Annotated in this window: 54 protein-coding genes and 1 riboswitch (2 of these 55 cut by a window edge); of the genes, 20 read left to right on the top strand and 34 right to left on the bottom strand. The window is 60.1% G+C overall.

Annotated features, from left to right (window positions below; translation table 11 throughout):
* The 5 genes from WGT02_RS29000 to WGT02_RS28980 all read left to right on the top strand — a co-directional run.
* Positions 1-1,064 carry the 3' portion of an alpha-N-arabinofuranosidase gene (locus tag WGT02_RS29000; RefSeq protein WP_208246552.1) on the top strand. The gene continues 448 nt to the left of window position 1, outside the view, so 1,064 of the gene's 1,512 nt are visible here — the last part of the coding sequence; its start codon lies off the left edge, out of view; its stop codon occupies positions 1,062-1,064.
* Positions 1,065-1,306: 242 nt separating this feature from the next.
* Positions 1,307-2,407, top strand: a complete 1,101-nt coding sequence (locus WGT02_RS28995; RefSeq protein ID WP_208246550.1) for an ABC transporter ATP-binding protein — start codon at positions 1,307-1,309, stop codon at positions 2,405-2,407.
* The gene (locus WGT02_RS28990) at positions 2,400-3,335 is read left to right on the top strand and encodes a carbohydrate ABC transporter permease (protein WP_208246548.1); all 936 of its coding nucleotides are present in this window, start codon (positions 2,400-2,402) and stop codon (positions 3,333-3,335) included. Before WGT02_RS28995 ends, WGT02_RS28990 begins: the two co-directional genes overlap by 8 nt.
* The gene (locus WGT02_RS28985; protein ID WP_208246546.1) at positions 3,332-4,183 is read left to right on the top strand and encodes a carbohydrate ABC transporter permease; all 852 of its coding nucleotides are present in this window, start codon (positions 3,332-3,334) and stop codon (positions 4,181-4,183) included. Before WGT02_RS28990 ends, WGT02_RS28985 begins: the two co-directional genes overlap by 4 nt.
* Before the next feature lie 84 nt (positions 4,184-4,267).
* Positions 4,268-5,593, top strand: a complete 1,326-nt coding sequence (locus tag WGT02_RS28980) for an ABC transporter substrate-binding protein (RefSeq protein ID WP_208246545.1) — start codon at positions 4,268-4,270, stop codon at positions 5,591-5,593.
* Positions 5,594-5,691: 98 nt separating this feature from the next.
* Here the strand turns inward: WGT02_RS28980 and WGT02_RS28975 are convergent, their stop codons facing one another.
* The 6 genes from WGT02_RS28975 to WGT02_RS28950 all read right to left on the bottom strand — a co-directional run bounded on the left by WGT02_RS28975 (position 5,692) and on the right by WGT02_RS28950 (position 12,454).
* Positions 5,692-6,894 (bottom strand): MFS transporter, encoded by a 1,203-nt coding sequence (locus WGT02_RS28975; protein WP_208246543.1) that lies wholly within the window; start codon positions 6,892-6,894, stop codon positions 5,692-5,694.
* A gap of 91 nt (positions 6,895-6,985) precedes the next feature.
* Entirely contained in the window at positions 6,986-8,422 is a 1,437-nt protein-coding gene (locus tag WGT02_RS28970; protein WP_208246541.1) for a M81 family metallopeptidase, read from the bottom strand.
* A gap of 8 nt (positions 8,423-8,430) precedes the next feature.
* Entirely contained in the window at positions 8,431-10,350 is a 1,920-nt protein-coding gene (locus WGT02_RS28965) for a beta-N-acetylhexosaminidase (RefSeq protein ID WP_208246539.1), read from the bottom strand.
* A 25-nt stretch (positions 10,351-10,375) separates the two neighbouring features.
* Complete coding sequence (locus tag WGT02_RS28960; protein WP_208246537.1) at positions 10,376-11,152, bottom strand: SDR family oxidoreductase; 777 nt, start codon at positions 11,150-11,152, stop codon at positions 10,376-10,378.
* A 28-nt stretch (positions 11,153-11,180) separates the two neighbouring features.
* Positions 11,181-12,044 (bottom strand): MurR/RpiR family transcriptional regulator, encoded by an 864-nt coding sequence (locus WGT02_RS28955; RefSeq protein ID WP_208246535.1) that lies wholly within the window; start codon positions 12,042-12,044, stop codon positions 11,181-11,183.
* A gap of 20 nt (positions 12,045-12,064) precedes the next feature.
* Positions 12,065-12,454 (bottom strand): RidA family protein, encoded by a 390-nt coding sequence (locus WGT02_RS28950; protein ID WP_024314622.1) that lies wholly within the window; start codon positions 12,452-12,454, stop codon positions 12,065-12,067.
* A gap of 114 nt (positions 12,455-12,568) precedes the next feature.
* Here WGT02_RS28950 and WGT02_RS28945 point away from each other — a divergent pair, with 114 nt between their 5' ends.
* From WGT02_RS28945 to WGT02_RS28930, 4 genes are all read left to right on the top strand, one after another.
* The gene (locus WGT02_RS28945; protein WP_208246533.1) at positions 12,569-13,054 is read left to right on the top strand and encodes a hypothetical protein; all 486 of its coding nucleotides are present in this window, start codon (positions 12,569-12,571) and stop codon (positions 13,052-13,054) included.
* A 21-nt stretch (positions 13,055-13,075) separates the two neighbouring features.
* Positions 13,076-14,536 (top strand): M81 family metallopeptidase, encoded by a 1,461-nt coding sequence (locus tag WGT02_RS28940; protein WP_208246532.1) that lies wholly within the window; start codon positions 13,076-13,078, stop codon positions 14,534-14,536.
* An 18-nt stretch (positions 14,537-14,554) separates the two neighbouring features.
* On the top strand, positions 14,555-15,655 hold the full coding sequence (locus WGT02_RS28935) for a D-TA family PLP-dependent enzyme (RefSeq protein WP_208246530.1): 1,101 nt from the start codon (positions 14,555-14,557) through the stop codon (positions 15,653-15,655).
* A gap of 106 nt (positions 15,656-15,761) precedes the next feature.
* Positions 15,762-16,058: a hypothetical protein gene (locus WGT02_RS28930; RefSeq protein ID WP_024314626.1), complete on the top strand. Its 297-nt coding sequence runs from the start codon at positions 15,762-15,764 to the stop codon at positions 16,056-16,058.
* Between the two features lie 16 nt (positions 16,059-16,074).
* Here WGT02_RS28930 and WGT02_RS28925 read toward each other — a convergent pair whose 3' ends face one another.
* From WGT02_RS28925 to WGT02_RS28890, 8 genes are all read right to left on the bottom strand, one after another.
* Complete coding sequence (locus tag WGT02_RS28925; protein ID WP_208246528.1) at positions 16,075-17,211, bottom strand: ABC transporter ATP-binding protein; 1,137 nt, start codon at positions 17,209-17,211, stop codon at positions 16,075-16,077.
* An 84-nt stretch (positions 17,212-17,295) separates the two neighbouring features.
* Positions 17,296-18,498 carry an ABC transporter substrate-binding protein gene (locus WGT02_RS28920; RefSeq protein WP_093041276.1) on the bottom strand — a complete coding sequence of 401 codons (1,203 nt, stop codon included), beginning with the start codon at positions 18,496-18,498 and terminating at the stop codon, positions 17,296-17,298.
* Positions 18,499-18,559: 61 nt separating this feature from the next.
* Positions 18,560-19,420, bottom strand: a complete 861-nt coding sequence (locus WGT02_RS28915) for a carbohydrate ABC transporter permease (RefSeq protein ID WP_024314628.1) — start codon at positions 19,418-19,420, stop codon at positions 18,560-18,562.
* Positions 19,417-20,301, bottom strand: a complete 885-nt coding sequence (locus WGT02_RS28910) for a carbohydrate ABC transporter permease (RefSeq protein ID WP_024314629.1) — start codon at positions 20,299-20,301, stop codon at positions 19,417-19,419. The genes WGT02_RS28915 and WGT02_RS28910 overlap by 4 nt, the downstream gene beginning before the upstream one ends.
* 13 nt (positions 20,302-20,314) lie before the next feature.
* Positions 20,315-21,472: a Gfo/Idh/MocA family protein gene (locus tag WGT02_RS28905; RefSeq protein ID WP_208246526.1), complete on the bottom strand. Its 1,158-nt coding sequence runs from the start codon at positions 21,470-21,472 to the stop codon at positions 20,315-20,317.
* Positions 21,473-21,732: 260 nt separating this feature from the next.
* The gene (gene scpA / locus WGT02_RS28900) at positions 21,733-23,871 is read right to left on the bottom strand and encodes a methylmalonyl-CoA mutase (protein ID WP_208246524.1); all 2,139 of its coding nucleotides are present in this window, start codon (positions 23,869-23,871) and stop codon (positions 21,733-21,735) included.
* 196 nt (positions 23,872-24,067) lie between these two features.
* Positions 24,068-25,093, bottom strand: a complete 1,026-nt coding sequence (locus WGT02_RS28895) for a hydroxyacid dehydrogenase (RefSeq protein WP_208246522.1) — start codon at positions 25,091-25,093, stop codon at positions 24,068-24,070.
* Between the two features lie 62 nt (positions 25,094-25,155).
* Positions 25,156-26,055, bottom strand: coding sequence for a LysR family transcriptional regulator (locus WGT02_RS28890; protein ID WP_208246520.1), 900 nt, complete (start codon positions 26,053-26,055; stop codon positions 25,156-25,158).
* Positions 26,056-26,179: 124 nt separating this feature from the next.
* Between WGT02_RS28890 and WGT02_RS28885 the strand changes: the two genes are divergently transcribed.
* The 4 genes from WGT02_RS28885 (at position 26,180) to WGT02_RS28870 (ending at position 29,036) form a co-directional block, all read left to right on the top strand.
* A complete protein-coding gene (locus WGT02_RS28885) occupies positions 26,180-26,659 on the top strand; it encodes a carboxymuconolactone decarboxylase family protein (RefSeq protein ID WP_208246518.1) in 480 nt (159 codons plus the stop codon).
* Between the two features lie 58 nt (positions 26,660-26,717).
* Positions 26,718-27,470 (top strand): SDR family oxidoreductase, encoded by a 753-nt coding sequence (locus WGT02_RS28880; RefSeq protein WP_024314635.1) that lies wholly within the window; start codon positions 26,718-26,720, stop codon positions 27,468-27,470.
* Between the two features lie 62 nt (positions 27,471-27,532).
* Positions 27,533-27,952 (top strand): cupin domain-containing protein, encoded by a 420-nt coding sequence (locus tag WGT02_RS28875; protein WP_208246516.1) that lies wholly within the window; start codon positions 27,533-27,535, stop codon positions 27,950-27,952.
* A 73-nt stretch (positions 27,953-28,025) separates the two neighbouring features.
* Positions 28,026-29,036, top strand: a complete 1,011-nt coding sequence (locus WGT02_RS28870) for a mechanosensitive ion channel family protein (protein ID WP_024314637.1) — start codon at positions 28,026-28,028, stop codon at positions 29,034-29,036.
* Here the strand turns inward: WGT02_RS28870 and WGT02_RS28865 are convergent.
* The 10 genes from WGT02_RS28865 to istA form a co-directional block, all read right to left on the bottom strand.
* Complete coding sequence (locus WGT02_RS28865) at positions 29,019-29,507, bottom strand: Rrf2 family transcriptional regulator (RefSeq protein ID WP_024314638.1); 489 nt, start codon at positions 29,505-29,507, stop codon at positions 29,019-29,021. The two genes, WGT02_RS28870 and WGT02_RS28865, sit on opposite strands and share 18 nt — an antisense overlap.
* Before the next feature lie 131 nt (positions 29,508-29,638).
* Positions 29,639-29,773 carry a hypothetical protein gene (locus WGT02_RS28860; RefSeq protein WP_339151223.1) on the bottom strand — a complete coding sequence of 45 codons (135 nt, stop codon included), beginning with the start codon at positions 29,771-29,773 and terminating at the stop codon, positions 29,639-29,641.
* A gap of 222 nt (positions 29,774-29,995) precedes the next feature.
* Positions 29,996-31,615, bottom strand: coding sequence for an FGGY-family carbohydrate kinase (locus WGT02_RS28855; protein WP_208246514.1), 1,620 nt, complete (start codon positions 31,613-31,615; stop codon positions 29,996-29,998).
* A 2-nt stretch (positions 31,616-31,617) separates the two neighbouring features.
* Positions 31,618-32,346, bottom strand: coding sequence for an SDR family oxidoreductase (locus WGT02_RS28850; protein WP_024314640.1), 729 nt, complete (start codon positions 32,344-32,346; stop codon positions 31,618-31,620).
* A 26-nt stretch (positions 32,347-32,372) separates the two neighbouring features.
* A complete protein-coding gene (locus WGT02_RS28845; RefSeq protein ID WP_208246512.1) occupies positions 32,373-33,632 on the bottom strand; it encodes a sugar ABC transporter permease in 1,260 nt (419 codons plus the stop codon).
* Positions 33,629-34,450 (bottom strand): ATP-binding cassette domain-containing protein, encoded by an 822-nt coding sequence (locus WGT02_RS28840; RefSeq protein ID WP_208246510.1) that lies wholly within the window; start codon positions 34,448-34,450, stop codon positions 33,629-33,631. Before WGT02_RS28840 ends, WGT02_RS28845 begins: the two co-directional genes overlap by 4 nt.
* An 85-nt stretch (positions 34,451-34,535) precedes the next feature.
* Positions 34,536-35,621, bottom strand: a complete 1,086-nt coding sequence (locus tag WGT02_RS28835; RefSeq protein ID WP_208246508.1) for a sugar ABC transporter substrate-binding protein — start codon at positions 35,619-35,621, stop codon at positions 34,536-34,538.
* A 238-nt stretch (positions 35,622-35,859) separates the two neighbouring features.
* Positions 35,860-36,756, bottom strand: coding sequence for an AraC family transcriptional regulator (locus WGT02_RS28830; protein ID WP_208246506.1), 897 nt, complete (start codon positions 36,754-36,756; stop codon positions 35,860-35,862).
* A 110-nt stretch (positions 36,757-36,866) separates the two neighbouring features.
* On the bottom strand, positions 36,867-37,661 hold the full coding sequence (istB, locus tag WGT02_RS28825; RefSeq protein ID WP_208245060.1) for an IS21-like element helper ATPase IstB: 795 nt from the start codon (positions 37,659-37,661) through the stop codon (positions 36,867-36,869).
* Positions 37,651-39,171 (bottom strand): IS21 family transposase, encoded by a 1,521-nt coding sequence (gene istA / locus WGT02_RS28820; RefSeq protein WP_208180357.1) that lies wholly within the window; start codon positions 39,169-39,171, stop codon positions 37,651-37,653. The genes istB and istA overlap by 11 nt, the downstream gene beginning before the upstream one ends.
* 325 nt (positions 39,172-39,496) lie before the next feature.
* Here istA and WGT02_RS28815 point away from each other — a divergent pair, with 325 nt between their 5' ends.
* Positions 39,497-39,649 carry a hypothetical protein gene (locus WGT02_RS28815; RefSeq protein ID WP_225040057.1) on the top strand — a complete coding sequence of 51 codons (153 nt, stop codon included), beginning with the start codon at positions 39,497-39,499 and terminating at the stop codon, positions 39,647-39,649.
* A 75-nt stretch (positions 39,650-39,724) separates the two neighbouring features.
* Here the strand turns inward: WGT02_RS28815 and lhgO are convergent, their stop codons facing one another.
* The 3 genes from lhgO to WGT02_RS28800 form a co-directional block, all read right to left on the bottom strand.
* Positions 39,725-40,957, bottom strand: coding sequence for an L-2-hydroxyglutarate oxidase (gene lhgO, locus WGT02_RS28810; protein ID WP_208246504.1), 1,233 nt, complete (start codon positions 40,955-40,957; stop codon positions 39,725-39,727).
* 130 nt (positions 40,958-41,087) lie between these two features.
* A complete protein-coding gene (locus WGT02_RS28805) occupies positions 41,088-41,540 on the bottom strand; it encodes an Lrp/AsnC family transcriptional regulator (RefSeq protein WP_208246502.1) in 453 nt (150 codons plus the stop codon).
* Between the two features lie 34 nt (positions 41,541-41,574).
* Complete coding sequence (locus tag WGT02_RS28800) at positions 41,575-44,433, bottom strand: FAD-binding and (Fe-S)-binding domain-containing protein (protein ID WP_208246500.1); 2,859 nt, start codon at positions 44,431-44,433, stop codon at positions 41,575-41,577.
* Positions 44,434-44,504: 71 nt separating this feature from the next.
* Between WGT02_RS28800 and WGT02_RS28795 the strand changes: the two genes are divergently transcribed.
* From WGT02_RS28795 to WGT02_RS28785, 3 genes are all read left to right on the top strand, one after another.
* A complete protein-coding gene (locus WGT02_RS28795) occupies positions 44,505-45,404 on the top strand; it encodes a LysR family transcriptional regulator (protein WP_208246498.1) in 900 nt (299 codons plus the stop codon).
* A 153-nt stretch (positions 45,405-45,557) separates the two neighbouring features.
* Positions 45,558-46,676: an alanine racemase gene (gene alr, locus WGT02_RS28790; protein WP_208246495.1), complete on the top strand. Its 1,119-nt coding sequence runs from the start codon at positions 45,558-45,560 to the stop codon at positions 46,674-46,676.
* A 29-nt stretch (positions 46,677-46,705) separates the two neighbouring features.
* On the top strand, positions 46,706-47,959 hold the full coding sequence (locus WGT02_RS28785; RefSeq protein WP_208246493.1) for a D-amino acid dehydrogenase: 1,254 nt from the start codon (positions 46,706-46,708) through the stop codon (positions 47,957-47,959).
* A gap of 70 nt (positions 47,960-48,029) precedes the next feature.
* Here the strand turns inward: WGT02_RS28785 and WGT02_RS28780 are convergent, their stop codons facing one another.
* Genes WGT02_RS28780 through WGT02_RS28770 form a run of 3 tightly spaced genes read right to left on the bottom strand, consistent with a single transcriptional unit; the run spans position 48,030 to position 51,023 of the window.
* On the bottom strand, positions 48,030-48,671 hold the full coding sequence (locus WGT02_RS28780) for a ThuA domain-containing protein (protein ID WP_072379938.1): 642 nt from the start codon (positions 48,669-48,671) through the stop codon (positions 48,030-48,032).
* Between the two features lie 17 nt (positions 48,672-48,688).
* Positions 48,689-49,789 carry a Gfo/Idh/MocA family protein gene (locus WGT02_RS28775; protein WP_208246491.1) on the bottom strand — a complete coding sequence of 367 codons (1,101 nt, stop codon included), beginning with the start codon at positions 49,787-49,789 and terminating at the stop codon, positions 48,689-48,691.
* Between the two features lie 34 nt (positions 49,790-49,823).
* Positions 49,824-51,023: an ROK family transcriptional regulator gene (locus WGT02_RS28770; protein WP_024314653.1), complete on the bottom strand. Its 1,200-nt coding sequence runs from the start codon at positions 51,021-51,023 to the stop codon at positions 49,824-49,826.
* Positions 51,024-51,231: 208 nt separating this feature from the next.
* On the opposite strand from WGT02_RS28770, the gene WGT02_RS28765 reads away from it, so the two are divergent.
* From WGT02_RS28765 to WGT02_RS28755, 3 genes are all read left to right on the top strand, one after another.
* A complete protein-coding gene (locus WGT02_RS28765; RefSeq protein WP_208246489.1) occupies positions 51,232-52,542 on the top strand; it encodes an ABC transporter substrate-binding protein in 1,311 nt (436 codons plus the stop codon).
* Positions 52,543-52,611: 69 nt separating this feature from the next.
* Entirely contained in the window at positions 52,612-53,550 is a 939-nt protein-coding gene (locus WGT02_RS28760; protein ID WP_208246487.1) for a carbohydrate ABC transporter permease, read from the top strand.
* Complete coding sequence (locus WGT02_RS28755) at positions 53,543-54,394, top strand: carbohydrate ABC transporter permease (protein ID WP_208246485.1); 852 nt, start codon at positions 53,543-53,545, stop codon at positions 54,392-54,394. Before WGT02_RS28760 ends, WGT02_RS28755 begins: the two co-directional genes overlap by 8 nt.
* A gap of 71 nt (positions 54,395-54,465) precedes the next feature.
* On the opposite strand, the gene thiD is transcribed toward WGT02_RS28755, so the two are convergent.
* The 4 genes from thiD to WGT02_RS28735 all read right to left on the bottom strand — a co-directional run.
* Positions 54,466-55,278: a bifunctional hydroxymethylpyrimidine kinase/phosphomethylpyrimidine kinase gene (thiD, locus tag WGT02_RS28750; protein ID WP_024314657.1), complete on the bottom strand. Its 813-nt coding sequence runs from the start codon at positions 55,276-55,278 to the stop codon at positions 54,466-54,468.
* Complete coding sequence (thiE, locus tag WGT02_RS28745) at positions 55,275-55,910, bottom strand: thiamine phosphate synthase (RefSeq protein ID WP_208246483.1); 636 nt, start codon at positions 55,908-55,910, stop codon at positions 55,275-55,277. Before thiE ends, thiD begins: the two co-directional genes overlap by 4 nt.
* Positions 55,907-56,710 carry a hydroxyethylthiazole kinase gene (gene thiM / locus WGT02_RS28740; protein ID WP_208246481.1) on the bottom strand — a complete coding sequence of 268 codons (804 nt, stop codon included), beginning with the start codon at positions 56,708-56,710 and terminating at the stop codon, positions 55,907-55,909. Before thiM ends, thiE begins: the two co-directional genes overlap by 4 nt.
* 49 nt (positions 56,711-56,759) lie before the next feature.
* Positions 56,760-56,855, bottom strand: a riboswitch (TPP riboswitch).
* A 92-nt stretch (positions 56,856-56,947) separates the two neighbouring features.
* Positions 56,948-56,963: the final stretch of an MFS transporter gene (locus WGT02_RS28735; protein WP_225040059.1), read on the bottom strand. It continues 1,385 nt past the right edge of the window; only the last 16 of its 1,401 coding nucleotides appear in the window; its start codon lies off the right edge, out of view — the gene reads right to left on this strand; its stop codon occupies positions 56,948-56,950.

Genomic DNA, 56,963 nt, shown 5'->3' with positions numbered 1-56,963 from the left:
GCGACAAGCGCATCGCCAACGGCCGCGCCGAGCCTTGGGATGTCAAGCTATGGTGCCTCGGCAACGAGATGGACGGACCCTGGCAAATCGGCCACAAGACAGCCGACGAATATGGCCGGCTGGCGCATGAAACCGCCAAGGCCATGCGTGCCTTCGACAGCTCGCTCGAACTCGTCGTCTGCGGCTCGTCCAATGCTCATATGCCGACCTATCCGGAATGGGAAGCGACCGTCCTCGATCATACCTACAACGAGGTCGATTACATCTCGCTCCACATGTATTTCGAAAACCGCGCCAAGAACACGGCCAACTATCTCGCCCGCAGCATCGAACTCGACAATTACATCGGGACGGTCGCAGGTGTGATCGACTACATCAAGGCGAAGAAGCGCTCCTCCAAGAACGTCTACATCTCCTTCGATGAGTGGAATGTCTGGTATCACTCCAAGGAGCGCGACAAGGCGACACTCGCCGGTGCAAACGGCTGGCCGCATGCGCCGGCATTGCTGGAAGACGATTACAATTTCGAGGACGTTCTGCAGGTCGGCTGCATCCTCAATACCTTCATCAATCGTGCCGATGTCGTGAAGATCGCCTGCCTGGCGCAGCTCATCAACGTGATTGCGCCGATCATGACGGTTCCGGGTGGTCCGGCATGGCGCCAGACCATTTTCTATCCCTATTATTTCGCCTCCGTCTACGGACGCGGCACAGCGCTGAAGCTGATGGTCGACAGCCCGACCTACAGGGTCGACGACCTCGGTGACGTTCCCTACCTTGACGTCTCAGCCGTGCATGATGCCGACAAGAAGACGGTGACCTTCTTCATCGTCAACCGCCATGGCATCGAAACACTCGATCTCGACGTGAGCCTGCTCGAATTCGGCGCCTTGCGGGTCATCGACGATCAGGTCGTCTCTCATAGTGATCTTAACATCACCAACACCGCCGACGCGCCTGATAATGTGGTGGCGAAGGCGGTTACGGGGACGAGTGTCGTGGATGGCAAGCTCAGCGCGAGGATCGCGCCGCTCTCCTACCGGATGATCCGGCTTCGCGCCTAATTCAAACCCGTATTTCCGATACATATCAAAAGATATGTTGACAATCCAATTGTATGATTTAACGTCAGCGCACCGGTTTTGACGTGCCACTGGGAGGAAGAGATGGAAGCGAACGCTTCTGTTTTGGCACTATCACTGACTGAGGGCAGTCCGTTTCTCAAGGCGGGCGCATTCTCGGCAGAAACATGCCAGCCACGTTTTCATATCGGCTTTTCGGGTCCTGACTGCACAGGAGCAGTCGGATGACGGCCAATATCGAAATTCAGAATGTGAGCAAGCGATACGGCTCGATGAGCGTCCTTGATGGCTTGTCGCTGTCGATCAAGGCGAATGAGTTCATGGTCTTCCTCGGTCCATCCGGCTGCGGAAAGTCGACGCTACTGCGCATGATCGCAGGGCTGGAAAGCGTCGACGAGGGCACGATCTCGATCAATGGCGAGCGCATCGATACGCTGCCGCCTGGGCAGCGCGACATTGCCATGGTTTTCCAGTCCTACGCGCTCTATCCGCACATGACGGTGGCCGACAACATGGCCTTCGGACTACGCAACATCAACGTGTCTAGCGATGTGATCTCGGCACGCATTGCTGAAGCCGCCCGGATGCTGGAGATCAGCCACTTGCTCGAGCGCAAGCCGGGCCAGCTTTCCGGCGGTCAGCGCCAGCGCGTTGCCATCGGCCGCGCCATCGTCAAGGAACCGAAGGCGTTTCTCTTTGACGAGCCGCTGTCGAACCTTGATGCGGCGTTGCGCGTTCGTACCCGTGTCGAGCTCGCGCAGCTTCGCAATCGCGTCAGATCGACGATGATTTTCGTCACGCATGATCAGATCGAGGCGATGACGCTCGCCGACCGCATTGTCGTCATGAACAATCGTAAGATCGAGCAGATCGGCACGCCGATGGAGATCTATTCGCGTCCGGCAAGCCGCTTCGTCGCCACCTTCGTCGGATCCCCGACGATGAACTTCCTGTCGGCTGGCCTGTCGGAAGAGAACGGCTTCGTTCGCGCCAAGCTGGCTGATGGTAGCGAACTGCAGACAGCGATCCGTGCCAATGGGGTGAAGGCGGGCGAATATAGCCTCGGCATCCGCGCCGAAGCCGTCAAGCTTGCAAACGGCATCGCTGCGACGACGACTGGCAAGGTGGATGTACTCGAACGCCTTGGCGACCGCACGCTTCTCTATACCCGTCTCAAGGATGGCAGCGTCATCGTTGCCGAGGATATCGGCAACAGCCGCGTCGCGATCGGCGACGAGGTGGCACTGACGCTCGACGGGACGCGTACGCATCTCTTCGACGACGCCGGTCACGCCTGGCACAACGAGGAGGCTGGTCATGGCTGAGGCGGCACTTTCCTCCGCCCGGCCTGCTGCCGGCATCGCCGCCCGGCAGACGGTGCAGAATATCAATGCGCCGCTTTGGCGCAACACTCTCTTCGTCGCGCCCTACCTCTGCTTTTTCGTGACCCTGCTTGTCGTGCCACTGTTCTGGGGCATCTGGCTCAGCCTCCACAAGGCGGATGCCTTCGGCATCGGCCGGTTTGTCGGGATTGATAACTATGCCAGGCTCTTCAGGGACAAGATCTTCATCCAGGCGGTCGGAAATACCTTCTACTTCGTGCTTTTGACGGTCCCGACGCTCGCCATCATCGGCCTGCTTCTGGCGCTTGCCCTGAACCGCAAGACGAAGGTGGCAGCGGCGCTGCGCGCCGTCTATTTCTCGTCTTCCGTCTTGTCAGTGACGATCGTCACGCTGATATGGCGCATCGTCTTCATCGGCAATTTCGGCCTGCTTGCCACCATCTATGGCTGGTTCGGCCTGCCGGCCCCGGCCTTCCTCTCCAATCCGAACCTTGCGATGATCGGCATCGCGGTTGCGACCGTCTGGTGGTGCATCGGCCTGCCGATGATGCTGTTCCTGTCGGCACTGCAGCAGGTGCCGGCCGAAATCTATGAAGCCGCTGCCCTCGACAATGCCAGCCGCTGGGGCACGCTGTGGTACATCACGCTGCCATCGATCCGGCGCACCTTCGTGCTCGTGCTCATCATTCAGGTCGTGCTGCAGTTCCAACTGTTTGGCCAGGCGAAGCTGATGACACTCGGCGGCCCGAACAACGTGTCGAAGCCGATCGTGCTGTACATCTATGAAGCCGCCTTTACCAAGTGGGACCTCGGCCTCGGGGCCGCCGCCTCCGAAATTCTCTTCATACTGATCCTGATTGCTGCGATGGCGCAGTACTTCATTTCGCGCCGCAAAGGAGAGGAAGGATGAGTGCTGTTTCCGGTGGCAGCATGGTCGGTCGCTCGACCGGCGATCGCGTGATCCTCATCCTGGCAGTCGTCTGCGCGCTGATCATGATGGCGCCGGTGCTGTGGGTGATTGCGCTCTCGCTCAAGGACAACAAGGAACTGATGGCGGACATGAATTCCGTCTTCCGTGCGCCTTACACGATCAAAAACTATATCAATATCCTGGCGACTTCGTCGGTATTCCGCTGGATCTTGAACAGCGTCATCGTCGCCGGCGGCTTGACGATTTTCACACTGATCTTGTCGTCGCTTGCCGGCTACGGCTTCGCACGTCTGAACTTTCCGTTCCGCAACACGCTCTTCATCATCGTGTTGCTCGGCCTTGCGATCCCCGAGCAGGCGGTCCTCATCGCTCGCCACCAGATCTTCAGCTGGCTGAAGTTCCACAACACCTATCACGGGCTGATCCTCCCAGGATTGTCGGCGCCCTTCGGCGTGTTCTTAATGACGCAGTACTTCCGCGCCATCCCCAAGGAACTCGACGAGGCGGCGCTCTTGGACAATGCCAGCCGCTTCAAGATCTTCTGGAAAGTGCTCCTGCCGCTGACGGTTCCCGCCCAGGCAACGCTTGGTATCTTCACCTTCCTCGGCGCCTGGAACGATTACTTCTGGCCGCTGATCTCCGGCACGAAGAAGGAAATGTATACGCTGACGATCGGGATCGCTTCATCGCAGACCAACTTTGCACAGTCGGAAGGTCTCGGCTTCCTGATGTCGCAGGCGGTCTTTGCCGGCGCCCCGGTCCTCATTCTCTACCTGTTCTTCCAGAAATACATCGTGACGGCAGTGTCTGGCGCCGCCGTGCGCTGACGCTGACCTTGCGATGACGTCGCAACCGGCTCCCGGGGAGGGGGCTTAGCCAAGGGTCGAAGACCCAATGAGGAGGAGATGGAAATGACGCATACCTTGAGAAAATACATGCTGGCGGCGGCCTCGGTGATTGCCCTTGCCGGCACAAGCCCGGCTTATGCTGCCACCGAACTCACCGTGCAGCGCTTCTTCGGCGCCTGCGATGCAGATTTCGGCACCAATACCGACGTCAGCAAGGCGGTCGGCGAATGCGGCATCATCACCTCGCTCATCAACAAGTTCAACGCGGACAATCCGGATGTGCATGTGACGGTGACGACCGTCGAATGGCCGGGCTACGATCAGCTGACGGCGCAGTTCGCCGCCGGCGATCCGCCTGACATTGTCACCGTCCACCAGTCGGTGCTTGCCGATTATCAGTCCAAGGGCCTGCTGATGCCACTCGACGACGTGCTGAAGTCTGTTGGTGTCGCCTCCACCGACTTTACCGACGCCAGCTTGAACGGCGTCACCAAGGACGGCAAGATCTACGGCCTGCCGATCGACAGCTGGACCATGCTGTACCACATTAACATGGACCTCTTCAAAAAGGCCGATCTGGTCAATCCCGACGGCACGCCGAAGTTGCCGACCAGCGTCGATGAGCTCTTGGCGCAGGCCAAGCAGTTCAAGGAAAAGACCGGCAAGCCTTACTTCGTCCAGAACCTGGCGAATGAAGTCGCGCTCTATACCCGCAATCTCTATACGTATCTGTTCCAGCAGGATTCCAACTTCTTTGCCGATCCGAAGCAGGTCAAGATCAATACGCCCGAGGCCAAGAATGTCCTCGAGATGTACAAGGCGATCTACGACAACGGCTACACCACCAAGGATCTGGACTATGCAGCCGGCATCAATGCCTTTCTCGCAGGCGAGGGCGGTGTTCACCTGAACGGCACCTGGGTCATCGGTGACTACACGGCATCGTCCGAAAAGTCCGGTACCGCGCTCAACGCCGGCGGCTATGCAGTCTATCCCTATCCGCAGCTCTTCCCGGGCAAGAAGGCGCAATACGCCGACGGCCACAGCTGGGCCGTCTCGCAAAAGGACCGATCCGAGGATGAGACCGCGGCCATCGGGAAGTTCTTGAAGTTTTTCCATGACAACGATTTCGACTGGTCGCGCACCGGCCATTTGCCAGCTGTCAAGGCGGTGTTGGATTCCGATCAGTTCAAGGCCCTGCCGCATCGCGACACGATTTCGGCGATCGCCACGCTCGGCACGCCGCTTCCGTCTACCGTCCAGCGCCAGTTCGCGATCCAGGACATTATTGGCCAGGAAATGAGCGCGGCGATCACCGGCCAGAAGGAGATCGATGCGGCCCTTACCGACATGGAACAGCGCATCAACGAGCTGCTCGCCAACATCTGAGGCTCACACTCTCTCCCGAGCCTGAGAGCAGATGCCCGCCGCCGGTCTCGCGGCGGGCATTTTCGGTTACGTGGCTCGCCGTGAAAACATTGACCGTCTCAGCGCCGTCGTTTGGCGCCATCGAAGAAGAGCAGCAGCAAAAGACCCGAGAGGCCCGCCACAGCACCGATGATTGCCGTTCCGGAATAGCCGCTGACGCCGGTGCCGATCGCAAACAGAAGCGCGCTCAGTCCCGCACTCAGGAAAATGTTGACGGATATCAGCGCACTGCCGAGACCCGGCCGCTCGGCTATCAGATCCTGCAGATAGGTGATTGGGATGCTGATGAGGGCCGCGGCGCCGATTCCACTGATGAGGGTCAAGGCATAGACATGCCACGGCGCGGAGGCAAAGCCGAGCAACACGAGGTACACAACGTAGATGATCGTGCCGATCGCCAGGGCCGCGACGTGGTTCATGATCCGTTGGACACGCCCCCAGACGACGATAAAGACCACTTCGAGGAAAGCGACGATGCCGACCAGGATCCCGACATCGCCGACCGTGCCGTGCGCGGATCCAGTCACGATCAGCGGCAGGATGGCGCCGTTCACGTGAAGAGTACTGCTGATCAGCGACACTGCAATCACGCGGATGAAGACGCGCGGCGAGATGACTTCTGCAAGCGCGGCGAGATAGGAAAGATGGCGCGTTGCCGCCTTGTCGGTGCCGCTTTGGCGCGGCAGGAATGCCGCGATCAGGCCAAGACACACCATGCAGGCGAGGGTGGCCAAGAGATAGGCCGGCAGCATGCTGGTCGAGCGCGCCAGGAGGACACCGACAAACCCGGGCACGAGCACCCAGGAAAGCGAGATCATCGCCCTCACGCCTGAGTTGACCGTGGCAACATCACCCCGCGGCATGCCGATGGTGGTCGCGCGCACATTGGCGAAGAGCAAGGAATTCAGTGCGTTATAGATCGGCAGCAGCACTAGCGCACTGAAGATGAACGTTGCCTGCGCGGGAAAGAGATAGACCGCGCCGTAACCGAAGATGCCAAAAACGGCAACCGAAAGCATCAGCGGACGATAGTCGCCAAGTCGGTCGGCAAGATTGCCAAGCAGGATGCTGATGGTGACGTTGACGGCTGCAGCTGCGAATATCAGCGCCGAGTACAGGCTGTTGCTCAAACCGAGTTCGCGAATGCCAATGACGGATTGATATGGCGAGGTCGCCGCCCCCGCAAAGCCAAAGGCGAAGATCGCAAGCATGCTGACCCGGATTGTCGGGTTGCGGAATACATCAGGCAGGAATCGGGTCATGATTGGGATCAGGGTGGCAAACACCCGGTGGTGCGGATGAAGGGCGCCTTAGCAGGTTCGGCGCAACGCCGAAACCTGCCGGGACAAAAAATCAGTCTTGCCAGCGCGCAGAAAGGCGCGCCCGCGGTGCGTAGTCAAAGTCGCGATCGAACGGGAAGGCCGGTCGGGTGCGTCGCCTGCTGACCAGACCTTCGATATCCTGGTTGACGACGCCCTGCGTCAAAGCCATCAGGTTCGGATTGGCAATTGGCGCCAGCTCCGGAGAAAGATAGCCGGACTTCACCACCAGCATGCGCACCGATTTCGGATCGAGGCCAAGGCGTGTGAAATCGGTGATATTGTGATAGGGGCGCCGTCGCGCTGCGAGCACGACCGTAATGCCTGAAGTCCTCACCACTGCCTGGCGCTCGGCCGCAGCGCCAGGGTCGTCGAGGAAGACGACATCGGCTTCAATGTGGACAGGCACGCTCGACGGGTCGAGGGTTGCGCCGATGTCCAGCTCGATCCTTGCGCCCTTGCCGACGGCAAAGCATGCCGCGACGGCCGGCCGGTCGACAATGCCGGCAAGCAGCGCTCCGTCAAATCTACGGGCCAGCAATGCCTTGAGGACGTCAGCCCGATCGCCAACGCCGCCGCCGGTCGGATTGTCAGCAGAATCGGCAAGGACCACGGGCGCCGTCGACGCGTTCTCGGCAATGTCGAGCATGGCGTCAAGCACACCGGTCACTGGACCAAAGGCGAAGTCATCGCGCGCATTCCAGTAAGAAAGCGCGATCTCTTCTGCAGCTTGCGCTGCCGCCCGCTTGTCGGTCGCTGTGACGATCGCGCAGGCAGTCGCCCGAGGCTCGTCCGCCCACACATAGCCGATCATCAGATTGGCATCGAGGATGCCGTCACGCTGATCGACGTCGGGCAACATCCCGTAGAGGCGCTTTGCAGGCTCGACCTCGGTTGATGTTCGCTCCCCCGGCCAGAGAACGGGCACTGGCGCCCAAGCTACACCCGGCCGCTTGCCTGTCCTCAAGGCGTCGACCAGCATCGACCAGGCACGCACCATCGTATCCCGAACATCGATATGCGGGGCGGTGCGATAGGCCGCGAATATGTCGAGTTGGTCGACGATCTTCTGGCTGACATTGCCGTGCAGATCGTAGCTTGCTGCGATCATGCAGTCCGGACCAACGACCAAACGGGCGGCCGCAATCCAGTCTCCCTCGGCGTCGTCCATTCCCTCGACATTGATGGCGCCATGCATGGCAAGGTAGAGACCGTCGACTGGCAAGGCACCTTGCAGACGATCGAGAAACTCCGCCTTGAATGTCTCGTAGGCGGCCCGTGACACCGGGCCACCGGGCACTGCGCGTGCATGCAGAAGCGGAAGATGCTCAATCTCGTGCGCATTGAGAAAGCTGAAATAGTCCGAGCCAAGAAGGTCCTCTGCGCGAAGGACGCGGAAATCCTCGATTGTCATTAGCACCGGCGAATAAGTGCTGCATTCCGTGTGAATTCCGCCGACCGCGATCCGCATCGCCGACCTCACAGTTTCGGGCTCAGGGGCACGATTGCGGCGAAGCGATGCCAGTCCTTCATCGCCCGCGGCGTCCATGCGGCTTCCGCAATCGCAGGAAGGCGGGGGAAGACCAGCCGGTTGAAATAGCCGCGCGACAGGAAGTGCTCCGACCAGATGCAGGCCTGGACACCCTTCATCTTGTCCTTCAATTCCTCCGGAAAGTCGCCCTCCGCCTCATAGGCATAGGTGTGGGCCGGGGGCACGGTTCCGGCCCAGCTTGCGCCCGGCTCCTGAAACGCTTCCGCTTGGACCATATCGAGGTAATAGGCCTGGCCAGGGGTCATGACGACCTCGTAGCCTTGCTTGGCAAGATCGATGCCAACCTGCGGGTTCTCCCACGCCATGAGCAGCGTGTCCCTGGCGGCAACACCGCCGCCATGCGCCACCTCGTTCCAGCCCGCCAGCTTGCGGCCGCGCGCCGTCAGCATTTCCTTGACGCGCTTCAAGAAATAGGACTGCAACGCGAACGTGCCCGAAATTCCCTCCTTCTCCATCAGCGTCTTGGCAAGCGGAGACGCAAGCCACGAGCCATTCGCCACCTCATCGCCACCGATGTGCAGGTAGGACGAGGGGAAAAGTTCGACCATCTCGTCGAATAGTTTCTCGAGGAATTCATAGGTCAGTGGCACCGCCGGATTGAGGGCATTGTTCGGATATCCTTGCACCGAATGGTAGCTCTCCGGCGCCTCCTGGCCGTCTGCCAGATCAGGCAGCGCCGTCAAGGTCGCCGTGCTGTGGCCTGGAATATCGATCTCGGGGATGATCTCGACACTCAATTTCGCCGCGTGAGCGACGATCTCACGCACATCGTCCTGAGAGTAAAAGCCGCCAACCGGTTCGGCACTGTTGCCGAGTTGCGGCAGGAGTGGCTCATCGGGACCGCGCAGGCAGCCTGTTGCCGTCAATTCCGGATACGCCTTGATCTCAAGGCGCCATGCCTCGTCGTCGGTCAGATGCCAATGGAAGATGTTGAGCTTCAACCAAGCGAGGATGTCGATCAGCCGCTTGATATCAGCTGTCGGATAGAACTGCCGCGAAACGTCGAGATGGCAGCCCCGCCAGCCATATCGGGGCCTGTCCGAAATCGAGCCGGCAACGGGGAAGCAAAACGTCTGCGGCTGACTGCGGGCGCCGTGCAGCAGCTGCGCAAGCGACGTCAGTCCATATTGGCGCCCGGCCGCATCAGCAAAGGACAATGTGATCTGCGAGGCAAAGAAGGCGAGCGTGTAGCCTTCCGGGGCGATCGTCGCGTCAACCAAGAATTGCAGGGCCCGGCCCTGCGGCGAGGCGACGAGATTGAAGGGCGTATGATCGCTTTCGAAGAGGCGCCGGCAGAGCGAAAGGACAGTCGAGACGGCACGCAGGTCGTCTCCCGATGATCCTTCCGCCGGATAGAGAACAACGGGAAAGTCATCACCTGGTTTGGCATCGATCTCTGCCGGCCAGGGCTGCAGCGAGAATGGAAGCTCGAGCCTGCCTTCCGGCAGAAGTACCGGCGGCGGTTCGTTGACGCGGCCTTCGAGGAGCAGATCGGAAACACCAATCGTCACATGCTTCCCATCCGCCAACGTCACGTAAGCTGACTTTGCGCCATCCGTGCAGTGGCGAGCGGGCCTGTGAAGGCCGCTGACGGTGAAGGTCCAGCTTTTGCCGGGTTCGAGGGAAAAGCCTTTTGGCGGAGCAAACTCATGGAAATTGGCATTGCGGCGCAGAAACGTTGCGTTCTCGCAGGCCTTCGGGTCGATGACGCGCGTCAGCGACGTATAGACCAGCGTAAAACCGGAAAGCGCGACGTCGCAGAGATTGAAAAGGGAAAAGGTAAAGCGGCCGTTCGGGCCGCCAAGAGGATGCCACGAGCTCTCCAGGCGATAAGGCGCCACAGTCATATCTGTTCCTCTCTAAGCGTGTCTTTCAATAGTGCTCGGACTGCGAAAAAGTGCGGGCAAGTTCCGCCTGGCCGGCGGTCAGACCACAATCCACCGGCAGGCAGACGCCGGTGATGGCCGCAGCCTGCGGTCCGGCCAGAAATGCGACGGCATTTGCAACATCCGCGGGGTCGACGACGCGCTGCAGCGGATACCAGCGGCGAGCTTCCTCGAAGACGTTCGGGTTGGCGGCAGCGCGCGCCTCCCATGCCTGCGTGCGCACCGTGCCGGGCGCAACAGCATTCGAACGAATACCGAACTTGCCATATTCCACCGCCACCAGTTTGGTGAGATGAAGCAGTCCCGCTTTTGCAGCGCTATAGGCCGGGTGGCCGAAGACGTTCATGCCATTGACGGATGCGATGTTGACGACAGAGCCTTTCGACGCCGCGAGCAGATCCTCCACGGCCCGGAAGCACAGGAAGGCAGCCTCGAGATTGAGGGCATTGTCCATGCGCCAGATTTCCGGGGTCGTATCATGCAGGCTGACGGCGCGCGCTGCACCGGCATTGTTGACCAGCGTCCTGACGGAACCGAGCGAGGCGGCCCGCTTTGCCATTTCGGCGACGCTTGTTTCGCTGGTCACATCGCAGCCGTAGGCGACAAAACGATCGGCCGAGCCCAGCGCGCGTGCCGCCTTCTCGGCGGCGGCAACGTCGATGTCGACCAAAAGTATGATGTCGTGATCCTGTGCCAGGCGCCCAGCAATGGTGCGCCCTATATCGCCCGCAGCACCGGTCACGATCGCTACCGTCTGTGTCATTGCGCATCCCCTTTTGGCATGGAATTCTCTAGTCCCCGAGCAATTGCCGGTCATCGCCATCGCGGTGGGCGACAAGCTGCTGCTTGATGCGGCGCAGGACCACTGCCGCCTTTGGCTGGATCGCGTAGGCAACAAGGCTGGCGAGAATATCGATGGCCGCCAGATAGGCGATGCGCGTCGAGGTCGGCCGGAAGATATTGTTTCCTTCCTGCAGATCGATCGGCACGACGATCTCTGCCACTTGCGCGACCGGGCTACTACTCTGGGTGAGCGCGATCGTCGTCACGCTGGACGCGCGCGCCAGGGTGAAGGCGCGCACGAGCTCGGCGTTGCGCCCGCTAAAGGAGGAACCAATCAGCACGTCGGTCGGTTTGGCGGCGGCGGCCATCATCAACTGCATGCCGTGATCGGAACTTGCAGTCACATGCAGGCCGAAGCGAAACAGACGGTTCTGCAATTCGTTGGCAATCATCGACGAATTGCCGCCGGAGCCGAAGGCATAAATCATGTCGGCGCGCGAAAGCCGCTCGGCCGCAAGCTCGATTGCCGCAAGGTCAAGGGAACGATGAAGCAGGAAAAGCGCGTTCTGCGCCTTGGTGATGATATCCTGCGCGACATCCCCCGGATTGGTGCTTTTCGGCTCCGGTTTCAGGTAGCGCATCCCGACATAGGCTGTCCTGGCGAGCTGCACCTTGAAATCGGAAAAGCTCTCGCAACCGAGCCGGCGGCAGAAGCGGGTGACCGTGGGCGGTGATACATCTGCTTTTTCGGCAAGCTCGATGATCGAGGCATTCACCGCAAACTCGAAGTCGTTGAGAAGGATGTCGGCGATACGGTTTTCCGAGGGCGAAAGCCGGGCCTTTTCTTCCTGCAGTGTCGAGAAAATATCCATCCCACCCGCCGTCGTTTGCGCTATCGATCCTTCGGCTTAAATGCGACGCAGTCGATTTCAACCTTGCAGTCGACCATCATCGACGATTGCACGCAGGCCCGCGCCGGCGGGTGGTCGCCGAAATACTGCTGATAGATACCATTGAATGTCCAAAAATCGCGCGGATCATCGAGCCACACACCGCAACGAACCACGTTCTCGACGCCGTAGCCGGCCTCTTTGAGAATAGCCAGCACGTTCTCGATCGTCTTATGCGTCTGGGCGACAATATTTCCATCGATGATTTCGCCATTTTCCATGGCGACCTGGCCCGAGACATAAAGCCAGCCGTCGGCCTCGACGGCGCGCGCAAAGGGCAGGGGCTTGCCCCCGGCACCCTTTTGAACCGTGCCATAACGCTTGATGGACATTGATCGATCCTTGCAAATTATTTTCGTATTAAGTTGACAAGTGACCATAGAAAGCGGAATTTGACCAGTGAAAAACACCAATCATGAAAAGAATTTCAATCCGGGGGAGAGATAATGCGTAATCCTTTCAAAAACCCCTTTCCGGCCTCCGACGTTGCCCGGCATTCGATCTGGGAGATGCTGGTTCCCCGCGACATCGATGCATTCCTCGCCGCCGACTGGTCGATGGTCAAGCATGATTTCGTCGAAGACGGCTTCATCGGCATAGACGGGCGCAAGCAGGTGAGCGCCGACAACTGGCGTCTGGCATTTCCGACGCTATCGGCCTATCGCGACGAGTGGCTGCGCCAGGCGAAGGACTTTGCAACGCAATCTTTCGCTGAAGATGCCCGCACCGCGATCTTCACGACCACCACGCTTGAGGACATCGAGGTTGAGGGTGACATGGCGCTCGTGCGCAAGAAGTTCGACGGCGGGCTCGCCAAAGCCGATGGCACGCGTGATGTCATGCAGTGGCAAACGCTTTATTATTGCCGCCTGCATGAAGGCCGCTGGAAGATATGCGGCTTTACCGGCTACCTGCCGAACCCGATGGGCTGATCAACCACAAAGGCTGAACCCTTGCGCATTTTCACGGCGGCGCTCGCAACCGAGACGAATACCTTTTCTCCCATCTGCGTCGACCGGCGCGCCTTCGAGGCATCTCTTTATGCGCCCCCTGGCCAGCACCCGCAAACCCCGACACTCTGCTCGGCACCCATCACGGTTGGACGCCGCGTCTGCGCCGAGAAGGGATGGGTGTTGATCGAAGGAACGGCCGCCTGGGCCGATCCGGCCGGACTTGTGAGCCGCTCGACCTATGAAGGGCTGCGCGACGAGGTGCTGACCCAGCTCGAGGCTGCGATGCCGGTCGACGCCGTTGTCCTCGGCCTGCATGGCGCCATGGTCGCGGCCGGCTACGAGGATACGGAGGGTGACATACTCGTGCGCGTGCGCGAGATCGTTGGGCCGGACGTCCTTGTCTGTGCCGAGCTTGATCCGCATAGCCATCTGACCGCGAAGCGGCTAGGGGCAGCAGACTTCTTCATCTACTTCAAGGAGTTCCCGCACACGGACTTCGTCGATCGCGCCGAGGATCTCTGGCGGATTGCCGTAGAGACGCTGGAAGGTAGAGTGGCACCTGTCATGTCTGTCTTTGACTGCCGCATGATCGACGTTTATCCCACCTCGCGCGACCCGATGCGCTCCTTCGTCGACAAGATCATGCGCATGGAAAAGGACGATGCTGATATCCTGTCGATCTCGGTGATCCATGGGTTCATGGCGGGCGACGTACCGGAAATGGGCACCAAGATGCTTGTTGTCACCAACGACGAGCTGGAGAAGGGCAATACCTTGGCGCGCGAACTCGGCCTTGAGCTGTTTTCCAAGCGCGGCACCTTCATCATGCCACAGATCGACGAGATTGAGGCTGTTGGGCAGGCAATGGCAGCACAGTCATGGCCCGTCGTCATCGCCGACGTCTGGGACAATCCTGGCGGCGGTACCGCGGGAGATGCCACCGTTGTCTTGCAGGAACTCCTCGCCCGGGGCGCAACAGGTGTCGCGATCGGTACGATCTGGGATCCGATGGCCGTACAGATCTGCATGGCGGCCGGCGAGGGGGCCGAGATCCCACTGCGCTTCGGCGCCAAGTCCGCGCCCGGCACCGGCAATCCGGTCGATGGCGTCGTCAAGATCGTCAAGCTCGTCACCAATGCACAGATGCGTTTTGGGGAAAGCTTTGCGCCATTCGGGGACGCAGCCCATATCGTGCTTGACGGCATCGATATCATCCTGAATTCGACGCGCGCGCAAAGTTTCGATCCAAGCCTGTTTTCCGCAATGGGCATCGATCCGCTGTCGAAGAAGGTCCTGGTCATCAAATCGACCAATCATTTCTTCGCATCGTTCTCCAAAATCGCCGCGCAGATCATCTACTGCTCGGCCGGAACGCCTTATCCCAACAATCCGGCCAAGACACCCTATCGTCGGGCGCCGAAGAACATCTGGCCGATGGTCGAAAATCCCCACGGCCGCTAACGCGGAGCAGCGTCACACATGCAGGAAAATCCGTACGCCGTCGTCGCCAAACCGGGCGACAGGGTCGCTGATCTTGCGACGCCGCGGCCCATCATCGACGAGGATCGCCTGGCGGCGAACATTGCCCGCACGCAGGCCTACATGGACAAGCACAGGCTGAACTTTCGACCGCATATCAAGACGCATAAGATCCCAGCGCTTGCTGCCGAGCAGATCGCGGCGGGTGCGAAAGGCATCAACTGCCAGAAGATCAGCGAGGCGGAGGTTTTTGCTGCCGCTGGCTTCGACGATATCCTGATCACCTTCAACATTGTCGGCCCGCAAAAGCTCGAGCCCCTTGGCGCGCTCAACGACCGGATCTCTGCTCTCAAAGTCGTTGCCGACAGCACGGTGACCATCGATGGCCTGTCCTCCTACTTCGCATCCCGCAAACCGTTGACTGTTCTGGTTGAATGCGACACCGGCGGCGGACGCTGCGGCGTTCAGACACCTGAAGCAGCACGAAGCTTGGCAAAGCGGATTAACGATGCCCCCGGCCTTTCGTTCGGTGGTCTCCTCAACTACCCGAAGCCCGGCGCGGCCGATGCGGTGCAAGCCTTCCTCAGCGAAGCACTATTGCTCTTAGAGACTGATGGGATCGCTTGCCCGATCGTCAGCAACGGCGGCACGCCAAGCCTCTTCGAGGCGCATCTCGTCGGCGCCGCGACCGAGCACCGCGCAGGTACGTATATCTATAACGATCGCTCCATGGTCCGCGCTGGCCACTGCAGCGAAGCCGACTGCGCCATGCATGTGCTGGCAACGGTCGTGTCCCGCCCGACGGCGGATCGCGCCGTCATCGACGCCGGATCAAAGGCCCTGACCTCCGATCTGCTCGGCTTTACCGACTTCGGAACGGTGGTCGGTTACCCCGAGGCGGTGATCACCGGATTGTCTGAGGAGCACGGCGTCATTGACCTGGCGAAATGTGGCGATCGGCGCCCTGAGATCGGAGAGAAGATCCGGATCATTCCCAACCACACATGCGTTGTTTCCAATCTGTTTGACACGATGGTTTTTCATCGTAATGGCGTGGTAACGCGCGTCGAGGATGTAACCGCACGTGGCCTAGTGTGGTAGGGCCCCGTCGCCCTTAGCACCTTCCTTTGATGTACGCCTCTTGACCTTACGCGATTGAAAAGCATCTTCTTTTGCGCGGGCATTAGGCGCGCGGGAGGTCAAGTCGATGAGAGTCTCTGTTGCAATGGGAATAGCAGCAAGCCTATTGGCGATCTCGGCGGCTGAACCGCCGGCGCAATGGCAGACCTATCATGGCGTACGGATGGATTCCGATCCCGTGCTTCTAGCGCGGTTTGACAGGGCTTATCGCTATTGCGAGCCCGAGGCCGTCCACCGCGGCTCACCCTATCCGGCAAATCCTTGGCACGTCACAGCGCTCAGAAGCTGCATGTACCGGTTGGGGATCGTCGACCGCGGCGCCTATTCCTACCCCGCCAACAGGCTCTTCTATCCTCTGTATTGAGGCGCGGCGCCGCTGATCAAGCGGCGGCTGTGGGATCGAGCAGGTTCATGTCGATGTCGGTCAGCTCGACATGGCGTTCAAACGATATGCCCGTCTGATCGAACAAATGGCAGTCGGCGACGTTGATCCCAGCTACAATCGGCTGATCTGGGCGCACGCCGGCGCTGCCCGGCAGCGTCGCACAGAAATTCTCGCCTTCGCCGTCAAGCGATGCGTATGCCACGGTCTGTGCGCCAAGTCGCTCGATGACCGTTGGCACAACGGTAAGCGCGATGTCGCCGGAACCGATCTGGATGTGCTCAGGACGCACGCCGAGCGTCAGCGCCTTGCCAACAGCGCCCTGACGGGGGGTGACCGGGATCACCGCCTTTTGCCCCTCATAGGCGACTTCGACACCGGCATCGCCGACAGAGGTGCAGGTGACGGGCAGGAAGTTCATCTTCGGATTGCCGATGAAGCTTGCGACGAAAATATTGGCGGGCTTGTGATAAAGCTCCAGCGGAGCGCCGGTCTGCGCGATCTCGCCGGCGTTCAGCACGACGATCCGGTCGGCCATGGTCATCGCCTCAATCTGGTCATGGGTGACGTAGATCATCGTCGCTTTCAGCTGCCGATGCAGCTTGGCAAGCTCAATACGCATGTCGGCGCGCAGCGCCGCGTCGAGGTTGGAAAGCGGTTCGTCGAACAGGAAGATCTTCGGCTCGCGCACAATCGCACGACCGATTGCCACACGCTGGCGTTGACCTCCCGAGAGCATTCCAGGCCGCTGTTGCAGACGCTGATCGAGGTGAAGGATGCGCGCGACGTGCTCGACCTTGGCCTTTAGCTTCGCCTCTTCCATCTTTTCCACGCGCAGCGGGAAAGCGATGTTTTCAAAAACGCTCATGTGCGGGTAGAGCGCGTAGGACTGGAACACCATGGCGATACCGCGCTTAACCGGGGGCAGGTCATTGACCCTGAGGCGGTCGATGACGATGTCGCCCGCCGTCGTGGCATCGAGGCCGGCAATCATCCGCAGCAACGTTGACTTGCCGCAGCCGGACGGCCCGACGAAGACCACGAACTCGCCGTTTTTCACTTCGAGCTGGATGCCCTTGAGAACCTCGAAGTCACCGTAGAACTTCTGAACATTGTTGAGAAGAAGCTGTCCCAAAACCTGTCTCCGGTCGCCGCCCCTGCGGCATGCATACTGTAAGTGGGGGATCGCGGTTGTTGCGCCCGCGATCCCGACAAAGGCTTACTTGAACGCTTCGATCTCGCCAGCAGCCTTCTTGATGGCATCGGCCGGCTGGGCCTTGCCCGTCACGACGGATTGGACCATCTCGATCATCGAATTCTGGAAGCCCTTGTAGTCGGTAAAGAGGGGCTCGGGGCCGCCAAAAGCGATTCCATCGATGAACGGCTTCCACGACGGATCAGCCTTGACGAACTCGTCAACCTTCGCAGACGGACGCAGCGGCGTGAGGCCTGCACCGCCCTGAAGCTCGTATTCGCCCTGCGGGCCCGGTGAGGTGATGAACTTGGCGAATTCGATTGCCTTGTCTTCCACACCCGTGCCCTTGAAGACGGCCAGGCTGTCGGTGATGAGCAGCGTACCTTCACCCTTGGCCGAAGGGCCGAGCGGCAACGGTGCAACGCCCCAGTTGATCTTGGTGTCCTTGAGGCGGGCAGCGGCACCCGAGCCTGCCTGGATCATGCCGACCTTGCCGTCGAGAAAGATGGCGCGGATTTCGTTCTGCTCGTAGGCGGTTGCGCCTTCGACGGAATAAGGCGTGATGTCCTTGTAGGCCTGGAGCGCTGCCAGCACTTCCGGGCTGTCGATAACGATCTTGTCGCCGTCGATGACCTTGCCATTATTGGTGTAAACCCAATGCATAAACTGGTGCATCGTGTTGTCGAAAGTCTTTGCCGGGAGACCGTATCCAGCGATGCCGGTCTTTTCCTTGATCTGCTTGGCGGCGGCGATTTCTTCAGCCCAGGTCTTCGGCGGTGTTTCCGGGTCGAGGCCGGCCTGCTTGAAGATATCCTTGTTCCAGTAGAGAGCCTTGGTCGAGAAGGCGACCGGCACGCCCCACTGGGTGTTTTCGAAGGTGACGGTATCAACGATGTTCGGATAGTAGCTCTTCTTCTCCTCGTCGGTCATCGGCACCGGCACGATAAGGTCGTTCTGGGCAAATTCCTTGAGCGTGCGCGAGCCGACATAGGCCATGCCGACAGGCGTGCCCGCGGCGGCAAGCGTCGTGGCTTTGTCCTGGCACTGCTCCCAGCCGACGACCTCAGGCGTGACCTTCCAGCCTGGGTTCTTGCCTTCCCACTCCTTGATGTACTTCTCATGGATGGGGTCGATCTTGTCGCCGCAATAGATCCAGCTGATCTCCTGGTCAGCGGCGTGCGCGGTCATGGCGCCGAGCGCGGTGGAGCCGAGCAGGGCAAGGGCCATCAGCCCGGTCTTGAATTGAATCGTCACTTTGTTAGCTCCCGTTTTTTCTCTGGTGGTTGACTTACTGTTTCACCGCGCCCGCGGTTAGCCCGCTGACGAGATACCGTTGAAGGAAGAAAATCACGATCATGGCCGGCGCGATGCCGACGAAGCTGGCGGCCATCAGCTCATTCCAGACCACCTCCTGGCGGCCGAAATAGGCAAACAGCCCGACTGGCAAAGGCGCAAATTCGGTTTTGGAATTGAAGGTGAGCGCAAAGATGAACTGCTGGGCATAGGAGCCGATGAAGGTGGTGATTGCAACGACCATGATCCCGGGCATCGCGATCGGCAAGATGACGCGGCGAAGCGTGTAGAATTGGCTGGCGCCGTCGACAAAGGCCGCCTCATCCAACTCCCTGGGAATGCGCATCATGTAGGTTCTGAGCAGCCAGATCGCGGACGGAATGAGGAAGGCGACACCCGGAACCATGATGGCAAAATAGGTATTGAGCAGGCCGAGCGAGCGCATCAACCGGAAGAGCGGAATGAGCAGCACCGCTCCCGAAAACATGTTGACCGCCAGGAACGCAGCGAGCAACAGCCCAGCGCCTCTGAATTCAAACCGTGCGAACGCATAGGAGGCAGGGATGACGAGAACCAGAACGACAGCGGTCACGACCGTCGAGATGAAGAAGGAATTGAAGATGTAGCGGGCAAAGCCCGGCACGCTGATCCACATCGTCCGGTACGCCTCGAAGGAACCGTTCTCGGGAATGAAACGATAAGGCGAGGAGAAAAGCTGGCTGAGCGGTTTCAGCGAGACAAGGAAGCCCTCAACGAAGGGAGCGAGCACGAAGGTGAGGAACACCAGGATGCCGGCATAGATGCCGATGATCTCATACCATTTGTACCGATTGATCAGCAGATGGGGTTGTTTCATCGCTTGTCTCCGGAAGCAAGACGGCTGGTCAGTCGGAAGTAGCAAACACAGAAGATCGACAGGAAGATGCAGATCAGCACGGCGCGTGCAGCCCCTTCACCGTATTTGTTCGAACCAATCGCCGTGCGGTACGTGTCGATGATCATCGTCGTCGTTTCGCCGCTCGGACCGCCGCGCGTCAGGATCCAGATGATATCGAAGGAGTTGAAGGTGGCGATGAGTGACAGCATCGACATGGTAATCAGCGAAGGGACGATCAACGGCAGGGTAATGCGCCGGAAGCGGTAGAAACGGCCGGCTCCGTCCGTCCAGGCGGCCTCGTAAAGATCCTGCGGAATCGCCTGCATGGCCGCTAGCATATAGAGCGTGACGAGTGGGACGCCGATCCAGACGTCAGTGATAATCGTCGCCCAGAACGCCGTGGAACCCTGTGCGAGGAACGCAACCGGAGCGTCCACCAGACCAAAGCGCTGCAGCATGCCGGAAATCATCCCGAACTGGCCGTTATACATCCAGCCCCACATGAAGATGCCGATCGCCATGGGGACAATCCAGGGCGGCATAGTCAGCACGCGAAAGAGCGCCCTGCCTGGTACCGCCGAATTCAGCATCGTCGCGCCGAAGACGCCAATGATCATCTTGATGGAGACGGAAAAGAACGTCCAGATGAACGTCCGCAGGATGACTTCGGCGAAGGTCGCATTGAAGATCTTGCTGTAGTTGACCCAGCCGACCCAATTCGTCGTCTTTTTCAAAGACGCATCGGTGAAGGACAGGATAAAGGTATCGACCAGGGGATAGGCGACGATCGCCGCCACGTAGAGCACTGCCGGAAGGAGAAGGATCCAGGCGAAGATGACTGCGTTGCGTTGGACGCTCATCTTGCCGCCCTCCTCAAGCCGCTCTTGCGTGCAGGGCTTCGTCAAACCTGTCCCACACCGGGCGCAGATCGACCACCGCCTTCGTCATGCGCGCCTCGTCCATGGACAGGGCGAGAATACCGGCTTCGAGGGCGTTCAGTGTAGAGACGGGAAGCTCGGTGCCGGTGCGCACGCTGTCGAGCAGGTCGGCGGCCATCTGTTCGTCGGCACCGTAATGCTGCGACAGCTCGGTCGCCGCGTACTTGTTCTCGACGACCTTCTTGCCTGTCAGCTGCTCATGGACGTCGAGATAGCCGCGGACGAAATCGCCCTCGGCCATGCCCCGCGATCCCATGATCGCAAAGCGGCGAAACTGGTCGGGAACATTGAGGTTGGTATGGAAGTTCATGCCGACGCCATTGGCGTATTCGACGATCGCCACCTGATAGTCGATAATGTCGGCGTCGCTATCAAACACCTTGTCGGAGCCCATCCAGCCGCTCGGTTTGCGATGGAACAGCTCCAGGTCGTTGATGCCTTCGCGAGCGGGATCGTTGGCCGGCGTGAAGCTCTTGCGACCGCCGAAGCTTGCAACGCGCTCAGGCCGGGCACCGACGACGCCGTTGTAGAGATCGAGGTCATGGCAGCACTTTTCCAGCATGAAGCTGCCGGAATAACGCTCGTAGCGGCGCCAGTCGCGCATGAAGAAAGCGCCGTGATAAGGCTCGATGTGCTCCGAGGCTTCGATCGAGACGATCTGGCCGAGCTTGCCTGCCGCCTGAATCGCGCGCAGGTCCTTGTAGAGTGGGGAGTAGCGAAGCACAAGGCCGACCATCAATCGCTCGTGACCGAACTTTGCCATCAGCCGAGCCAGTTCGATGCTCTCTGCGATCGTCGTGACGATCGGCTTTTCGCAGAAGACCTTCAGGCCCCTTTCGAGGCCAAGTCTGATATGATCGAGATGCAAGTGGTTCGGGGAACCGATCATCAAAAGATCGAGCTTTTCGTTGGCGATCAGCTCTTTGGGGGAAGCATAAGCGGTGCCGGCGGAAATGTCTTTTTCAGCAAGCCCCGGAAGTCCTGCCGGATCGGGATCGACGTAACCCACGATCTCGAAGCTTTCATCCACGGACTTGAAGACGTAGCCAAGATAGCCGAGCCGGAAACCTAGCCCGATAATTCCCACTTTCATGCTGTTCTCGTTCCCATTACGTAATTTATTTTCGTCAAGTTGAGACAAAAATTCGAACTCGTCAACACGAATCCCGCGAAAAGTTGTAACTATGAAATTAATTTTCATAGCCGCTCGATTTCGAGGCTCCTGAGTTTTGAGCCGAGAATAGAGAATCGATTTCGCGGCACATGAGCAGCAGCCGCCGGTCTCCGTTCACGCAGAACGGAACAGCGACGGCGAACAGCTTGGCCGCGAACCGTTGTCACACCGCGCGAAATCTAGCGGTTTCGCCGCTTGCCCTCGAGCAGGTCGAGAACCGAATTTGCCGCATCCAGAACATTCGTGCCAGGCCCGAATACGGCGGCGATCCCGTGGTCCATCAGAAACTTGTAATCCTGCCGCGGAATGACGCCACCCACCACCACGATGACATCGCCAGCGCCTTGCGCCTTGAGCTCGTCGATCAGTTGCGGCGCCAGCGTCTTGTGGCCGGCAGCCAGCGACGACATGCCAACTACGTGTACCTTGTTTGCGACGGCGAGCTCGGCTGCTTCCTTCGGCGTCTGAAAGAGCGGCCCGGCCAACACGTCGAAGCCGATGTCACCAAACGCGGAGGCGATCACTTTCGCGCCGCGGTCGTGGCCGTCCTGACCCAGCTTGGCAACCATGATCTTCGGCCTATGACCGAGAATCTTGCCGATATCGCTCATGCGATCTTTCAGTACTGCCAGCTCGGGTTCGTCACGATAGGCTTGACCATAGACGTCCTTGATGACCTCGGGCTCGGCTGCGTGATCACCGAAGGCGCGACGCATGGCATCGGAAATTTCGCCAATGGTCGCACGCGCGCGCGCCGCTTCGATCGCCGCCGCAAGCAGGTTCCCCTTGCCGCTATCTGCAACCTCCGCAAGCAAGTCGAGGGCAGCTCGTACGGCGGTGCCGTCGCGCCGACGTTTCGTCTCTTCGATACGCTTGATCTGGGCAGTGCGCACGGCGGCATTGTCGATCGCCAAGGTCTCGATCTCTTCCTCTGTCTCGAGCCGGTACTTATTGACGCCGACAATGACCTCGTCACCCTTGTCGACCGCCGCCTGGCGGCGCGTCGCCGCCTCTTCGATGAGCCGCTTGGGCAAGCCCTCGTTGACGGCCTTCGTCATCCCGCCGAGCGCCTCGACCTCCTCGATCAAGGCCCAGGCCTTATCGGCGAGTTCCTTGGTCAGGGTCTCGACATAGTAGGAGCCGGCAAGTGGGTCGACGACCTTCGTCACGCCCGTCTCGTGCTGCAGGATCAGTTGCGTGTTGCGGGCGATGCGTGCCGAAAACTCCGTCGGCAGCGCGATCGCCTCGTCGAAGGAGTTGGTATGGAGCGACTGCGTGCCGCCCAGCACTGCCGACATCGCCTCGAAGGCAGTGCGTATGATATTATTGTAGGGATCTTGCTCCTGCAGCGACACGCCAGAGGTCTGACAATGGGTGCGCAGCATCAGCGACGAGGCCTTTGCCGGCTTGAACTCTTCCATGATCCGCGTCCAGAGGAGCCGCGCGGCGCGCAGTTTTGCTGCCTCCATGAAGAAGTTCATGCCGATGGCAAAGAAGAAGGAGAGGCGGCCGGCAAAATCGTCGACGTTCAACCCCTTGGCGAGCGCAGCACGAACATATTCGCGCCCGTCGGCGAGCGTGAAGGCCAGTTCCTGCACCAGTGTCGCGCCGGCTTCCTGCATGTGATAGCCGGAGATCGAGATCGAGTTGAACTTCGGCATCTCTCTTGCGGTATATTCGATGATATCGGCAACGATCCGCATCGACGGTTCGGGTGGATAGATATAGGTGTTGCGGACCATGAACTCCTTGAGGATGTCATTCTGGATGGTCCCGGAAAGCTCGGCGCGGGACACACCCTGTTCCTCGCCGGCGACGATGAAGCTCGCCAGGATCGGGATAACCGCACCGTTCATCGTCATGGAGACAGAGATCTTCTCCAACGGGATGCCATCGAAGAGGATCTTCATGTCTTCGACGCTGTCGATCGCAACTCCTGCCTTACCGACGTCGCCGACGACGCGCGGATGATCGCTGTCATAGCCGCGGTGGGTTGCAAGGTCGAAGGCAACCGAAATGCCCTGCTGCCCGGCGCCGAGCGCCTTGCGGTAGAAGGCATTGGAGGCCTCCGCAGTTGAGAAGCCGGCATATTGGCGTATTGTCCAAGGGCGGCCTGCATACATCGTCGCGCGCGGGCCGCGGGTAAAGGGTGCAAAGCCAGGAAGCGATCCGAGGTGTTGAGCACCCGCTATGTCTGCCTCGGTATAGAGCGGCTTGACGGCGATCCCTTCTGGCGTGGTCCAGACGAGCGTCTCCGGCGAGGCCTTCAGCTCTTTCTCGGCAAGAGCCTGCCAGTCGCCAAGCGTTTTCTTCGTCATTTTATCCTCCGGCATTCTTCTTTTGCCTCAGGCTAGCATTTTAACCGCCTGCGGCGCGATAGAGCGCCAAGATAATTCATTGATGAATTTCTGAGCGTCCGCGGCATCGACGGGACCCGCCACAAGAGGGCGGCCAGTTCACCGATCAACTGACCGATGCGGGCTTGCGCTGCCGCTGAGGCGCATCGCCGGCGGTTTAGGAAACACTGACCGGCTTGGAACGCAACCGGTTTGCCGTCGCCGGATCCGCCCTTCGGCAAAGCTGCGGCGGCAGGCCTTTCATGATGAGCTCCGCATCAGCGACAGCCATCGAGCCAAGCGCGTAGAAGGCATCTCGCGTACCGCCGGTGCGATGTGCAGATAGCAACAACCCCTCCACCTTGCGGACGGGATCGTCGGGAGCGACCGGCTCATCTGGAAAGACATCCGTCGCGGCGCGGATATGGCCAGATCTCACTGCGTCGAGCATGGCAGGAAAATCGACGACGGCCGCACGGCTCATCAGCAGGAAGGCGGAGCCCGGTTGCATCATTGCGAATTCACGCCGGCCGATGAACCCTTCGTTCTCGCTGGTTACACCGGCAAAGACGAAGACGACGCGGCTTTCGCAAAGTACTTCATCCAGTGATGCCGGCGTGCAGTCGAGCCGCTCGACGATCTCGGCCGGCAGCCAAGGATCAAAGACGCGCACGGTATTGCGAAACGGCCGGATAAGATCCCGCAACTGGCGCCCCAGATCTCCAAAACCGATCAGGCCGACCGGTGCGCCGGAAAAACGAAATGTCTCGTCGTTTCCGGCAAGGCCGTACTCTTCGACGCCCGCTCGCAACTGCCTATCGGCCTTGGTGATGCCACGGGCAAGATCAATTGCCATGCCAAGCGCGGCTTCGGCCACCGGCGACGCAAAGGCCGATGCCGGCGTGATCACCCAGATACCACGCTCGACACAGGCCTGGTAATCGATATTCGGCAGGAAGTTCGACTCGACATTGATGATGGCCTTTAGCCGAGGGGCGCGATCCAGGCGCTCCTTCGGCATGTCGGTCTGGCCGAAGATCAGCACCGTGTCCGGCAACAGGGCTTCGACCTGTTCTGCCGGCATCTGGCGATCTTCGCTGACGACGACCTCTCCCAGCTGTGCCAGACGGCGGCGAACATCCGGCGTCATGATGAGATCGAGCGTCCGCGGAAGCGGATCGACAAGGATAATGTTGCGGCTCATGGCTCCTCCCAAGTTGCCCGCAGGATGATAATGCGCGCAGATTTTAGCAAGTGCTTTGTGCTCTAGGATGCCATCAATGGGTCCTCCCTGACCACCTGTGCCAGGAAATCGAGGACTGTGCGGACCCGCAACGGCAGGCTCTTGCGCGACGGATAGACGACATTGATTGGCAGGCGCGCGGGCGGAAATTCTGGCATCACCTTCATGAGCCTGCCAGCCTCGATGTCTGGGCTGGCAAGGAGATGCGAAAGCACGGCAAGACCGCCCCCCGTCAACACTGCGCGATGTACCGCCACGGCATTGTTGGCCACCAGACGCGGTGCGATGCGCACGGAAATCTCGTCCGACCCATCGGAAAACGACCACGACCGTCCATCTCCGGCGCGGCTGTAGCAGATGCATTGATGGTCACCAATGTCATCCGGCGCTTTGGGCATACTGTGTCGTTCCAGGTAGCACGGCGCCGCGACGAGAAAGCCGGTCGTCCAGCCGATCCGCCGGCACATTAAGGTACTGTCCGAGACCGCGCCAAGCCGCACTTCGAGATCGATGCCATCGCCGATCAAATCGGACGGCTCCTCGCGAAAAATCAGTTCGACCGACAGTGCGGGATGGCGTTCGAGCAGTCCCGGGAGGCGGTCGCTGACATAAAGACCAAGGGGCGCGGGCAGGGTAAGCCGCACTCGGCCGGACGCCATGGCTGTCTCGACGCAGGAGGCTTCGTTGAGAGCGTCCACTGCCTCGACCACCCGTAGCGCCATCGCGATCATTTGTTCACCTTCGACGGTCAGGGCAAGCGCACTTGTCGTACGATGCAGCAGGCGCGTGTTGAGATGTCCTTCCAGTGCGGAAACCTGCCGGGAGACTGCTGGCTGTGTGAGATCGAGATCGATTGCCGCTGCAGAAAACGAGCCTGTCTCTGCAACGCGCAGAAAGGCTCTCAGCGCAGATACGATGTCCATCTGTCCCCCATACGTTTTGACATAAGCCTTATGTCGCAGTTTAGGTCGGAAGAGCTTTACTGTCCAGACATTACGGATATCATATGTCCATAAGGAGATATGATATCCTTAATAGGAGAAAGACATGACACAGCGCCTCAATTACGCACAGCAATCACCCGAGTTCTTCAAGAAGCTCTCAGACCTCAGCATGGGCCTGAAGGACAGCGTCATCGAACAGAAAATTCGTGACCTCGTGAACATCCGCGCTTCACAGATTAACGGTTGCGGCTTCTGCCTCGACATGCATGTCAAGGAAGCCAAGATCCATGGCGAGAGCGAACTGCGCCTCTATCACGTGGCGATCTGGCGTGAATCCAACCTCTTTGTCCCGCGCGAGCGGGCTGCACTTGCCTGGACCGAAGCAGTCACGAACCTTCCTGAAGGCGGCATCCCCGACGAACTCTACGAGCGGGTCCGCAGCCAGCTCTCGGAGAAGGACATTTCCGACCTGACATTCTCGATCATGGTGATCAATGCCTGGAACCGCGCCAGCATCGCGTTCAAGGCAGTCCCCGGTTCTGCAGACAAGGCCTACGGCCTCGACCCGGCCGGCCTCAACTGAGCTTGCGACCTCAAAGCCATCAATAGCGGCCGATGGCCGCCCTGAAGGGAGAAGTCCGATGAAAATCGTCATCATTGGCGGGACCGGCCTTATTGGGTCCAAGACGGTCGAGCGCCTGCGCAAGCAAGGTCATGAGGTGATTGCCGCCTCTCCGAATACCGGCGTCAACACGATCACCGGTGAAGGGCTGGCCGAGGCGCTCGCCGGCGCCGAGGTCGTTGTCGACCTCGCCAACTCGCCCTCTTTCGAGGACAAGGCGGTGCTGGAATTCTTCGAAACCTCGGGCCGCAATCTGTTCGCGGCAGAGAGGTCTGCCGGCGTCAAACACCATATCGCGCTTTCGGTGGTCGGGACCGAACGGCTGCAGGAGAGCGGCTACTTCCGCGGCAAGCTAGCCCAGGAAAAGCTGATCAAGGCCTCGGGCGTTCCTTACACGATCGTTCATTCGACGCAGTTCATGGAGTTCTTGAGCGGCATCGCGCAATCCGGCACGGTCGGCGATACGGTTCACCTGTCACCGGCCCATGTGCAGCCGATCGCTTCCGATGACGTCGCCGATGCCATGGCCGACGTTGCGCTCGCTCCACCGGTCAATGGCACGATCGAGATCGCCGGCCCGGAGCGCTTCCGGCTCAACGAACTCGTTGCTCGCTACCTCAAGGCCACGGGTGATGCCCGCAAGGTCGAGCCGGATCCCGAGGCGCGTTACTTTGGCGCCCGGCTGGCGGATGGTTCGCTGGTCTCGGACAACAATCCACGCCTGGGACGGATCACCTTCGAGCAATGGTTCCCAACCTCCGCGCGGAAATAACGGAACGCCGCTGCGCCATAATTCTTAAGGCGCAGCGGCCAACTATGAAAGGAACCTCGATTATGATGAAGTCGATCTTCGTCGCAGCTGCCCTCGCAGCGCTATCATTCAACGCAGCTTTTGCCGATGACGCCGGCGGCAAGGTTTCCAAGGTCACGCTCGTCTATGAGCACGAACTGCCGAACGTTCCGGGCAAGAGCATCAAGGGTGTCCTGGTCGAATATGGTCCAGGTGGCTTTTCCGAGGGCCACACCCATCCGAATTCCGCCTTCATCTATGCAATGGTGCTGGAAGGCTCCATCCGTAGCCAGGTCAATGATGGGCCGGTGAAAACCTATCGTGCGGGAGAGAGCTTTTCGGAGATGCCCGGCGACCGTCATGGCGTCAGCGCAAACGGCAGCAAGACAAAGCCTGCAAAGCTGCTTGCGGTCTTCGTGGTTGACACCGGCGAGAAGGAACTGACCTATCCCTTAAAGAAGTAAGTCAGGGCAGGCCGGGTGTTGATCGCACACACGGCCCCGCCGCACAGGGCCAACCTCGCGATCGGAGCCTGCCATGTTCAACGAACAACTCTCGTTGCCGCTTGTTCTGATCAATCTTCTGGGCGTTGCCGGCATTATCGTATGGCATCTCCAGGGTCGTGGCCGCCCGACCGCCAGGCTGGTCGTTCAGATCCTGTTTTTCGCATGCATGACCGCTGTCCTCGCCCTTGCAGGCATCCTGCCGCATCGCGTCGAGGAGACACATCTGACAGGCACGACGGCATTTCTGTCCATCAGCGCCCGGGTCTTATGGTGGACACACCTTGCATGGACCCTGATCGGCTTCGTGCGCATCTATATCGTTCTGGAGCGACGGCCGCGAGAAGCCCGGCTGCTGCAGGATCTGATCGTTGCCGTTGTCTATCTCGCAGTCGCCCTGTCCATCCTCGGCTTCGTCTTCAAAGCGCCCATCGGCACCCTGGTCGCGACCTCCGGCGTGGTCGCCATCATCTTCGGCCTTGCGCTGCAGAATACGCTCGGCGACGTCTTCTCAGGCATCGCCCTGACATTGGGGCGGCCCTTTGTCATTGGCGACTGGATCGTGCTTAGCGATGGGACCGAGGGACGTGTCATCGAGAACAACTGGCGCTCCACATTTCTGCTCACCGGCGCTCATAACGTTGTTGTTCTGCCCAATAGCGCCCTGGCGAAAGTGGGGCTGACGAATCTCAGCCGTCCCGACGAGACGCATCAGATCACGCTGCTCGTCCGCATCGCCGCAACCCACAGGCCGCAACTCGTCGAGGAGGCGATGCGAACCGCCCTGCAAGACTGCACGCGGATCGTGCAGGACCCACCGCCGATCGTCGCCCTCAAGGGCATCGACGCTGTCGCAGTAGAGACCGAACTTCAGTTTCGCGTGACCAGTCCGGCAGATAGAACGCCGGCGAGGAACGAAGTGATCGATCTTGTCCATCGTCACTGCCGGGAAAGCGGCCTATCCCTTGCAATGCCGCCGCAGAGCTACCTCTACGCAATGCCCGGCGTGGGCGAGGTCAAGCTACGCTCATCCGGCTCTCTCTAGGACCCACTCGAAGCTGCTCTTCCAAAGATCGGCGGGAATATCCTTGGACAAGGTCTCTATCAGATCGGATAATCTGACGCTGCGCAGCTTCTGCCGCCACGCTTCGTCGGCTTCCCACATGATGCCTGCTACGGCGCAAGGACCGCTTTCGCAATAGCCAAGCGGCCGACAAGGATTGTTGGCTCTGATATTGTTGCAGATAAAGGTTCGCGCCTTACCCTCCACGGCCTCGACGATGTCAAGAAAGGTCAGCTCGGCCGGTGCTTTCGCCAATCGGTAGCCGCCCGATGGACCGAGCGTCGTATGGACGAGACCTGCTTGGGAAAGGCTCTGCAGCGCCTTCGAAAGATATTCCTTCGGAAGCCCGTGGAACTCCGCCAATGCCTTGGTTGACAGGTAACGGCCTTCAGGCAGACCGGCTAGTATGGCACAACAATGCAGCGCCCATTCGACTTGGCTTTTCAGGATCATCAATTCAGTCCGGGTTCGACGCCTGATAGCATCAATTAAGGATATAAAGTATCCCTATTTGGCGACGATGTAAACAGACCGACCATTGCCCAGTCAAGCGCCGCCCGATCGCTTGCAGTCACGAACGGGAGCTAAAGCGCGGGATAGACTGGACCCGACCGTGTCCTCACGCCGAGGGCAATCAGCACCCGGCGAATGGCGCCTTCGTGCTGCGTCCAGTCGATCTTGCCTGCAGCCCTTGGCCACGGCTGGATCGGCTTTGTCAATGGCGATCTTGGATGGATGCGGCGATCGATTGCCTCCAGGGCTGCAAGCAGGCACTCGCCACCGTCGACGTCCGTAACGAGGGTCAGGCAACCGGCCGAGGCGGCCCCGCCCCAGGCGCATCGCCCTCAAAGGATGTCAGCCAAGCTCTCACATCGCAACCGCGCACGGGTCGAGACCCTTCTATGCCGCAACTCGGACCGGAAGGTAGAGCAGAGCCCTTGTCAGATCATGTCGCGAAGATTTCGACCGGTCTCCTGAAGCAGCTTGAAGGCCGCATATCGTCGATCATGTCTTTCGCGCATCGCACCTGAGGCTGGGCGATAGACCCTGGCGATGCGCGACATGACACCCATTGCGCTGGAAATGTCGGCGTGACAGCCACCGGCAACGGCCCCTAGCATCGCAGCACCAAGCAGCACTGGCTCCGGGCTGGTTACGCTGGCGACCTGCCTCGCCGTGGTATCGGCGATCATCTGCAGCACGAGGGAGCTGTTTGCCGCGCCGCCGCTGGCCACGATCAGGTCGATGTCGATCGCTTTACCAGCCAACGTGTCGAGCAACTGCCGCAGACCGTAGCCGAGACCGGCAAGCCCTGCCACATAAAGCGAAACAAGCGAACCCTCGTTTTCATCAAGCGTCAGTCCGGCGATCAGTGCGCGTGCATCCGGATCGGCAAAGGGCGCGCGATTGCCGAGGAACTCTGGCACCACGACGATACCGTCGGCGAGATCGGCGGCGGTGTCGCCGGCGCAAGCAGCTGCCCGCTCCAGATAGCCGACGAGTGACAGACCCACTGCCTTTGCACGGACCTCGATGTCGCCGGAGGCCGGATGCATACGCACCAGATGGTCGATTGCGGCACCTGCCGCCGACTGCCCACCTTCGTTCAACCACAGACCCGGGACCATCGCTGAGAAATAGGGACCCCAGACGCCGTCAACAAAAGTTGGTTGCTGTGTCGTTGCCATCGAGCAGGCCGAGGTTCCGAAAATATAGGCCAGGCGGCGGGCGATGTCGGCGCCACCTGACGTTCCAGCCTCAACTGCGCCAAGTGTCCCGATGCCGCCCGCGTGCGCATCGATGAGGGCCGCACCAACAGGCGTGCCGACCAGAAGGCCGAGATCGGCGGCCGCTTGAGCGGAAAGCCCGGTGCCAAGTGCCGTTCCCGGAGCGACAATCTCGTTACCAATCCGCGCGAAACCATCAACAGTGAGGTCTTCAAGTCCGATGGCCCGAAAATAGTCGGCGTCCCAGCGCCCCTCATGGGCGAGATAGGTCCACTTGCACGTCACCGTGCAGACTGATCGCGCCTGACTTCCCGTGGCGCGCCATGTCAAATAGTCGGAGAGGTCGAAGAAGTGGGTCGCTGCCCGGTATCGCTGGGGCAGGTGCCTCTTCAGCCAAAGGAGCTTCGGCGTTTCCATCTCGGGCGAGATGCGGCCACCGACATAACGCAGGACGGCGTGCCCGCCGCCGTTGATCTCGTCGGCTTCGGCGGCGGCCCGGTGATCCATCCAGACGATGATGTTCCTGTTGGCATCGCCTGAACCGCTGACGCTGGTCGGGCGCCAATCCGCGCCGAGAGCAACCAGCGAACAGGTGGCGTCGAAGCCGATGCCGGCGATGGAGGCCGGATCGATTGCCGCATCCTCGACCGCCTTGCGAACAGTGCTGGAAACCGCCAGCCAGATATCCTCGCTCGACTGCTCGACAACGCCGCCAGCCTCGTGCCAGATGGCAATGGGTTGTTTTGCCGATGCCAGCAGATCACCGCTCTGGTTAAAACCCCCCGTGCGGGCGCTGCCGGTGCCGACATCGATTCCGAGAAAGTGACGTGCCATGTCTAAAGATCCGTACTATGCGGCAAAATGACGAGGTCGCGGATTGTCACATTGCGCGGCCGCGAGAGCATGAACATGACGGCATCGGCCACTTCGCTTGCCTCCATCAACCCGCCTGCTGCGATGGTTTCTTCGAGCTTCGCCTTCGGCCAATCGCTGATCAGGGCAGTGACGACGGGTCCCGGCGCGACGGCACCGACGCGAATACCATGCTTCATCACCTGTCGCCGAACCGTGTGAACGAAAGCCTGCACCGCAAATTTGGAGGCAGTGTATATCGGCTCCCAAACGACGGGAACCAGACCTGCAATGGAACTGGTCATGATGATGTCGCCGGTCTGCCGTTCAACCATGTGCGGCAACACGGCCTGAACAGAGCGGAAGGCAGCATTGACGTTGAGGTTCAGCATGCGGTCCCAGGCATCGGGATCTCCCTCCACGACGTCTCCGCCGATATAGGCACCGGCATTGGCGTGGAAGATGTCGAGCTTGCCGAACTTTTGCAGAATCTGCGGCATCATCGTCGCAACGCTTTCCGGGCTGGTCAGATCGACAACCAGAGGAAATGCCTGCGGTCCGAGTTCGGAGCAAATTCGTTTCAATGACGCCTCTGCCCGATCGATGAGGGCGACGCTGACGCCCTCACGGAGCAGCGCCCTTGCGCATTCAAGGCCGATCCCCGAGGCCGCGCCGGTGATTGCAGCGACCTTTCCAGAAAGTTCCTGTCTCATAGCATTCCTTACCTTTTGTCTGGGTTTTACGCGCGTCCGTGGGACACTCTCGAACGGCGTGCGAGCGAGTCGACAATGACGGCAATGGCAAGAACGGCGCCGGTTATCATGTAGCGAAGCGACGATGACAGATCGAGCAAGGTCAGGCCGTTGGCAATTGACTGGATGACAATGATGCCGAGCAAGGCCGAATAGGCGCTGCCGCGTCCGCCAAACAGGCTCGTACCGCCGATGACGGCAGCCGCGATGGCATTGAGGTTGACATCTCCGGTGCCGGCCTGCTGGCTTGCCGACGCAAGACGCGCCGCCGACAGAACGCCACCAAGTGCAGCCAGCATCGAGCAAAGCATGAAGGCGGACGCATAAATCATGCGAACATTGATGCCGGCGCGGCGTGCGGCCTCGCGATTGCCGCCAACCGCCGTCATCGAGCGGCCCCACTTGGTGCGGGTCAGCGCGTAGCTCATGGCCACGGCCAGGCCGACAAACAGACCGAACATCCACGGAACGCCGCGGTCCTGGTTGAGATAAAACACGCTCAGCTCTAGCACCAAGGTGATTACAACAGCACGGAAAATCAGGCTGCCAAGCGACTGCGAGGACACGCTTGCCGCGCGGCGGCGAACGACGGCGCGATAACCGCTCACCAACAGCACGAACCCTGGAATGGCAGCGAGGACATAGGAAACGGGATCGGGCATGACCAGCAGCTGTCCGAAGTTCACGACCGCAGAGCCGTAGGGCAGGTTGATCGACCCGGTCGCGCCAAGCAGGTAGAGTTGCATGCCGAGAACGGCGAGTAGGCCGGCCAGCGTCGAAACGAAGCTCGGCATTCCCAGTCGATTGAACAGCAATGCATAGAGCGCACCGATGATACCACCCGCTGCAAGGGCGGCGGCGATCGCCAGGGCGACCGGCCAGCCTTCGTTAACCCACAGCATTCCGACGAGCGCCGAGGCGAAGCCACTGATCGAGCCAACAGACAGGTCGATCTCGCCGACCATCAGGATACAGACGATACCAAGCGAGATAACACCGACCGTTGACGCATCGAAGAGCAGGTTGACGAGGTTGTTGGCCGAAAGGAAGACCGGATTGAGCGACGCAAACACCGTCCAGATGAGAACGAGGCCGACGACGACCGGCAACGAACCGAGATCGCCCGATCGCACGCGATCGGCAAAGGCCCGGATGGCGCCGCTGACGCCGGTTTCATGCTTGACGCGAACGTCGCTTCGATCGAGCAGGGGTGCGGATGGGGCGTTCTGATTGGCGTTGGTGCTCATAGGTTTCCGCCCTCTGTGATATCGTGCAACGCTTGGCGTCGGCTTGCCCTGCGGGATACGGAATTGTCCGCGGCTCCGGTGATGGCGCTGACGAGTTCCTGGTTGGTTGCGTCGGGATAGAATATCCCGTTGTTGCGGCCGAGCCGCAGGACCACGATGCGGTCTGCCACGGCCCGCACATCCTCCATATTGTGGCTGATCATGATGACGGCGAGGCCGCGATCGCGGACCCGTTCGATGAGGTTCAAGACCTCCGCCGTCTGGGCCACGCCGAGTGCGGCCGTCGGCTCGTCGAGCATGATGAGCTTCGGCTCCAGCAGCAGCGATCTGGCGATCGCCACCGTTTGACGCTGCCCACCGGAAAGCGACGCGATCGGAATGCGAACGCTGGGAATGCGCGCTGAGAGCTCATTCAGGAGCTTCCATGAGCGCACCTCCATCGACACTTCGTCGAGCTTCAGAGGACTGGTCTCCCGGCCAAGGAAGATATTGGCCACCACATCAAGATTTTCGCAAAGCGCGAGATCCTGGAAAACCGTTGCAATGCCGAGATTAAGTGCCGTGCTTGGGTCAGCGAGCGTCACTGGTTTGCCCGCGAAGGTGATCGTGCCCGATGTCGGCTGGTGCACGCCGGCAAGAATTTTGACGAGTGTCGACTTTCCCGCGCCATTGTCACCGACCAGCGCCACGACTTCACCCGCATGCACATCGAGATCGATATCCGTCAGGGCCGATACGGCGCCGAAATTCTTGGAAACGCCACGCAGGCTGAGAACGAGCTCGCCGATCGGGGGCGTATCGTGTTGAGTGTCCATCATCGAGGCAAGCCTTTCCGTGTGACCTCATGCGATCTGCAATGAGCCCCCCGACGACACGCGCCGGAGGGCCCCCGGGGAGGAGCGCTTAGCTGCCGATACCAAGCTTCTTGCAACCGTCCGCGTAGCGGTCGCCGCAAAGTTGCTGAGGCGTCTGGATCGGCTTGCCGTTGACCGTCTTGTCGATGATTTCGGCCTTCAGGTTCTCCGCAGTCACGAGCGCCGGCGTGAAGAGCTGCGTCGGCGTGTCGAACAGCTTCGTATCCGCCTTCGGCGTTTCACCGGAAAGCAGCTGCAGTGCGACGTTGGCGGCGGCGGCAGCCACGATCTCGCTCGGCTTGGAGATCGTGTTGTACTGATCGCCGGCGATAATCAGCTGCAGGCCGGCTATCGTTGCGTCATTGCCTGTCACCGGCGGGACGGGATCGATGCCGGCAGCCTTGAAGGCGGCGACGGCTGCACCGCCGGTACCGTCATTGGCGGCCACGACGCCAATGATCTTCTTGCCGAAGCGGGTGATCTGCCCACTTGCCCATTGCTGTGCCTTCGGCGGCGCCCATTCCGGCGTGTCGTATTCGGCCAGCACCTGATATCCGCCTTCAGCGATGCCGGCATGGATGCCCTTTTTGATCAAGCCGGCAGCCGCATCGGTCGGCGAGCCGTTGATCTCCAGCAGACCGCCGTCTTCTGGCTTGACATTGTTCTTCTTCAAATGTTCGACGAGCGATACGGCAATCATCTTGCCGATCTCTTCATTGTTGAAAGAGACGTAGTAGTCAGCGGCGGCAGACGGGATCGGGCGGTCATAGGCGATGACCTTGACGCCCTGGCTCTGGGCCATCTTCACCAGTGAGGCAGCGGCGGTGGAATCGACCGGGTCGAGGACGATCGCCTTGGCACCCTGCGAGATCGCCGAGTTGAATTGCTGTTGCTGGCGGGATGCGTCGCCATTGGCATTCTGGTATATCACCTTGCAGCCGGCGCAGAGTTTTGCCATTTCAGCCTGGAAGCCTGGGTAATCATGCTCTTCATAACGCGTCGAACTCTGGTCGGGCATCAGGAAGGCGACCGTTGCGTCGGTGACCTTGGCCGATTGTGCAAAAACGGACGTTCCGTTAAGAAGGCCGACAGCCAGTACGGCAGCGCCTGCGAGTTTCATTGAGAATTGCGTCATTTCGGTTTCTCCATTGAAGAGATCGATTGTTGCGGTTACCGTCTCAGGCGTGTGGCTGGCCTGAGTTAATGTGCACGAAAGCGCGCGCCGAAACTCACGGTCAAAGACCACCGTCGGCCGCACCGCTAAGGCGCATCTGTTCCAAGTTTGACGACACGCGATCCCACACGGAGACCCGCCACGGTCTCCGGTTCGCACTTGCCACCAATGTTTCCTGTCTCCTCCCTGTCCTCCCTGGTTAGGCGGCCTCCACCGCTTTTTCATTTTGTGCCCTCAAGGCTCGGAACCTGGAGGGCGGCATGCCTTTTTGCGCGAGAAAGTGTCTGTTGAAATTCGAAAGGTTGTTAAACCCGGATGCGTAGCAGATATCGATCACAGGCGTGTCCTCGCTGCTCATCAGCAACTGGCAGGCAAGATTGATGCGTAAGCGGTTGACATACTGAATCACCGAGAAGCCGGTATGTTTGCGAAACGACCGGGAAAACGCACTTGGCGTTTGGCCGGCAATCGCCGAAAGATCGGTCTCCGAAAACGGCTCCGTCAGTCGCTCGCGGATAAATGCCAACGCCTTGTTGGTGCCGATCGACATATAACCGGAGGGATCGGGCTGATAATCGGATGTGGTCAGAGCCACGTGATCGTTTGCACCGGTCAAAAGTTCGACGAGCTGCATGAAAAGCGCGATGCGACGCGCACCCGTGGCGTCCAGCATCTCCTGCATGATCGGCTTTGCGAGCGCCGCTGCCTCGAGCGAAAAGAGGACGCCTCTACGACTATCGGCCAGCACCGAGCGGAAACCCTTGAGCTCCGGAAGGATGGCAAGCAGGCCATCGATAAACGCCTCGGAGAATTGCAAAACGAGGCAGCGTTGCTCGATGCGCCTGTTGTCGACGACCTCGCTCACCCAGTTGTGCGGCAGGTTCGGGCCGGTCATGACAAAATTGCCCGGCTGAAAATCGCCGATGAAGTCGCCGACAAAATAGCAGCCGGAGGTTTCGGTGATGAGGTGGATCTCGTACTCGGGATGAAAGTGCCAACGCACCGTATGATAGGGATATCCGTGCGACCACATCTTGAAGGACTCGCCGGATCGTATCTGGACGACTTCCAGATCGGGCTCTGATACATCCCGCATAGGACTACCCCTCCCAGGGATACACTCTGCTCCTCGGCTGTTGGTTTCCACGCGGAACTGAGCCGGTTTTTCCACCAAGAAGTGAGCCACCTCTAAGTATGGTTTTCTGATCAGGATTTGGTCAAGGGATTGGCTTTTTCTCCTTTCTTCTGTGCTGCGGCAGCCGAGCTGGCTTTGAAGCGGAAGCTGTCGTTACCGGTTTCCAGGATATGGCAACGGTGGGTCAAACGATCGAGCAGAGCGGTCGTCATCTTGGCGTCGCCGAAGACGGTTGCCCACTCGCTGAAGCTGAGGTTGGTGGTAATCACGACGCTGGTCCGCTCGTAGAGCTTGCTTAACAGGTGGAAGAGTAGTGCTCCGCCTGAGGCGCTGAACGGCAGGTATCCCAACTCGTCCAGGATGAGCAGATCGAGGCGGACCAAGGTCTCCGCGATCTGGCCCGCCTTGCCTTTAGCCTTCTCCTGCTCGAGAGCATTGACCAGTTCGATGGTCGAGAAGAAGCGGACCTTTCGGCGATGATGCTCGATGGCTTGGATTCCAAGAGCGGTCGCGACATGCGTTTTTCCAGTGCCAGGGCCACCGATAAGGACAACGTTCTGCGCCCCATCCATGAACTCGCATCGGTGCAGTTGGCGCACGGTGGCCTCGTTGATCTCGCTGGCGGCGAAGTCGTATCCGGAGATGTCTTTGTAGGCTGGGAAGCGAGCAGCCTTCATGTGATAGGCAATCGAGCGGACCTCACGCTCGGCCATCTCGGCTTTCAGCAACTGGGACAAGATTGGCACGGCCGCATCGAAGGCGGGAGCACCTTGCTCGATCAGGTCCGTGACGGCCTGGGCCATGCCATACATCTTCAGGCTACGCAGCATGATGACGACGGCAGCACTTGCGGGGTCATGACGCATGACGACCTCCTACGATCCGGACCCGCAAGCCATCGTAGCGTTCTACATTGGCCTTGGGTTCGCGCAGCAGGGTCAGTGCCTGTGGCGTATCGATGTCGGGACCGTCGGTCGTCTTGCCATCAATCAGCCGATGCAGCAGGTTCAACACATGCGTTTTGGTCGCCACGCCTTGATCCAGAGCCAGTTCCACGGCCCTGACGACGACCTGTTCGTCGTGATGAAGCACCAGAGCGAGGATGTCGGCCATCTCACGATCACCGCCGGGGCGGCGAAGCATCTGATCTTGCAACTGTCTGAAGGCCAGCGGCAATTCCAGGAAGGGCGCACCATTGCGCAAGGCACCGGGTTTGCGCTGGATGACGGCAAGGTAATGTCGCCAGTCGTAAATCGTTCGTGGCGGCTTATCGTGGCTCCGCTCAATGACCCGCTCATGCTCGCATAGGATATTGCCCTCGGCCGCAACGACCAGTCTCTCGGGATAAATGCGCAGGCTGACAGGCCGGTTCGCAAACGATGCTGGCACACTGTAACGATTGCGCTCGAAGGTGATCAGGCATGTCGGTGAGACGCGCTTGCTCTGCTCAACGAAGCCGTCAAATGCGGGTGGCAGTGCCATTAATGCTGCCCGCTCATCAGCCCAAACATCTGCGATTGTGCCGGGCAAGGTGCCATGCGCCGTCTCCCGCCACAGGTCCTGGCAATGCTGTTCCAGCCAAGCATTCAATACCGCCAAATCCGGGAAGTCAGGCATCTGTTGCCACAGTCGTGGGCGAGCATCCTGGACGTTCTTCTCGACCTGCCCCTTCTCCCAGCCGGCAGAGGGATTGCAGAACTCTGGCGCAAAGACGTAGTGGTTCGTCATCGCGAGGAAACGGATGTTGACCTGCCGCTCTTTGCCGCGACCGACACGATCGACCGCCGTCTTCATGTTATCGTAGATGCCGCGACCAGGTACGCCGCCGAACACACGGAAGCCGTGCCAGTGGGCGTCGAAGAGCATCTCGTGCGTTTGCAGCAGGTAGGCCCTGACCAGAAAGGCCCGACTGTGCGACAACTTGATATGTGCGACCTGAAGCTTCGTGCGCTCGCCGCCGATCACGGCATAGTCCTCACTCCAATCGAACTGGAATGCCTCGCCTGGGCGGAAAGACAGCGGAACGAATATGCCGCGGCCCGCTGTCAGCTGCTCAGCCCGCCAGTCGCGGGCGAACGCGGCGACCCGACCATAGGAGCCGGTAAAGCCGAGAACCACCAGATCCGCATGAAGCTGCTTCAGCGTTCGGCGCTGCTTGCGCGACCTCCCGGCCTCGGTCTTCAGCCAGCCAGCAAGTTTGTCGGCAAAAGGATCGAGCTTGCTCGGACGTTCCGGTACCGTGAACGTCGGCTCGATCGTACCAGCGCTCAAATACTTCGCGATCGTGTTGCGTGACAGCCCAGTGCGCCGGCTGATCTCGCGGATCGACTGCTTCTCGCGCAGCGCCATCCGACGGATGATGTTTAAAAGTCCCATGTGGATCACTCCGTGGCCCCCGTCGCTCACCGCGTTGGGGGGAAGGTTCACATGGCTCAATTCTCAATGGAAATTATGCGCCTAACCGGCTCAGTTCTGCGTGGAAACCAACACCTCGGCCATCCGCGGAGGAGCTCTCCCGGTTCCATCGCGCGACCATGAAAGAAGTTTAGCCGGATCTGACACGCCGCTCCACCACATTTGCCCCCGCAGACCGATACTTTTTTGTCATCCGATTGATGATTGCCTAGATGCCCAGCAGCGCATTTGCGGGTAGGTCCATGGTCAGCGGCACAGTTCGCCGAGCGAATGAAAATGGACTGGAATGGGGAAACGCGTTCTTATCACCGGAGCAGGCAAGGGGATCGGGCGGGAAACGGCAGTCATGCTGGCGAGCCGAGGCGCTAGGTTGAGCGATGAAGCCTTCCTGATCAACGGCATATCGCTTCCCGTGGACGGCGGTCTTGCCAGCTCCTGATCGGCACGCCCATTTTCGCAGGCGGATCGAGATGATCCACGCACATTTCTCCTGGGCGACAAGCAAGCCGAAGACCTAAGCCTCGGCCCCCTGCAGGGCGGGGGAAACATTTGTCGCGCTGGTGCCGGCAAGCAGTCGGTCGACGATCATGCGTCCGATCGGGATGGCGGAGGTTGCCGCCGGTGAGGGGGCATTGCAGACATGCAGCATTCGTTCGGTCTGCTTGAACAGGAAGTCATGAACCAGGCTTCCGTCGGCCATCACCGCCTGCGCCCGAATGCCGGCTTGCGGGCGCTGCAGATCATCGATCGTCAGCGCAGGGCAATATTTCCGGCACTCCTTGAGATAGCGTGCGCGCGACGCGGAATTGGCAAACTCTGAAATTGCCGAACGCCAGTTCCTCCGAGCCATTTTCCAAAAGCCAGGAAACGTCGCCATGCTGGCGACGTCCGCGATCGCAAAACTGCCCTTGGCATAGCCTTCGCGCGCGAAACCAAGCACCGCATTGGGACCCACAGTCATGCCGCCATCAATCGTTCGCGTCAGGTGAATTCCGAGAAACGGCAAGTCGGGATCGGGGATCGGATAGATGAGGCGCTGCGTGACCTTCGCCTTAGATGCCGGCAATGCGTAGTATTCGCCACGGAACGGAACGATCCGATGATTGATCTTCAAGCCGGCCATCAATGCGATTCGGTCCGACTGGAGACCGGCGCAGGCAACCAATTTGCCGGCGTCGACGCAACCGGACGGACTTTCGATGCGCACGCTCTTTTCCTGTTCGTGAATGGCTGTGACCGCAACTCCGCGCCTGATCTCGCCGCCCCGCGCTTCGATCTTTTGTGCCATGGCGCGGCATACCACCGCGTAGTCGACAATTCCGGTGGAGTGGACCAGAAGAGCGCCGAGACCGGCGATACCAGGCTCGGCGGTTCTCAATCGCGCGCTCGTCAGTCGCGTATAGTCGATGCCGTTCTGCCGGGCCCTTCCCTCGAGCGCATCCATGCGCTCAGTCTCCGCATCGTTGGTGGCGACCAATAACTTTCCGCAGGTTTCGAATGGGATGCGATTGTCAGTACAGAAGCGCTTTGTCGCCGCCGCACCCTCGCGGCAGAGCTTTGCCTTCAGGGAGTCGGGAGCATAATAGATTCCGGCGTGGATGACGCCGCTATTGCGACCCGTCTGGTGTCTGGCAAGCTCTGGCTCTTTCTCCAAGACAACGATTCTGGCGCCAGGTGTCCTTTCCTGCAACGCCATGGCGACCGCCAAGCCGACGATACCCCCTCCAATGATGCAATGGTCATACATGTCGCTATCCGGTCGTGAGTGATCCCCACTGTCAAGGTTAGCATTGGCCCGGCTCGCCGTCTTGCGATCCTTATGGCGTAATTCGCTCCAAGTGCCGTCTTCAAACGCCGTCGCTGAGTACTCCGCGCATCTATTTCTGGCGCACTGACAAAACGTTGCGGATGGAAAAGCTGGAATTGATCCGCAGCACACCCGGCAGGACAGAAAGTATCTCCTTGTGGATTCGTTCGAAAGCACTGGCGCTTTCGACGTCAACGCGAAGCAGATAATCCGATCCACCCGTCATCAGAAAGCACTCGCGAATCTCCGGATATTTGCGAACGGCGGTTTCAAAGCGGTTCAGGTATTCCTCCGTCTGGCGTTCGAGAGTGATCTGGATGATGACGGCAATTGCGTCCTCGCCGAGCATGTCAACGAGTGCGGTGTAACCCCTGATGATGCCTGCCCGTTCCATGAGTGCGATGCGGCGCAGACAGGCGGAGGCGGACAGACCAACTACCTTGCCGAGGTCGACATTGGAGATCCGGGAGTTCAGGCGCAATTGCCGGATGATTTTCCTGTCGATCGCATCGATCTCATACATTATCGCCTCATCTATTCGCGCTTCGGCTGCCATGTCATCCGGCATCGATTGCGTCGGCCACCCATCGCATAGGATGCTCACCTCGAATAGAAGAGAATCGCTTCGTCTGGCAACGGCAAGAAAAACCTGAGACCATAGCCTGCTTCTCACCCCGCAGCTGCCCGGTCCAGGAAAGATCAAAAATGTGCTTGCTGAGATCCTGGTGACGCTGCTGATGGCCGAACAAGCCAGCCATGCCGCAGCAGCCGGTTGCGGCAATTTCAACCGACGCGCCGAGAGCAGCAAACACCTTTTTCCATGCCGTTGCTCCGGCGCCGGCGCCTTCACTGCAATGAAGGAACAGTTTGCGCGGCAATCGCTCCCTGTTCAATCTTGGCAAACCGCGTCCGCAGGCGATTTCCTCGCTCAGAAATTCCTGGACGAGGAGGATATTCTGGCCCGCCAGGCCGGCGTTCGCATAGTCCTGGCGGATCATCATGACGAAGGCAGGATCGACCCCCACCATCGGTCTTCCGGATGCCGCGACTTTGTCGACCGCCGATCGAAGCTTCCGGGCCTGCCTGATAAAACGAGGTCGGTCGCCGAGCACGTGGGCCGCTTTTCCGCCCGGACGCATGGCGACGAAAACAGGGCGATAGCCAAAGCCACGAAGGCCGTCGGCGAGCGCCAACGCGGCCTGCGTATCGAAAAGGGCTGTAAACGGATCCCGCCAGACGAAGACCGTAGCCTCATGCCATTGCCGCTGCGCGATCACCTTGACGGAAAACGTCTTGTAGCCACCTTTGCCCACATCGTGAAAGGCGATGAACGGAAGGTCATGCAGACCCGAGGCTTTCTCCATCAACGGGTTGAATACCCTCGCAAAGACAGCCATCAGTTTTCTATACCGGATCAAAAACGGGGAATATTCCTCCAGCAGAAGTGCCGCCTTGCCTGCCAGTGAGCGCCGGCGCGTCCGGTGGAGCTGGTCGAGGAAATGCGATTTCATCTCCGGTATGTCGACCTGCACGGGACAACTCGTGGCGCAGGCCTTGCAGCCAAGGCATCCGTCGAGCGCGGCCAGAACATCGCTCACCAACTCTTCGGTTGCATCACCTCTGTGTTTTGCCTGGTGCCAATGCCTCAACGCGTCGGCGCGGCCCTTCGGTGAATGGCGAAGGTCGCGGGTGGCCTTGAATGACGGACACATGACATCGCTGCGTTGATAACTCAGACACTGAGCATTGCCGTTACACCTGAAGGCAAGGCCGAGAGGGTCATTTTCATCGGTGTTGACGCTACGAAACGGGGTTGTCGCAATGCCCATGAGAGATCGCGGATCACCGACGAGCTTTCCCGGATTGAAACGATGCGCTGGATCGAATGCCCGCTTGACGCGACGAAACGCGTCATAGGCGGTCTCGCCGACGAACTCCGCAAGGTAAGCGCCGCGCACGCCCTTGCCGTGCTCCCCCCAGAAGATACCGCCGTGCCGGCGGGTCAAGTCGAAGACGCGGTCCGAAATCGCTTTCATGATGGTCCGGTCCTCGTCGGAATCGATATCGAGGGCAGGGCGGATGTGAAGACAGCCGACATCGACATGCCCATACATGCCGTAGCTCAAGCCGTTGCTGCTCAACAGTCCCGTGAATTCCTTTACAAAGGCGGCAAGGTTTTCGACAGGCACCACGCAGTCCTCGACAAAGGCAATCGGCCGGCGAGTGCCACTGACCTTGCCGAGCAAGCCAACGCTTGCCGCTCGAACCTGCCAGAGCGCTGCCATTTCGATGTCGTCGACGGCCACGTGGCTTGCGATTGCGCCGGCAAGCCTCAGCGCGCTCTCGCGCAAAGCTTCAACGTGGCGTGCGAGATCTGCCTCGTCGTCCCCAACGAACTCGACGAAATTGTAGGCGATCGGCTGGCCGTCACGAGCGCGTAGCCCGACGGGCAGCGCTTGCAGAATTCCGGCCCTTTCGGCCAGGCCCTGCACCCATTCGTCCATCACTTCGATTGCTAGCGGATCATGCGCAAGCAGCGCACTGCCGGCATCGAGTGCCGCGGCGAACGTCTCGAAGCCGATGACAACCAATCGCTTGAATTTCGGTTTGCGCATGAGATGCAGTCGTATGCGCGTAACGAGGCCCAGCGTCCCCTCCGCGCCGATCGGCAAGCGCCACCATTCGAGATCGCCTCCAGGCGGCCTCGCCCGTTCGAGATCATAGCCTGTAAACCGCCGCGAAAGCGCCGGCACCTGGCCGAGCAGCGCATCGCGACCCGACGCACAAGCCGCTTCGATCTCTAAGAGCATTGCGTTGGCCCAGTCGGGCGTCGGCGCATCGCTATCCAGTGTCCGGCCGCCATCGACAACGATTTCCATCCCAAGGACGTTGTCGCTGGTCTTGCCGTAGCGCCTCGATCCCTTGCCGGATGCATCGGTACTTACCATGCCGCCGATCGTGCAGCGGCTCGCCGTCGAGGTGGTCGGCGCGAAGAACAGGCCAGTCGCGGCCAGTTGCGCGTTCAACTCGTCGAGCACGATGCCAGGCTCTACCTCCGCCCACTGCTCCTTTACGTTCACCTGCAGGAGGCGGTTCATGTATTTCTGAAAATCGACGATGATGCCGGCGTTCAGGCTCTGACCGTTGGTGCCGGTGCCGCCACCGCGTGCGGTGACGGGAACGCCACGCAGATCCTCGGCCTCGAGGACGCGCATCAAGCGCCGAACATCCTCAGCATCGCGCGGCGCAACGACGATATCCGGGGTCACCGTGTAAATACTGTTGTCCGTCGACATCGCCGCCAGGAGTGCGGCGTCGTTTGCGATGGCGCCACGAAATCCTGCGTCAGCGAGCAAGGAAGGGAGCCTTTGCAACACAACATGATAGGACATTTTCTTTACGCTCTGGTGCAGCATCACCGTCCATCCGGAGAAATCGAGGAACCGACATTGAACCACAAACGCACCTTTCGTATAATTAGAAAGATATGAAGGTTTTTTCGGAAAATACGAACATAGGTCTACGCCATCTTCGCGCCGCACTGACGGTCATGGAGGAGGGATCCTTCAGCAGGGCAGCGCAGCGGCTTGGCGTTGTGCCTTCCGCCCTGACCGAAACGATCCGCACGCTCGAACTGGAATGTGGAACGGCGATCTTCGACCGGAAGACGCGTCCAGTAAGGGCGACAGAAGCGGGCGAGGCGTTCCTCGAGGGCGCGCGCGATCTTCTCGATCGTTTCGAGCTTTCGCTGACGAACCTGCGACAGGTCGGCGGCCTCAAACGTGGCCGGGTAGCGATTGGCGCAGCGCCATCGGCAGTCCTGAGCCCGCTATCGGACGCTATCATGACGTTTCGTGCAGACCATCCGGGAATTGATATCATCGTCCATGATGACGTGGCCGAGCGGTTGGCCGGCATGGTGGTGAACAGAACGCTTGATTTCGCGCTGGCTGGGCCGGGCTTTGAATCGGCGGAATTGGACGGAAGGAAAATCAGCGAAGACCCGTTTGGTCTCGTCTGCCATAGAGATCATCACCTTGCACGGTCGAAGCATCCGATTGTCTTGGCCGATATCAATCCGGAGGATGTGATCGCGCTCGACGGACAGGCCGGCATTGCAAGAATGCTTGCCGATTGCCCCGAGTTGCCGCCGAGGCTGACAATGGGCTGTATCCAAACTTTCAGCACCATTGCGCAGTTGACCTTGATCAGTCGCAACGCCGGCGTGGCACTGCTGCCGCAGCAGGCTGCGAAGGTCATCCAAAGTGACGACATTGTCTTTCGCGCGATCGCCGATTTTCGGCTCATCCGCTCGCTCTTTTTGCTGACACGCAACCGCTCGAGTCTGCCCCCAGCGGCGGAGCGCTTTGTCAGCTACCTCTTCTAGTCGAATGTGCACGAAACATTGAATGAGTTGACGAAAGCTGCGGAAACCTGATCTCAATTGCTCGTATTGGCGAAGGATTGAGCGAAAAAGTCGTTCAACCGACGATATCCTTACAGCAGGTAAATCGGGACAGCAGGTAAATCGGGGCCAATTATGAACAGCAGCACCGACAACGTTATGCTCGCAGCCGACCGATGCGGCGTGCTCGCAATCGACCTTGGCGCCCTTGGCGAGAACTACCGCCGATTGGCCAAGAATGTTGCTCCCGCAGCGCTTGCCGCGGTTGTGAAGGCCGACGCTTATGGCCTTGGCGCCGTTCAGGTCAGCCAGAGACTGTACCAGGTGGGATGCCGGACATTCTTTGTCGCGCATTTCATCGAGGCCGTGCAGCTGCGTCCGTCGCTCCCGCAAGACGCTGCCATCTATGTGCTGAACGGCCTTCAGCCTGGCAACGAGGAACGTGCGGCCGCCATCGGTGTTGTACCCCTGTTGAACTCCATCGGTCAGATCAAGGCATGGTCGCAGACAGCCGGCAGGGCGGGCCGGACGCTTGAGGCTGCGCTCCAGGTCGATAGCGGGATGTCAAGGCTTGGCCTTTCACCGGATGAAGTGTGTGAGCTGCTGGTCAACCCAGGCCTGATTTCGAACGTCGAGGTCACGACGCTCGTCAGCCATCTCGCCTGCGCCGACGAACCGGCAAACCCGGCAAGTGCAAGGCAGTTGGCGGCCTTCCGGGCGATATCGACCGCCTTTCCGACCCTGCCCGTCTCATTGGCGAATTCCGGCGGCATCTTTCTAGGGGGCGAGTTCCATGGCTCGCTGGCACGACCGGGCATTGCCCTTTATGGTGGCGCGCCGGTCTCAGACCGCGACAACCCCATGCTGCCGGTTGTCCGGCTTGAGGTCCCCGTCATTCAGACGCGCACCGTGCCTCCGGGCACCCAGATCGGTTATGGCGGAACGTTCACAGCGAAAACATCCATACGCCTCGCAACAATTGCAGCGGGTTATGCCGACGGATTGCCACGCAGCTTGAGCGGGCGAGGCGCCGTCTACTTCGAGGGGCAGCGCCTGCCGATCGCCGGGCGCGTGTCGATGGACAGCATAACGGTCGATATCAGCGCTTTGGCGGAAGGCGCACTCGATCTCGGCACGCCGGTGGAGGTCGTTGGCAAACACCAAACCTTGGAGATGATGGCTGCAGACGCCGATACTATCTCCTACGAAATTCTCACCCGATTGGGCCACCGATACCAACGCCGCTACATCTGATCTGATGTCGTTCTTTTCTGGAGTTCATAATGAAGATTACTGTGCTTGGCGCCGGCGTCATCGGCGTCACCACGGCCTACTATCTGGCGAAATCGGGACACGAGGTCACGGTGTTGGAGCGCCAGAGCGGACCGGCGCTGGAGACGAGCTATGCCAATGCCGGCGAGATCTCGCCCGGCTATGCATCGCCCTGGGCGGCGCCCGGCATTCCTCAGAAGGCCGTCAAATGGCTCTTCATGAAACACGCGCCGCTGATCATTCGCCCGACATTCGACCAGGCCACCTGGGCCTGGGTGACGGCGATGCTGCGCAACTGCACCTCCACGCGCTATGCGATCAACAAGAGCCGCATGGTTCGCCTTGCCGAATACAGCCGCGATTGTCTGATCGAGCTGCGCGCCGAGACCGACATCCCGTATGATGCGCGGACGCAAGGAACACTGCAGCTCTTTCGCACGCAAAAACAGCTCGGCTCGATCACAAAGGACATCGAGGTCCTCGCAAAGGACGGCGTGCCGTTCCAGGTCCTCGATCCGGCACAATGCGTCGCGGCTGAGCCTGGGCTAGCGCCGGTCAAGCACAAGATCGTCGGCGGATTGCGCCTGCCCAACGACGAGACCGGCGACTATTTCAAGTTCACCAACGAGCTCGCCAAGCGTGCTGAGGCATTGGGCGTGCAGTTCATCTATGAAGCCGATGTCCATAAGCTGCGCATCGAGACCAACAGGATCAGCGCGGTCGAAACCGCGCAGGGCACGTTTGGCGCCGACATCGTGGTGGCCGCCTTCGGCAGCTTCACGCCAGCCCTTCTGAAGCCCCTCGGGCTGAAGGTGCCAATATACCCGGTGAAGGGATACTCGATCACGGTTCCAATCGTTGACGAGAGCCGAGCGCCCGTCTCGACAATCATGGACGAGACCTTCAAGATTGCAATCACCCGTCTCGGCGACCGAATCCGCGTCGGCGGCATGGCCGAAATCGCGCGCTTCAACAAGGACTTGCCGATCTCCCGTAAGGCAACACTTGTCCATTCGGTCGAGGATCTGTTCGGTGGAGCAGGCGACCAGCGCAAAGCACAGTTCTGGTGCGGACTACGGCCGATGACGCCCGATGGAACGCCGATCATCGGCAAGACTGCCTACGACAACCTGTATTTGAACGCCGGGCACGGCACGCTTGGCTGGACCATGGCCTGCGGCTCCGGCCGCGTACTCACAGATCTCATCAACAGGGCGAAACCGCAGATATCGACCGAGGGTTTCGATCTCAGCCGCTACGGCTGATGAGCGCCGCAGAATTCGTACGCTATCCTGATAAAATGCCGGCGCCGTAAAATGCGGCGCCGGCATTTATTCAGCGCGCTGCCCAGTTCGCTCCACGCCGGAAGATGGTCTTCATCTCAGGCACCGAAAATTCCTTGGCCTGATGGCCAAGCGAAGAATAGAAGACACGCCCTTTGCCGTATTTGCGCTTCCAGGCGACGGGCATCACCACGCCGTCGATCCAGTAGGCGTGGTCGCCGGTAAACCGGGTCGTCGCCAGCACCTCGTTCGAAGGATCGACGTGCATGTAGTATTGTTCGGAGGTGTAGGGGAAGTCGACGATGCCTTCCATGACGGGATCATCCGGCCGGGTGATGTTGACCGTATAGTCGATGATGTTGCCGGGATGCGCGACCCACTGGCCGCCGATGATGAACTGGTATTCGACGCATTCACGGAAGCTGTCGCCAGCGCCACCATGGTAGCCGGCAATTCCGACACCACCCTCGATCGCGGCCGCAAGGTTCTTGATCTCTTCCTTTTCGATCTTCGACATCGTCACGATCGGCACGACGAGGCTTAGATCGTGGACGGATGGATCCGCAAAGGCCTCGGTGGTGTGCTCGACGTAGACCTTGAAGCCATCCTCCTCCAGCATGTCCTTGATAATTGAGGCGCATTCCTGCGGCTCATGGCCGCTCCATCCACCCCAGACGATCAGTGCTTCACGCATACTCTTCCTCCTGATGATTACTTGCCCAAGCGCCCGTCGACGAGCGACTGCGAAAGCGGCATCGGCCGCTCGGTTTGAGTAGTGATAGCGACCGTACGCCCGCTGTCAGAGGCCGTATGGAAGGCTTCCATGACCTCAAGGACATGCAGAGCAAGATCGCCGTTGGCACGATGCGGGCGGTTGGATCGAATGGCATGGGCCAGATCAGCGACACCGATCGAGCGATAGTTGCCGTCGCCATAAGGTGCCATGAGAGCCTGCTTTTCGAATGCCCCGCCCTTTCTCAGCAGTTCCACGTCGCCGCCGAAGTGGTTGGGATCGGGAACGATCAGCGTGCCTTCGGTGCCGTAGATTTCGAGTGGCACGTGCTGGTGGCCGGCGACATCAAAACTCATGCCGATCTGAACGACGGCACCGTTGGCAAAAGCCATGAGACCGGCAACGTGGGTCGCGACATGCACCGGAATGCGCTCGCCATTTCTCGGCTCACTGGTGATGACACGCTCCTTGCGGGGGCTGACGGCAAAACCGGCCACCTGGGCAACGGGTCCAAAAAGATTGACGAGATCTGTGATGTAATATGGCCCCATGTCGAGCATCGGTCCGCCGCCGACCTCGTAGTAGAAGGCCGGATTTGGATGCCAGCGTTCGTGCCCTGGGCACATGAAGGTCGCCGTGCCGCCGACCGGCTGGCCGATCACGCCCTGATCGATGAGGGTACGTGCGCTCTGGTGACCCCCACCAAGAAAAGTGTCGGGGGCCGCGCCAATGCGAAGGCCCTTTCCTTTCGCGGCGTCGGCGAGATTCTTGCCCTCCGCGAAGGTGATGCCGAGGGGCTTCTCCGAATAGGCGTGCTTGCCGGCCTCCAGCGCCTGCAGACCAACCGCGACATGGGCCTTCGGCACAGTCAGATTGACGATGATCTCGACCTTGGGGTCGGCAAGGAGTTCGTCGATCCGCTTTGCGGGCACATTGAATTCGCCGGCCTTAGCTTCTGCCAGCGCGTGATTGAGGTCGGCCACGCCGCGAACGTCAAGGATGGGGAAGGACGCCATCGCTTTCAGATAGGCGCCGGAGATATTGCCGCATCCAATGATGCCAATACCGACTCGTTCCATGATTTCCTCCCGTTAGATGTCGTGATTTTTCTATTCAGAGCGCCGGCCCGGTGGTGTTCCAGGGCGACTCATAGAGTTCGTAGAGCGCCACCGCAGCTGCTCCTTGCGCCCAGAAGTCGTCCGTCGAATCGTCGAAGACGAGTTCGGCAACACCCTTCAGAGACGGTGGAATGGCGAGCGCATAGGCGTTGCGCAGGCTGTCGAGAAAGGGTTCGCCAAGAGCAAGGCTCGAACCGACGAGAATGACACGCGGCGGCGCAAACAAAGTGACGATATTGGCGATCGCAACGCCGACGGCTTCGCCGGCGCGGATCGCTGCGCCGATCAGCGTGTTATCCTCAGCCTTGATGAGCGCTTGGGCATGCGTCATGCCGCGTCCAAGCCGGATGGCCTCGGCAAAGCGGCCGCTGGCCGGCTGCTCACCGAGGATCTCGCTTTCGCCGGCCTGGCTCGACAGCCGCACGATGCCGCGCGGTCCCATCCCAAGCACCAGGTCGCCGAGATTGTGGCTGAGGCCGCCGGCGCCGCGGAAAAGCTGATTGTCGTGGAGCACCCCGAGCCCAAGCGTCTGCTCAAGCGAAATCAATACCATGTCCTCCAGATCGCGGGCCTTGCCAAACCAGTGGTGGGCAAGCGTGATCGCATGCGCGTCGCTTTCCACGATCGTCGGGGTATTCAGCCGAGCCGTCATTTCGCTGGCGAAATCGACATTCGTGTCGCGAAAGATCGGGCTGCTGCGGATATGGCCGGTGCGGTGTTCGATCACGCCGGGAAGGCCAAGGCACACGGTGTCGACGTCCTCGAGCGAAAGGCCGGCATCGACGACGCAGCGCCGTACCCCGTCCTCGACGAGGTCGGCGATGACGCCGATGGGCTGGCGATCGATGCGAATCGGCAGCGTCAGTTTCGACAGCACGTCGCCGCGAAAGTCGGTCACCACGAAAACGAGGCGGTTGGCCGCGATTTTGGCACCGACAACGCGCGCCGCGTCCGGGTTGAGCTCGAGCATGACACGCGGGCGCCCACGGGCCGCCTCATTGCGAATGTCGCCCTCATGACGCGGCAGGATTAGCCCGTCATCAAGCAGCGAAGCGGTGATGGCGGAGACCGTCGTGGTCGACAGCTGCGTGCGTTCACTGATCTCGACACGCGCTATCGGTCCATGACGGCGGATCGTATCCAGCACGTTCAAGCGGTTGATCGCGCGCATCAATTCCGGATCTGCTGTCTTCATGGGGTCTTGCCGGCTCTTCAATGTTGCGCGGTGCGCTTATATTTTCAACGGTATGCGAATTAAATAGCGCGGCAGCGGCCCCGTCTGTCAAGGCAAATCTACCAATTTCAACGAGGGGAGTTGACATTCGCCAAAACCTCCCGATGATTTAATCCGCATAAGGGAAAAATTGAAGAGGACGATTTTTGCCCTTCTTGGAGGAGACATCATGTTTGATCATATGAGGGCCGAGGCCCTATTTCGCAACCGTTTCATTGCCCGCTCGGCAGCCACGGGGCTGGCACTCCTGATCGCTGCGGGAAGTGCTGCAGCCGACACGACCGTCAAGTGGCTGCATCTTGAAATCGACCCGAACTATCTGGCGGTCTGGAAGAAGATCGCAGCCAAGTACGAGGCCGAGCATCCCGGCGTAAAGATCGAAATGCAGTTCCTGGAAAACGAGGCCTTCAAAGCGAAGCTTCCGACGCTGCTGCAATCGAGTGATGCGCCGGACCTGTTTTTCAGCTGGGGCGGTGGGGTGTTGAAGCAGCAACTTGCCACAGGCACGCTGATGGACCTGACCGAGGCTATGAATGCCAAGGACGGCGCCTGGCTGAAGAGCTACAATCCGGCGTCCGTCAACGGCTTGACCTTCGATGGCAAGATTGGTGCCGTCCCCTACAAGATGGGTACGGTTTCCTTCTTCTACAACAAGCAGATGTTTGCAAAGGCGGGTGTCGACGCGGCATCCATCAAGTCCTGGGACGACTATCTCGGCGCGGTCAAGAAGCTCAAGGATGCCGGCATCGTGCCGATTGCCGGCGGTGGCGGCGAAAAATGGCCGATCCACTTCTACTGGAGCTATCTCGTCATGCGCGACGGCGGTCAGAAGGTTTTCGACGCCGCCAAGAACGGGCAGGGCGAGGGCTTCAACGATCCGGCCATCATCAAGGCCGGCGAACAGCTCGCCGAGCTCGGCAAACTGCAACCCTTCCAGCCCGGATATCTCGGCGCGACCTGGCCGCAGGCGCTTGGCGTTTTCGGTGACGGCAAGGCGGCGATGATCCTCGGCTTCGAGAACACCGCCGCCAACCAGCGGACCAACTCCGGCGACGGCAAGGGCCTCGACCCTGACAATATCGGTCGCTTCGCCTTTCCGGCCATCTCGGGCGGTGCCGGTGCCGTCACCGACACGCTCGGTGGGCTGAACGGTTGGGCAGTGACGAAGACGGCTCCGCCTGAAACGCTTGATTTCCTCGCCTACCTGACGAACGCCGAAAACGAGCGCGAAATGGCCAAGGCCGGCATGCTCATTCCGGTCGCCGTCGGTGCTGAGGATGGGGTCACCAATCCGCTGATGCATCAGGCTGCTGAACAGCTGGCGCACTCGACATGGCACCAGAACTTCTTTGATCAGGATCTCGGTCCGTCCGTCGGCCGCGTGGTCAACGATGTCTCCGTTGCCATCGTGTCGGGACAGATGAGCCCATCCGATGGGGCTCAGCAGATCCAGGAAGCTTTTGAGCAGGATCAGCTCTGAACAAGACGATTGCGGCGCGACGCATCACTCGCGCCGCCCTTCCGTGTGACGTAAGAGGGACCGGCCTTTATGACCACTATCAGCGTAACGGGCGCCATCCGACCTCGCTCGGCTGTCAGATCGTCGGTGCGCAGCAAAGATCCGAGCCTGGCGCGGCGCCTGCCGGTCCTGCTTCTGTTTCTGCCGCCAGCGCTGCTGCTGTTTACGATTTTCGTGATCCTGCCCATGGGGGAGGCGGCATGGTACAGTCTCTACAAATGGGACGGTTACGGATTGCCGACGCAGTTCGTGGGAATGAGGAATTTCGAGGTACTATTCAAGAACAGCGCCTTCCTGACGGCGTTGAAGAACAATGCCCTGATCATCGTCATTTCAATCCTGATCCAGATTCCGCTCGCCATTTGGCTGGCGATGATGCTGGCGCACCGGATCGCTGGCGTGGTCATCTTCCGCTTAATCTTCTTCCTGCCCTACGTCTTGGCGGAGGTCGCAGCCGGTCTCATCTGGCGCTTAGTCTACGATGGCGACTATGGCCTGTTTGCCTCGGCCGCCCACCTCATCGGCGTCGAGACACCCTATGTGCTGGCAGACAAGGACCTGGCGATCTATGCGGTGCTGGCAGTTGTCGTCTGGAAGTATTTTGGGTTCCACATGATGCTCTTCATTGCGGGGCTGCAGTCGCTCGACAAAAGCGTGCTGGAAGCAGCAGAAATCGACGGCGCCAGCGGCTGGCAGCGGTTCCGTTACATCACGCTGCCGCTTCTCGGCTCGACCGTTCGCCTGTCCGTCTTCTTTGCTGTCGTCGGCTCGCTGCAGCTCTTCGACCTCATCATGCCGCTGACGGGCGGCGGGCCGTTCAACGCGACGCAGACCATGGTCACCTTCCTTTTCAACTTTGGCGTCACGCGCATGCAGGTCGGCCTCGGCAGTGCCGTGGGCGTCGTCCTGTTCGTCATCTGCGTGACGCTTGCCTTCGGCTACAAACGGATATTCATGCGCAATGACTGACATGGCCTCATCCGCCCGGATCGCGACCGGCACGAAGATCTATCTATATGTCTCGCTGACGATCATCGCAGCGATCGTACTGGTGCCGCTGCTGACGACGGCGCTTGGCGGCTTCAAGGATCTCGGCGACCTACGCACCAACCCCTTCGGGCTACCGGTCGCATGGCATCCGGAAAACTATACCGACATTCTCTTTGGGGACCGCTACTGGCGGCAAATGATGAATTCGCTGATCATCGCCACGCTAACGGTCTGTTTGACGGTTTCGGTCTCGGCCATGGCCGCCTTTACCTTCGCGCATGTGAAGTTCTTCGGCGCGGGTTTCCTGCTCAATTACTTCCTGATCGGCCTGATGTTTCCGGCTGCGACCGCCATCCTGCCCCTGTTCATCCGGATCCGTGACCTCGGCCTGTTGAATTCCTACTGGGGCGTTGTCCTGCCGCAAGTCTCCTTCGGCCTGGGCATGAGCATACTTCTGTTCCGGAACTATTTTCGCAACCTTCCGGAAGAATTGTTCCAGGCAGCAATCGTCGACGGCTGTGGCTACATCCGCTTCTTCTGGCATATCTCGCTGCCGCTCTCGCGGCCGATCATCGCAACTGTCAGCATCATCTCCTTCGTCGGCAGCTGGAACAACAGCTACATCCTGCCGCTGATCATGCTGAATTCTGAGACGATGTACCCATGGCCGCTTGGCATCATGGTCTATCGCGGTGAGTTCGGCACCGCCTGGCAGCTGGTGCTCGCCTTCATCACGCTGACAATCATGCCGACGATCATCGTCTTCTTCCTGGCACAAAAGCACATCATCGCAGGCCTGACTGCTGGTGCTGTCAAATCCTGATCGGGCGTGGAACGATGGCGCGTCGTCCCGGCGCCCCTTTGGCTACTGGGTCGGCAGGCTGATCGTTCGTGCTATGCCGACGCCGCCGACCACAGTGCGTGAAAGTGGTGCACGGGTCCGTGGCCAGACCCGACGCTCAGCCCGTCGGCATGGCCGACGGCGCCAGCAAGGTAGGCCTTGGCACGCGTGACCGCCTCGTGAACTGATGCTCCTTTCGCCAGTTCCGCGGCCAGCGCGCTGGAAAGGGTGCAGCCGGTGCCATGCGTGTTTGCGGTCGGAATGCGTTTTGCCTCAAACCATGTCGGCCCGGAGGCTGTCGAGAGCACATCCGGGCTTTCGTCGCCGGCCAGATGTCCGCCCTTGACGAGGACAGCCTCCGGGCCGAGTTGGCGAAGACTGTCTGCCTGCTCGGCCATGTCGCTGCGTGTGGCGGCGGCATAGACATGAAGCAGTGCAGCCGCTTCCGGCAGGTTTGGCGTCAGCAAGGTTGCAAGCGGCGACAGACGCTTGATCAGAACGTCGACAGCGGAGGGGTCGAGGAGGGCAGCTCCGCCCTTGGCGACCATGACGGGGTCGAGAACGATCGGGATACCCTGGTGGGGCACAAGCGCATCGGCGACGGCGTCGGCGATCTCGGCCGTCGCAATCATGCCGATTTTGATGGCGTCGACCCGCACGTCGGCAAGAACCGCCGCAATCTGATCCGCAACGAAGGCAGCAGGGACCAGATGGACGCCGCAAACGCCTTGCGTGTTCTGGGCGGTCAGCGCCGTCATCACTGCCATGCCATAGACGCCGCGCGCGGAAAATGCCTTGAGATCGGCCTGGATACCGGCCCCGCCGGAGGGATCGGAGCCTGCAATGGACAGCACATTTCGGATCATGTTCTTGCCTTTATCATGTTCTCGGCGATCTCTCGTGCCGCAAGCTGTGGATCGGGCGTCCCGCAAATCGCCGAGACAACCGCAAGCCCATCGGCCCCGGCGGCAAGCACGTCACCGACGTGGGCGGATTTCAGGCCACCTATGGCGACGACCGGTACGGGACAAACCTTGACGAGGCGGGAAAGCCCTTCAAAGCCCAGCGCGGGTTTGTGGTCAGGCTTCGTCGCTGTCGCAAAAACCGGCCCCAATCCAGCATAGTCGACAGCCGCGGGATCGATTGCTGCCGCCAGCGCCGCCGTTTCGGCCGAGAGGCCGAGGATCATGTCCGGGCCAATCAATTGCCGCGCCGTGATCGCATCGATGTCGTCCTGGCCAATATGCAGCCCATCGGCGCCAATCGCGATAGCCGCCTCCACGTCGTCATTGACGATGAGCACAGCACCGGTGCCAGACAATGCCACCTTCAGTGCCCGCCCAGTCTCGATCATCCGTGCGGTATCCGCATGCTTGTCGCGCAGCTGCACCACGGTTGCTCCCCCGGCGACCGCCGCGCGCGCGGTCTCCACCATGCCGACGGTGGCGCAAAGGCCCGGATCGAGGACGAGGTAAAGAGAAAGATCGAGGTTTCTCATGCGGCGCGCACCCTGGCATCGCGATCGAGCGTAGCAGCGTCAAGCGCAGCAAGTGCATCGAGGAAACACCAGGAAAACGAACCTGGGCCATCCGCCTTGCTGGCTGCCATTTCGCCGGCAACAGAGAAGGTAGCAAGGGCTGCAACCGTTGCCTCGAATGGTGCGCCGGGCCGAATAGCCGAAAATGCGCCAATAAGGCAGGTCAGCGAGCAGCCAAGCGCCGTGACCTGCGGCATCAACGCCGAGCCACCCTCGATACGCGCCGCCCGGTCGCCATCGGTGACGAAATCGACAGAGCCGGTTACTGCAATTGTCGCTCCGTGTTCCCTGGCTAGTAGCCGGGCAGCGTCCTCAGCCTGCTCGACGTGATCGCGGCTATCCACGCCCTGACCACGGCTCGCCCCGCCGGCAAGCGCGATGATTTCGGAGGCGTTACCGCGAATGACGGTGGGGCCGAGTTCCAGCAGCCGGTCCACCGCCGCACGACGAAAACCGGTGGCGTAGTGGGCGACCGGATCGAGAACAAAGGGTTTGCCGGCCCGGCCGGCTGCGATGGCGGCGGCCTGCATGCCGCGCAGCCATGCTGACGAGAGTGTGCCGATGTTGATCGTCAAGGCGCCGGCGATCGCGGCAAATTCGCCAGCCTCTTCTTCCGCATGCACCATGGCCGGCGAAGCGCCAGCTGCCAGAAGCACATTGGCTGCGATGTTCATGGCAACGAAATTCGTGATGCAGTGGACGAGCGGTGGCTGGGCGCGCAATTCGCCCAGCAGCGTTCCCGGCGAAGTCTGATCTTGCATGGTGTGCCTTTCGACCGGGGAGAAAGGCGCAGGGACAGACGCGGGAAGCCGACAGTCCCGAGCGACTCCCTCCGCCGGCATTATCCGGTTCAGGTTCAAAGGGTGCTTCTCAGCCCTCCACCGGAGGGCGCCCCTGTCTCTCATCGCCTTCTTGTCGCAGAGAAGCCGGCGACTGTCATCCATAAAATGGACATGGCCGGATGTGGCCGGCGATGTCGGCGCGAAAGCAGGTCCCGGCTATTCCGCCGCCTGA

The organism is Rhizobium sp. T1470, assembly GCF_042140505.1.
Lineage (GTDB): Bacteria > Pseudomonadota > Alphaproteobacteria > Rhizobiales > Rhizobiaceae > Rhizobium > Rhizobium favelukesii.
The sequence above is the reverse complement of the archived record's forward strand: the minus strand, read 5'-3'. Positions and strand labels throughout refer to the sequence as shown.

Coding starts and splice junctions, on each gene's coding strand:
- WGT02_RS28755 (WP_208246485.1), top strand. CDS start 53,543: ATGACTGACATGGCCTCATCCGCCCGGATCGCGACCGGCACGAAGATC.
- WGT02_RS28850 (WP_024314640.1), bottom strand. CDS start 32,346: ATGAGACAGGAACTTTCTGGAAAGGTCGCTGCAATCACCGGCGCGGCC.
- thiD (WP_024314657.1), bottom strand. CDS start 55,278: ATGATCCGAAATGTGCTGTCCATTGCAGGCTCCGATCCCTCCGGCGGG.
- WGT02_RS28865 (WP_024314638.1), bottom strand. CDS start 29,507: ATGATCCTGAAAAGCCAAGTCGAATGGGCGCTGCATTGTTGTGCCATA.
- thiM (WP_208246481.1), bottom strand. CDS start 56,710: ATGCAAGATCAGACTTCGCCGGGAACGCTGCTGGGCGAATTGCGCGCC.
- WGT02_RS28945 (WP_208246533.1), top strand. CDS start 12,569: ATGCGTAATCCTTTCAAAAACCCCTTTCCGGCCTCCGACGTTGCCCGG.
- alr (WP_208246495.1), top strand. CDS start 45,558: ATGAACAGCAGCACCGACAACGTTATGCTCGCAGCCGACCGATGCGGC.
- WGT02_RS28990 (WP_208246548.1), top strand. CDS start 2,400: ATGGCTGAGGCGGCACTTTCCTCCGCCCGGCCTGCTGCCGGCATCGCC.
- WGT02_RS28985 (WP_208246546.1), top strand. CDS start 3,332: ATGAGTGCTGTTTCCGGTGGCAGCATGGTCGGTCGCTCGACCGGCGAT.
- WGT02_RS28930 (WP_024314626.1), top strand. CDS start 15,762: ATGAGAGTCTCTGTTGCAATGGGAATAGCAGCAAGCCTATTGGCGATC.
- WGT02_RS28830 (WP_208246506.1), bottom strand. CDS start 36,756: ATGCGGGATGTATCAGAGCCCGATCTGGAAGTCGTCCAGATACGATCC.
- WGT02_RS28760 (WP_208246487.1), top strand. CDS start 52,612: ATGACCACTATCAGCGTAACGGGCGCCATCCGACCTCGCTCGGCTGTC.
- WGT02_RS28855 (WP_208246514.1), bottom strand. CDS start 31,615: ATGGCACGTCACTTTCTCGGAATCGATGTCGGCACCGGCAGCGCCCGC.
- scpA (WP_208246524.1), bottom strand. CDS start 23,871: ATGACGAAGAAAACGCTTGGCGACTGGCAGGCTCTTGCCGAGAAAGAG.
- WGT02_RS28795 (WP_208246498.1), top strand. CDS start 44,505: ATGAAGGTTTTTTCGGAAAATACGAACATAGGTCTACGCCATCTTCGC.
- WGT02_RS28840 (WP_208246510.1), bottom strand. CDS start 34,450: ATGATGGACACTCAACACGATACGCCCCCGATCGGCGAGCTCGTTCTC.
- WGT02_RS28975 (WP_208246543.1), bottom strand. CDS start 6,894: ATGACCCGATTCCTGCCTGATGTATTCCGCAACCCGACAATCCGGGTC.
- WGT02_RS28775 (WP_208246491.1), bottom strand. CDS start 49,789: ATGGAACGAGTCGGTATTGGCATCATTGGATGCGGCAATATCTCCGGC.
- WGT02_RS28915 (WP_024314628.1), bottom strand. CDS start 19,420: ATGAAACAACCCCATCTGCTGATCAATCGGTACAAATGGTATGAGATC.
- WGT02_RS28785 (WP_208246493.1), top strand. CDS start 46,706: ATGAAGATTACTGTGCTTGGCGCCGGCGTCATCGGCGTCACCACGGCC.
- WGT02_RS28765 (WP_208246489.1), top strand. CDS start 51,232: ATGTTTGATCATATGAGGGCCGAGGCCCTATTTCGCAACCGTTTCATT.
- WGT02_RS28965 (WP_208246539.1), bottom strand. CDS start 10,350: ATGACTGTGGCGCCTTATCGCCTGGAGAGCTCGTGGCATCCTCTTGGC.
- WGT02_RS28835 (WP_208246508.1), bottom strand. CDS start 35,621: ATGACGCAATTCTCAATGAAACTCGCAGGCGCTGCCGTACTGGCTGTC.
- lhgO (WP_208246504.1), bottom strand. CDS start 40,957: ATGTATGACCATTGCATCATTGGAGGGGGTATCGTCGGCTTGGCGGTC.
- istB (WP_208245060.1), bottom strand. CDS start 37,661: ATGCGTCATGACCCCGCAAGTGCTGCCGTCGTCATCATGCTGCGTAGC.
- WGT02_RS28870 (WP_024314637.1), top strand. CDS start 28,026: ATGTTCAACGAACAACTCTCGTTGCCGCTTGTTCTGATCAATCTTCTG.
- WGT02_RS28890 (WP_208246520.1), bottom strand. CDS start 26,055: ATGGACATCGTATCTGCGCTGAGAGCCTTTCTGCGCGTTGCAGAGACA.
- WGT02_RS28800 (WP_208246500.1), bottom strand. CDS start 44,433: ATGCTGCACCAGAGCGTAAAGAAAATGTCCTATCATGTTGTGTTGCAA.
- WGT02_RS28950 (WP_024314622.1), bottom strand. CDS start 12,454: ATGTCCATCAAGCGTTATGGCACGGTTCAAAAGGGTGCCGGGGGCAAG.
- WGT02_RS28845 (WP_208246512.1), bottom strand. CDS start 33,632: ATGAGCACCAACGCCAATCAGAACGCCCCATCCGCACCCCTGCTCGAT.
- WGT02_RS28875 (WP_208246516.1), top strand. CDS start 27,533: ATGATGAAGTCGATCTTCGTCGCAGCTGCCCTCGCAGCGCTATCATTC.
- WGT02_RS28815 (WP_225040057.1), top strand. CDS start 39,497: ATGGGGAAACGCGTTCTTATCACCGGAGCAGGCAAGGGGATCGGGCGG.
- thiE (WP_208246483.1), bottom strand. CDS start 55,910: ATGAGAAACCTCGATCTTTCTCTTTACCTCGTCCTCGATCCGGGCCTT.
- WGT02_RS28805 (WP_208246502.1), bottom strand. CDS start 41,540: ATGTATGAGATCGATGCGATCGACAGGAAAATCATCCGGCAATTGCGC.
- WGT02_RS28770 (WP_024314653.1), bottom strand. CDS start 51,023: ATGAAGACAGCAGATCCGGAATTGATGCGCGCGATCAACCGCTTGAAC.
- WGT02_RS28955 (WP_208246535.1), bottom strand. CDS start 12,044: ATGGATATTTTCTCGACACTGCAGGAAGAAAAGGCCCGGCTTTCGCCC.
- WGT02_RS28935 (WP_208246530.1), top strand. CDS start 14,555: ATGCAGGAAAATCCGTACGCCGTCGTCGCCAAACCGGGCGACAGGGTC.
- WGT02_RS28980 (WP_208246545.1), top strand. CDS start 4,268: ATGACGCATACCTTGAGAAAATACATGCTGGCGGCGGCCTCGGTGATT.
- istA (WP_208180357.1), bottom strand. CDS start 39,171: ATGGGACTTTTAAACATCATCCGTCGGATGGCGCTGCGCGAGAAGCAG.
- WGT02_RS28880 (WP_024314635.1), top strand. CDS start 26,718: ATGAAAATCGTCATCATTGGCGGGACCGGCCTTATTGGGTCCAAGACG.
- WGT02_RS28895 (WP_208246522.1), bottom strand. CDS start 25,093: ATGAGCCGCAACATTATCCTTGTCGATCCGCTTCCGCGGACGCTCGAT.
- WGT02_RS28920 (WP_093041276.1), bottom strand. CDS start 18,498: ATGGCCCTTGCCCTGCTCGGCTCCACCGCGCTCGGCGCCATGACCGCG.
- WGT02_RS28995 (WP_208246550.1), top strand. CDS start 1,307: ATGACGGCCAATATCGAAATTCAGAATGTGAGCAAGCGATACGGCTCG.
- WGT02_RS28970 (WP_208246541.1), bottom strand. CDS start 8,422: ATGCGGATCGCGGTCGGCGGAATTCACACGGAATGCAGCACTTATTCG.
- WGT02_RS28780 (WP_072379938.1), bottom strand. CDS start 48,671: ATGCGTGAAGCACTGATCGTCTGGGGTGGATGGAGCGGCCATGAGCCG.
- WGT02_RS28910 (WP_024314629.1), bottom strand. CDS start 20,301: ATGAGCGTCCAACGCAACGCAGTCATCTTCGCCTGGATCCTTCTCCTT.
- WGT02_RS28960 (WP_208246537.1), bottom strand. CDS start 11,152: ATGACACAGACGGTAGCGATCGTGACCGGTGCTGCGGGCGATATAGGG.
- WGT02_RS28885 (WP_208246518.1), top strand. CDS start 26,180: ATGACACAGCGCCTCAATTACGCACAGCAATCACCCGAGTTCTTCAAG.
- WGT02_RS28905 (WP_208246526.1), bottom strand. CDS start 21,472: ATGAAAGTGGGAATTATCGGGCTAGGTTTCCGGCTCGGCTATCTTGGC.